Annotated in this window: 55 protein-coding genes, 2 pseudogenes and 1 riboswitch (2 of these 58 cut by a window edge); of the genes and pseudogenes, 20 read left to right on the forward strand and 37 right to left on the reverse strand. The window is 61.4% G+C overall.

Going from position 1 to position 56766, the window contains the following annotated elements; genetic code table 11:
* Positions 1–2440, reverse strand: partial view of a YhdP family protein gene (locus tag AC2FMY_RS01865; protein ID WP_496806903.1) — the 5' portion only. 860 nt of this gene lie to the left of the window's left edge; the window shows 2440 of its 3300 coding nt (coding positions 1–2440); its start codon is at positions 2438–2440; its stop codon lies beyond the left edge, outside the window.
* 165 nt (positions 2441–2605) lie between these two features.
* On the opposite strand from AC2FMY_RS01865, the gene AC2FMY_RS01870 reads away from it, so the two are divergent.
* The 6 genes from AC2FMY_RS01870 to AC2FMY_RS01895 all read left to right on the forward strand — a co-directional run bounded on the left by AC2FMY_RS01870 (position 2606) and on the right by AC2FMY_RS01895 (position 7341).
* On the forward strand, positions 2606–3070 hold the full coding sequence (locus tag AC2FMY_RS01870) for a peroxiredoxin (protein ID WP_480748340.1): 465 nt from the start codon (positions 2606–2608) through the stop codon (positions 3068–3070).
* A gap of 57 nt (positions 3071–3127) precedes the next feature.
* A complete protein-coding gene (locus AC2FMY_RS01875; protein WP_496806904.1) occupies positions 3128–3946 on the forward strand; it encodes a ferritin-like domain-containing protein in 819 nt (272 codons plus the stop codon).
* A gap of 183 nt (positions 3947–4129) precedes the next feature.
* Complete coding sequence (locus tag AC2FMY_RS01880) at positions 4130–5458, forward strand: DUF5930 domain-containing protein (RefSeq protein ID WP_496744106.1); 1329 nt, start codon at positions 4130–4132, stop codon at positions 5456–5458.
* The gene (locus tag AC2FMY_RS01885; RefSeq protein ID WP_480748337.1) at positions 5448–5957 is read left to right on the forward strand and encodes a bactofilin family protein; all 510 of its coding nucleotides are present in this window, start codon (positions 5448–5450) and stop codon (positions 5955–5957) included. The genes AC2FMY_RS01880 and AC2FMY_RS01885 overlap by 11 nt, the downstream gene beginning before the upstream one ends.
* Positions 5958–6115: 158 nt before the next feature.
* Entirely contained in the window at positions 6116–6805 is a 690-nt protein-coding gene (gene aqpZ, locus AC2FMY_RS01890; RefSeq protein WP_480748336.1) for an aquaporin Z, read from the forward strand.
* Between the two features lie 179 nt (positions 6806–6984).
* Positions 6985–7341 (forward strand): hypothetical protein, encoded by a 357-nt coding sequence (locus tag AC2FMY_RS01895; protein ID WP_496744102.1) that lies wholly within the window; start codon positions 6985–6987, stop codon positions 7339–7341.
* Between the two features lie 12 nt (positions 7342–7353).
* Here the strand turns inward: AC2FMY_RS01895 and AC2FMY_RS01900 are convergent, their stop codons facing one another.
* The 3 genes from AC2FMY_RS01900 to AC2FMY_RS01910 form a co-directional block, all read right to left on the reverse strand.
* Positions 7354–8316, reverse strand: a complete 963-nt coding sequence (locus tag AC2FMY_RS01900) for a DUF3179 domain-containing protein (RefSeq protein WP_496744100.1) — start codon at positions 8314–8316, stop codon at positions 7354–7356.
* Positions 8317–8440: 124 nt separating this feature from the next.
* The gene (locus tag AC2FMY_RS01905) at positions 8441–8986 is read right to left on the reverse strand and encodes a peptidylprolyl isomerase (RefSeq protein ID WP_496744099.1); all 546 of its coding nucleotides are present in this window, start codon (positions 8984–8986) and stop codon (positions 8441–8443) included.
* Complete coding sequence (locus AC2FMY_RS01910) at positions 8979–9485, reverse strand: peptidylprolyl isomerase (RefSeq protein ID WP_480748332.1); 507 nt, start codon at positions 9483–9485, stop codon at positions 8979–8981. Before AC2FMY_RS01910 ends, AC2FMY_RS01905 begins: the two co-directional genes overlap by 8 nt.
* A 133-nt stretch (positions 9486–9618) precedes the next feature.
* Between AC2FMY_RS01910 and AC2FMY_RS01915 the strand changes: the two genes are divergently transcribed.
* From AC2FMY_RS01915 to AC2FMY_RS01935, 5 genes are all read left to right on the forward strand, one after another.
* Positions 9619–10815: a phosphoglycerate kinase gene (locus AC2FMY_RS01915; RefSeq protein ID WP_496806905.1), complete on the forward strand. Its 1197-nt coding sequence runs from the start codon at positions 9619–9621 to the stop codon at positions 10813–10815.
* 144 nt (positions 10816–10959) lie between these two features.
* The gene (locus AC2FMY_RS01920) at positions 10960–11259 is read left to right on the forward strand and encodes an FtsB family cell division protein (protein ID WP_480748330.1); all 300 of its coding nucleotides are present in this window, start codon (positions 10960–10962) and stop codon (positions 11257–11259) included.
* A gap of 180 nt (positions 11260–11439) precedes the next feature.
* Positions 11440–12429, forward strand: a complete 990-nt coding sequence (gene pdhA / locus AC2FMY_RS01925; RefSeq protein WP_496744093.1) for a pyruvate dehydrogenase (acetyl-transferring) E1 component subunit alpha — start codon at positions 11440–11442, stop codon at positions 12427–12429.
* A gap of 15 nt (positions 12430–12444) precedes the next feature.
* Positions 12445–13818 (forward strand): pyruvate dehydrogenase complex E1 component subunit beta, encoded by a 1374-nt coding sequence (locus AC2FMY_RS01930; protein ID WP_496806906.1) that lies wholly within the window; start codon positions 12445–12447, stop codon positions 13816–13818.
* Between the two features lie 14 nt (positions 13819–13832).
* On the forward strand, positions 13833–15146 hold the full coding sequence (locus tag AC2FMY_RS01935) for a pyruvate dehydrogenase complex dihydrolipoamide acetyltransferase (protein WP_496806907.1): 1314 nt from the start codon (positions 13833–13835) through the stop codon (positions 15144–15146).
* Between the two features lie 72 nt (positions 15147–15218).
* Here AC2FMY_RS01935 and cysE read toward each other — a convergent pair whose 3' ends face one another.
* Positions 15219–16028 carry a serine O-acetyltransferase gene (gene cysE, locus AC2FMY_RS01940; RefSeq protein ID WP_480748324.1) on the reverse strand — a complete coding sequence of 270 codons (810 nt, stop codon included), beginning with the start codon at positions 16026–16028 and terminating at the stop codon, positions 15219–15221.
* A gap of 85 nt (positions 16029–16113) precedes the next feature.
* Between cysE and AC2FMY_RS01945 the strand changes: the two are divergent.
* Positions 16114–16448 (forward strand): annotated as a pseudogene (locus tag AC2FMY_RS01945) (TraR/DksA family transcriptional regulator).
* Here AC2FMY_RS01945 and AC2FMY_RS01950 read toward each other — a convergent pair.
* The 16 genes from AC2FMY_RS01950 to AC2FMY_RS02025 form a co-directional block, all read right to left on the reverse strand.
* Positions 16429–16725 (reverse strand): DUF7742 family protein, encoded by a 297-nt coding sequence (locus tag AC2FMY_RS01950; protein WP_496806908.1) that lies wholly within the window; start codon positions 16723–16725, stop codon positions 16429–16431. The pseudogene AC2FMY_RS01945 and the gene AC2FMY_RS01950 overlap by 20 nt on opposite strands.
* Positions 16726–16730: 5 nt before the next feature.
* Positions 16731–20666, reverse strand: coding sequence for a baseplate multidomain protein megatron (locus AC2FMY_RS01955; protein WP_496806909.1), 3936 nt, complete (start codon positions 20664–20666; stop codon positions 16731–16733).
* Positions 20667–21113, reverse strand: coding sequence for an NlpC/P60 family protein (locus AC2FMY_RS01960; protein WP_496806910.1), 447 nt, complete (start codon positions 21111–21113; stop codon positions 20667–20669). It abuts the gene before it with no gap.
* Positions 21110–21997, reverse strand: a complete 888-nt coding sequence (locus AC2FMY_RS01965; protein WP_496806911.1) for a phage/gene transfer agent baseplate hub protein — start codon at positions 21995–21997, stop codon at positions 21110–21112. The genes AC2FMY_RS01960 and AC2FMY_RS01965 overlap by 4 nt, the downstream gene beginning before the upstream one ends.
* A complete protein-coding gene (locus AC2FMY_RS01970; protein WP_480748319.1) occupies positions 21997–22629 on the reverse strand; it encodes a phage distal tail protein, Rcc01695 family in 633 nt (210 codons plus the stop codon). The genes AC2FMY_RS01965 and AC2FMY_RS01970 overlap by 1 nt, the downstream gene beginning before the upstream one ends.
* Positions 22630–22645: 16 nt before the next feature.
* Complete coding sequence (locus AC2FMY_RS01975; protein ID WP_496806912.1) at positions 22646–23308, reverse strand: RcGTA-type gene transfer agent tail tape measure protein; 663 nt, start codon at positions 23306–23308, stop codon at positions 22646–22648.
* Positions 23295–23504, reverse strand: a complete 210-nt coding sequence (locus AC2FMY_RS01980; protein WP_480748317.1) for a rcc01693 family protein — start codon at positions 23502–23504, stop codon at positions 23295–23297. Before AC2FMY_RS01980 ends, AC2FMY_RS01975 begins: the two co-directional genes overlap by 14 nt.
* Positions 23501–23821 carry a gene transfer agent family protein gene (locus tag AC2FMY_RS01985; protein ID WP_480748316.1) on the reverse strand — a complete coding sequence of 107 codons (321 nt, stop codon included), beginning with the start codon at positions 23819–23821 and terminating at the stop codon, positions 23501–23503. Before AC2FMY_RS01985 ends, AC2FMY_RS01980 begins: the two co-directional genes overlap by 4 nt.
* Positions 23822–23825: 4 nt before the next feature.
* The gene (locus AC2FMY_RS01990) at positions 23826–24239 is read right to left on the reverse strand and encodes a phage major tail protein, TP901-1 family (RefSeq protein ID WP_480748315.1); all 414 of its coding nucleotides are present in this window, start codon (positions 24237–24239) and stop codon (positions 23826–23828) included.
* Positions 24240–24264: 25 nt separating this feature from the next.
* Positions 24265–24678: a DUF3168 domain-containing protein gene (locus tag AC2FMY_RS01995; protein WP_496806913.1), complete on the reverse strand. Its 414-nt coding sequence runs from the start codon at positions 24676–24678 to the stop codon at positions 24265–24267.
* A complete protein-coding gene (locus AC2FMY_RS02000; RefSeq protein ID WP_496744078.1) occupies positions 24675–25013 on the reverse strand; it encodes a head-tail adaptor protein in 339 nt (112 codons plus the stop codon). The genes AC2FMY_RS01995 and AC2FMY_RS02000 overlap by 4 nt, the downstream gene beginning before the upstream one ends.
* On the reverse strand, positions 25010–25609 hold the full coding sequence (locus tag AC2FMY_RS02005) for a head-tail connector protein (RefSeq protein WP_496806914.1): 600 nt from the start codon (positions 25607–25609) through the stop codon (positions 25010–25012). Before AC2FMY_RS02005 ends, AC2FMY_RS02000 begins: the two co-directional genes overlap by 4 nt.
* 170 nt (positions 25610–25779) lie before the next feature.
* Entirely contained in the window at positions 25780–26958 is a 1179-nt protein-coding gene (locus AC2FMY_RS02010) for a phage major capsid protein (RefSeq protein WP_496744076.1), read from the reverse strand.
* Between the two features lie 34 nt (positions 26959–26992).
* The gene (locus tag AC2FMY_RS02015; protein ID WP_480748310.1) at positions 26993–27538 is read right to left on the reverse strand and encodes an HK97 family phage prohead protease; all 546 of its coding nucleotides are present in this window, start codon (positions 27536–27538) and stop codon (positions 26993–26995) included.
* Positions 27539–27564: 26 nt separating this feature from the next.
* The gene (locus AC2FMY_RS02020) at positions 27565–27783 is read right to left on the reverse strand and encodes a GTA head formation protein, RCAP_rcc01685 family (protein WP_480748309.1); all 219 of its coding nucleotides are present in this window, start codon (positions 27781–27783) and stop codon (positions 27565–27567) included.
* Positions 27776–28948, reverse strand: a complete 1173-nt coding sequence (locus AC2FMY_RS02025) for a phage portal protein (RefSeq protein WP_496806915.1) — start codon at positions 28946–28948, stop codon at positions 27776–27778. The genes AC2FMY_RS02020 and AC2FMY_RS02025 overlap by 8 nt, the downstream gene beginning before the upstream one ends.
* 212 nt (positions 28949–29160) lie before the next feature.
* On the opposite strand from AC2FMY_RS02025, the gene AC2FMY_RS02030 reads away from it, so the two are divergent.
* The 8 genes from AC2FMY_RS02030 to AC2FMY_RS02065 all read left to right on the forward strand — a co-directional run bounded on the left by AC2FMY_RS02030 (position 29161) and on the right by AC2FMY_RS02065 (position 38369).
* On the forward strand, positions 29161–29670 hold the full coding sequence (locus tag AC2FMY_RS02030; protein WP_496744071.1) for a hypothetical protein: 510 nt from the start codon (positions 29161–29163) through the stop codon (positions 29668–29670).
* 314 nt (positions 29671–29984) lie between these two features.
* Positions 29985–31319: an adenylate/guanylate cyclase domain-containing protein gene (locus tag AC2FMY_RS02035; RefSeq protein ID WP_480748306.1), complete on the forward strand. Its 1335-nt coding sequence runs from the start codon at positions 29985–29987 to the stop codon at positions 31317–31319.
* A gap of 286 nt (positions 31320–31605) precedes the next feature.
* On the forward strand, positions 31606–32112 hold the full coding sequence (locus AC2FMY_RS02040) for an Lrp/AsnC family transcriptional regulator (protein WP_496806916.1): 507 nt from the start codon (positions 31606–31608) through the stop codon (positions 32110–32112).
* A 147-nt stretch (positions 32113–32259) separates the two neighbouring features.
* The gene (locus AC2FMY_RS02045) at positions 32260–33402 is read left to right on the forward strand and encodes a glycine cleavage T C-terminal barrel domain-containing protein (protein WP_496806917.1); all 1143 of its coding nucleotides are present in this window, start codon (positions 32260–32262) and stop codon (positions 33400–33402) included.
* Positions 33403–33426: 24 nt separating this feature from the next.
* Positions 33427–33927 carry an OsmC family protein gene (locus tag AC2FMY_RS02050; RefSeq protein ID WP_496806918.1) on the forward strand — a complete coding sequence of 167 codons (501 nt, stop codon included), beginning with the start codon at positions 33427–33429 and terminating at the stop codon, positions 33925–33927.
* Positions 33914–34699, forward strand: a complete 786-nt coding sequence (locus AC2FMY_RS02055; RefSeq protein WP_496806919.1) for an enoyl-CoA hydratase — start codon at positions 33914–33916, stop codon at positions 34697–34699. Before AC2FMY_RS02050 ends, AC2FMY_RS02055 begins: the two co-directional genes overlap by 14 nt.
* Positions 34700–34703: 4 nt before the next feature.
* Entirely contained in the window at positions 34704–36338 is a 1635-nt protein-coding gene (locus AC2FMY_RS02060; RefSeq protein WP_496806920.1) for an acyl-CoA synthetase, read from the forward strand.
* A gap of 168 nt (positions 36339–36506) precedes the next feature.
* The gene (locus AC2FMY_RS02065; protein WP_496806921.1) at positions 36507–38369 is read left to right on the forward strand and encodes an adenylate/guanylate cyclase domain-containing protein; all 1863 of its coding nucleotides are present in this window, start codon (positions 36507–36509) and stop codon (positions 38367–38369) included.
* A 37-nt stretch (positions 38370–38406) separates the two neighbouring features.
* On the opposite strand, the gene AC2FMY_RS02070 is transcribed toward AC2FMY_RS02065, so the two are convergent.
* The 16 genes and pseudogenes from AC2FMY_RS02070 to fabD all read right to left on the reverse strand — a co-directional run.
* Positions 38407–39777, reverse strand: a complete 1371-nt coding sequence (locus AC2FMY_RS02070) for a DNA-packaging protein (RefSeq protein WP_496744061.1) — start codon at positions 39775–39777, stop codon at positions 38407–38409.
* Positions 39686–40030: a hypothetical protein gene (locus tag AC2FMY_RS02075; protein ID WP_480748297.1), complete on the reverse strand. Its 345-nt coding sequence runs from the start codon at positions 40028–40030 to the stop codon at positions 39686–39688. Before AC2FMY_RS02075 ends, AC2FMY_RS02070 begins: the two co-directional genes overlap by 92 nt.
* 453 nt (positions 40031–40483) lie before the next feature.
* Positions 40484–40994 (reverse strand): annotated as a pseudogene (locus AC2FMY_RS02080) (ABC transporter ATP-binding protein); the annotation flags it as partial.
* Positions 40991–42040, reverse strand: a complete 1050-nt coding sequence (locus AC2FMY_RS02085; RefSeq protein WP_480748296.1) for a FecCD family ABC transporter permease — start codon at positions 42038–42040, stop codon at positions 40991–40993. The pseudogene AC2FMY_RS02080 and the gene AC2FMY_RS02085, both read right to left, overlap by 4 nt.
* Complete coding sequence (locus AC2FMY_RS02090) at positions 42037–43047, reverse strand: ABC transporter substrate-binding protein (RefSeq protein ID WP_496744060.1); 1011 nt, start codon at positions 43045–43047, stop codon at positions 42037–42039. Before AC2FMY_RS02090 ends, AC2FMY_RS02085 begins: the two co-directional genes overlap by 4 nt.
* A gap of 150 nt (positions 43048–43197) precedes the next feature.
* Positions 43198–43390: riboswitch (cobalamin riboswitch) on the reverse strand.
* Between the two features lie 42 nt (positions 43391–43432).
* Positions 43433–45169, reverse strand: coding sequence for a Mur ligase family protein (locus AC2FMY_RS02095; protein WP_480748294.1), 1737 nt, complete (start codon positions 45167–45169; stop codon positions 43433–43435).
* A gap of 9 nt (positions 45170–45178) precedes the next feature.
* Entirely contained in the window at positions 45179–47983 is a 2805-nt protein-coding gene (gene cphA, locus AC2FMY_RS02100; protein WP_496744058.1) for a cyanophycin synthetase, read from the reverse strand.
* Between the two features lie 23 nt (positions 47984–48006).
* Positions 48007–48894, reverse strand: a complete 888-nt coding sequence (locus AC2FMY_RS02105) for a cyanophycinase (protein WP_496744056.1) — start codon at positions 48892–48894, stop codon at positions 48007–48009.
* A 54-nt stretch (positions 48895–48948) separates the two neighbouring features.
* Positions 48949–50115 carry a beta-aspartyl-peptidase gene (gene iadA / locus AC2FMY_RS02110; protein WP_496744054.1) on the reverse strand — a complete coding sequence of 389 codons (1167 nt, stop codon included), beginning with the start codon at positions 50113–50115 and terminating at the stop codon, positions 48949–48951.
* Between the two features lie 316 nt (positions 50116–50431).
* Positions 50432–51592 carry an endolytic transglycosylase MltG gene (gene mltG / locus AC2FMY_RS02115; protein ID WP_496744052.1) on the reverse strand — a complete coding sequence of 387 codons (1161 nt, stop codon included), beginning with the start codon at positions 51590–51592 and terminating at the stop codon, positions 50432–50434.
* A complete protein-coding gene (gene fabF, locus AC2FMY_RS02120; RefSeq protein ID WP_480748289.1) occupies positions 51593–52858 on the reverse strand; it encodes a beta-ketoacyl-ACP synthase II in 1266 nt (421 codons plus the stop codon).
* Positions 52859–53194: 336 nt separating this feature from the next.
* Positions 53195–53938, reverse strand: a complete 744-nt coding sequence (locus AC2FMY_RS02125) for a 1-(5-phosphoribosyl)-5-[(5-phosphoribosylamino)methylideneamino]imidazole-4-carboxamide isomerase (protein WP_480748288.1) — start codon at positions 53936–53938, stop codon at positions 53195–53197.
* Positions 53939–54061: 123 nt separating this feature from the next.
* Positions 54062–54601 carry a GNAT family N-acetyltransferase gene (locus AC2FMY_RS02130; RefSeq protein ID WP_496744048.1) on the reverse strand — a complete coding sequence of 180 codons (540 nt, stop codon included), beginning with the start codon at positions 54599–54601 and terminating at the stop codon, positions 54062–54064.
* A gap of 143 nt (positions 54602–54744) precedes the next feature.
* Positions 54745–54978, reverse strand: a complete 234-nt coding sequence (locus tag AC2FMY_RS02135; RefSeq protein ID WP_480748286.1) for an acyl carrier protein — start codon at positions 54976–54978, stop codon at positions 54745–54747.
* Between the two features lie 205 nt (positions 54979–55183).
* Entirely contained in the window at positions 55184–55921 is a 738-nt protein-coding gene (gene fabG / locus AC2FMY_RS02140; RefSeq protein WP_496744046.1) for a 3-oxoacyl-[acyl-carrier-protein] reductase, read from the reverse strand.
* A gap of 57 nt (positions 55922–55978) precedes the next feature.
* Positions 55979–56766, reverse strand: the 3' portion of a protein-coding gene (gene fabD, locus AC2FMY_RS02145) for an ACP S-malonyltransferase (RefSeq protein WP_496744044.1). 151 nt of this gene lie beyond the right edge of the window; the window shows 788 of its 939 coding nt (coding positions 152–939); its start codon lies beyond the right edge, outside the window; it ends in the stop codon at positions 55979–55981.

Raw genomic sequence — 56766 nt, forward strand, 5'->3', positions numbered from 1 at the left:
AAGTGGCGGTTCTCATATCCATTCGACCTCCAAGAATGCGAATGTCGGGCGCCTGATTTCCTCGGCTCACCAACTCCACAGGGATCGACAACCAGTCGTCTATTTCAAAGGAAGAAAGCCGCACGCGATCCATCTGAGACTGATTGGTGAACGAAATGGTTCCGGTCGTCTGCAACCCCGCCGCATCGACTTTTAATTCGTCCACGTTCATCCCCGCACCCAAGACAGCTTTCATGGAAAGCGCCCCGGAAGTGTCCGGAGCCTTGCGCCAGCCCAGTTCCGGAATTGCAAGCCCTACCCCGACCAGATCAGACTGTGCCGTCAGCCTCGGAGCTTCACCACCTCCCAGGTCAACGGTCACCTCCGCGTTGCCTTTGCCAGTTAACATCCCGTCCGGAAGCCCCGCCTTGATTTCGGCCATCAACCGTGGCGACAACTCGATCTGGCCCACCAACTGGCTTTGTTCCGGCGTGGAACCGCCAATGGGCTGTGTCCAGCGACCCCGCATCGGAACCGACCCGAAATACCCCTCCCCCGAGATCGAGACTTGCGTCTGATCCCCAGCAAGGTCGAGACGGTCAGCGCGCACCTTGATACCGGGAACAAGCTTGTCGCTGCTCACATTACCCAGATCACCGGTATAGTGAAATTCCATATCCTCCAGCTCGACGCCGTCCCGCAAAGGCAGGGCCAGCGTTCCCTCCAAATCCACCAGACCTTGCGCCAGATCCACAGGCAGGTCGGCTTTGGTCATGACTTCCAATGGTGGGAGGTCCAACAATGAAAGCGCCGCCGTGGCGCTGCCGTGAGCGCGAATTCGAGCAATACCCGGCGCAGCTTTCTTGATGCCGATGTCCGGAATGATAAAGGACGTACCTGCCGCATCGATCGCACCGCCCTGATCCGGAACCACCCGCCCCCGCTGGGCGGTAACCGTAAACCTGCGCCCCACCAAACTGGCCTGCCCCTGGGCATCGACGATAGGCGGAAGGGTCTTGGCAAATTTGATCGTGGCGTCCTTGTAGTCGAAATCGGCATAAAGGTCCGGGGGCGATCCGGGCTTTAGCCTGACGGCAAGATCGAGATCTTCCAACCGCCCATCCAACAGGTTTTCCGACACCCATTCGCGAGGCTTGATAGCGGCTTTTTCCGGCCAGTATTGCAACAATTGTGCGGGCGTCAGATGATCCAGTTGCGCATCCAGATCCACGCCCCATCCATTCGGCAATCCTTTCAGGTTCCCGAAGGCTTGCAAACGGCGGTCCTTGTCCTCGACAACCAGTTGCCCGATCCGCAATTCGAAAGGCGCAAGTTTCAATTGAAAATCGATCGCCGCGCCTGACAATTCCAGTGCTTCGGCATATACTCCGGCCGGGTTGACCTTGATCCCCGACGACCGGAACTGTGCGGTAAAGCTGTTCAGTTGGCCGGATTCCACACCCTCAAGATCCGCACGGCCGTCGATCATGGCAGACCCCCACGGCGAGACAATGGAAATCTCGCTGAAATCCAGAAACTGCCGTTTGGGGTCATAAGAGAAATATGTCCGGGCGGTGTCGAATGGAATGGGACGCACTTCGGGATTGGGCTGCAGGACGCCCTTGGCGATCTGCAACGTCGCAAAGACCGGGTCCAATGTTCCGTCTGCCCCGACGCTGCCACGCAACGCGCCAGACAGCGGCGCGCGCAATACTTGCAGCCAGGCCAGGACCGGGCTTTGCACCGCAATGTCTTCGGCCGGCAGATCGGTGACGCTGACACCGAAACTTGCCTCGGGCGAACCCAGCTTGCTAGTATAGTTGAGCTCGACGGTACTTGCATAATCACGCCCGCCCAAAAGCGAAAAGCCGGTCGCGATGCGGATTTCATCGGCGCCGCGCGTGATCTGGATGCGCCCGCCGTCCATTGTCCACGATCTGTTCTGGCGAATATCGCTGTAGTGCAGCGTAATCGCGTCCAATTCGAACGAGGTCAGCGCGGACAATGTCGGTGACAGAAACAGGGTGTCGGCTTCTTCGATCAGCTCCCTGATACTGGGCGCTCGTTCCACGGGGGCGCTGTTTTGACCAACGATCAAGGACAATTGGCCGCTCTTTTCGCGTTGCAGAACGATATTCGCTCCACTCATCATAATGCGTTTGGGGCGAATTTCCCCGCGCAACAACGGGCGCATCGCGAGGCTCGCACGCATGTCGGACAGTTGCGCGATTTGGTGCCCCTCACTGTCGCTCAGGGTCACATCCCGCAGCCTCAGACGCGGTCGCCAGCCCTCGTGAATGATGAAACTTACATCCCCGAACTTGATCTGCAGACCGCCGGTGACCTGTTCCAGACGTTGCTCGACGCGGTCCCGCAGCCATTGCGGCGCGTGCATTGTCTGTCCGACAACCATAAGCGCCGAGATCACGGCCAGAACGATCAGAACGAAGCTTCCACGCATTGCCCACACTGCGGCCTTGCGCCTGCGTGAACGGTGACGAGCGGGCTTGTTACTCCCGCCTTCCGGTTTTTCGGATTCGCCTTTGTGTACCTCGGCGTCTTTCAACTTGCCCGTCCCGGCCTAATATGTTGAGCAACATGCACTGATTTCCGCCGGAGAATACTCATGCCCGAAATATCCGATCCCGCTCCCGAATTCACCCTGCCCCGTGACGGCGGCGGAGAAGTCACGTTGTCAGCCCTGCGTGGCACTGCCGTGGTTCTGTTTTTCTACCCCCGTGATGATACTCCGGGCTGCACCAAGGAATCCATTGGATTTTCCGAGCTTTTGCAGGAGTTTGCCGATGCGGGCGCAAAAGTGTTCGGGATTTCCCGCGATAGCGTGGCCAAACATGACAAGTTTGTCGCCAAGCACAGCCTGACCACCCCGCTTTTATCTGATGAAGGATCGACCGTATGCGAGGATTATGGCGTCTGGGTGGAAAAGAACATGTACGGTAAAAAATCCATGGGCATCGAACGCTCGACATTTCTGATCGATCCGCAAGGGCAAATCGCGCAAATCTGGCGAAAGGTGAAGGTGCCCGGCCATGTCGAAGAAGTGCTGCAAGCTGTCCGCAACCTGACTTGAGCCAATCCTTGCGCATTGCGAATGGAGCAAAAAGACGTGCCCCTGACTCTGACTGAAATGGCAACCCAGGTTCTGACCACAGCGGATGGGCACGCCAAGACCGCCCTGTCGCAGAAACATGCTGCGGCGTGGTTCGCCTTTCGCGCCGGGAACGCTCCGGCAATCGATATCGGCACGGCGTCTCCTCCGCTGCATCCGGCCCGTCCTGATCGCCCGGAGCTTCTGTCGCCGCGAGATGTTCCCAAGCGGAGACCCGGATCCGAGGCTGGTCGGATCGCGCTTTTGCATGCCGTTGCGCATATCGAGCTTAACGCAGTGGACCTGCATTGGGATATCATTGCCCGCTTCGGGCACATCCCGATGCCAGTCGGATTTTATGACGACTGGGTAAAATGCGCCGCCGAGGAATCACGCCACTTTGAGCTGGTTTGCGAATGTCTGGACTCGATGGGCAGCCACTATGGCGCTTTGCCCGCACATGCCGGGATGTGGCGCGCGGCCGAGGACACGGCAGAAGATCTGATGGGGCGTCTGGCCGTGGTTCCGATGGTGCTCGAAGCCCGCGGTCTGGATGTAACCCCCGGAATGATTGACATTTTCCGCAAAGCCAGGGTGCAGAAAGCCATTGATGCGCTGGAAGTGATCTATGCCGAAGAGGTCGGCCATGTGGCCTATGGGTCAAAATGGTTCCATTTTCTTTGCGGGCGGCAAAACACCGATCCCAAAGAGGTGTTCCACCAGCTCGTGCGGCGCTATTTCCACGGGGCGCTAAAACCCCCTTTCAACGAAGAAAAACGCGCCGAGGCGGGGCTGCCACCCGATTTCTACTGGCCCTTGGCAGATGAACTGCCGCCCCCGGGAAAGACGATCATCTAGACCTTTCGGACACCCGAGATCGGCAAGAACCCGCTCATCCCAAGCGTGTTTCTTCTTCGTTTTTCGACCGACTGGTTAACAAACTTGCCCCAATCGCCTCACCTCGCTATGCAAGCGCCCCAAGGGACGGTCGTATCCACTCTCGATCTGTTCCTTCACAGGGGATGAAAAGAGGAAAGGCGCGTGCGGACACGTCTGACGATCAGAATTCACGCTCTGCTTGAGAAACATTTTCCCGAGCGCAGAGTGTTCCTCAAATCGGACAACGATACGCGCTTCATCCGGTTGCGGCCGGAAACTCAGATCATCGCATTTTCCGGCGTCACCCTGACGCTTGCCTGGACCATCGTGGCCACGGCCATCATCCTGATGGACAGCATCGGATCAGGCAATTTCCGAGAGCAGGCAAAAAGAGACCAGGCGACATACCAGGAAAGGCTCAACATCCTGTCACAAGAACGGGATATGCGCGCCGAAGAAGCCCTGGCAGCGCACCAACGGTTCAACGCGGCCCTCGAACAGGTTTCAGCAATGCAATCGGAACTGCTGAAATCCGAAAACCGGCGGCGCGAGTTGGAAACCGGGATCGAAGTGATCCAGACCACTTTGCGTGAAACCATGAAGCAGCGCGAAGTGGCCCGTTTGGCGCTGGCAAATCTCGAGCAGAATACAGGCGAAGACGCGGCCAGTGCAAAGCTGGCCGCGTCGGCCCCTGTTCAGATGGCGTTCATGTCCGAAGCTTTGTTGCGAACCGCGCAGGAGCGCGATCTGATTGAGGCCAACGCACAGTCGGCTTTGGATCAACGCGACGATCTGGAACTGGAAATTCAGCTTATGCGCGAACGCAGCGACCAGATTTTCCGTCAACTCGAAGAGGCAATGGCCATCTCGGTCGAACCGCTGGACAAGATGTTCCGGCAGGCGGGTATGCCCACTGACCGCATCCTCGAAGAGGTTCGACGCGGCTATAGCGGTATGGGCGGTCCGCTGACCCCTTTGTCGTTCAGCACGCGCGGTGAAGAACCGACCGCCGACGAGATTCGCGCCAACAATTTGCTAGAGCAGATGGACCAGCTCAATCTTTACCGCATCGCGGCCGAAAAGGCGCCTTTCGCCAGTCCGGTTCATTCCGCAGTTCGGTATACCAGCGGCTATGGCTATCGCCGGGATCCGAAATCCGGCGGTAAGCGCATGCATAACGGGTCGGATTTCGCAGGCTCACACGGCACCGATATCTTTGCCACCGCGGATGGCGTTGTCACTCATGCTGGCTGGCAATCAGGTTTTGGACGGCTTGTGAAGATCAAACACGCTTTCGGAATCGAGACACTTTACGCTCATAACACGTCTATCCGCGTCAAGGTCGGACAAAGGGTCTCGCGCGGGGATCATATAGCTGATATGGGTAGCACCGGACGGTCGACCGGCACACATCTGCACTATGAGGTGCGCGTGAACGGGAAACCCGTGAATCCAATGACTTACATCAAGGCTGCGAGAAATGTTTTCTAAGAGCAAAATCAACGAGCCGGCATCCAAGGCACCCGAAGCGGCCAAGCCCGCAACTCCATCGACACCGCCAAGCCCGGCACCTGCAGAAACCAAGGCAAGCGCGCCCAAGCCAAAGCCGCCCGCATCGGTGCTGTCGTCGGATCTTCATATCACCGGCAACATCAAGACCACCGGCGACATTCAGGTCGAAGGCACGGTCGAAGGCGACATTCGCGCCCACCTGTTGACCATTGGCGAAACGGCCACAATCAAGGGTGAAGTCACGGCTGACGATGTCGTGGTCAATGGCCGCATCGTGGGCCGCGTCCGTGGACTGAAAGTGCGCCTGACCTCGACCGCACGGGTCGAAGGCGACATCATTCACAAGACAATCGCAATCGAAAGCGGTGCCCATTTCGAGGGCTCGGTGCAGCGTCAGGACGACCCGCTGAACCCCGGTCGTTCCGGCAACAAGGGCGCCGGCAATCCAGCCGCGGCAACAGCTGAAGTCAGCCAGTAATTCGGCTGAAATTACGACCTTTGAGCGCCTCGGGAAGCCCCGGGGCGTTTTTAGTTGAAAGACGGCTTCACGCTGCAAGCGGATTGCTGAACATTTTTCTTCCAATTGAAACAAATGCCTGCCTACTATCATGCATTCAACTTTGGGAGGAACGTTGGATGTCTTCAAAGCTTTTAGCGGAATTTTTTGGCACGTTCTGGCTGGTTCTGGGCGGGTGCGGCAGCGCAGTTCTTGCAGCAGGTGTCGCAGACGTTGGCATCGGCTGGCTGGGCGTGGCGCTGGCCTTTGGCCTGACCGTACTGACCATGGCCTTTGCCGTCGGCCATATCTCGGGTGGGCATTTCAATCCTGCCGTCAGCCTTGGCCTGATGATCGCGGGCCGGTTCGAGGCGAAAGACCTGATCCCCTACTGGATTGCCCAGGTCGTGGGTGCAATCGTTGCGGCGGTCGTTCTGTATGTGATTGTCTCTGGCGCGCCCGATTTCACCGGCGTCGGCGGATTTGCGTCAAATGGCTATGGCAGTGCTTCGCCCGGTGGATATTCGATGATGTCCGGATTTGTGACCGAGGTCGTGATGACCGCCTTTTTCCTGTTCATCATTCTAGGGGCAACGTCCAAGGGCGCCCCAGCCGGGTTTGCGCCGATCGCCATCGGTCTCGGCCTGACGCTGATTCATCTGGTTTCAATTCCCGTCACCAACACTTCGGTCAACCCGGCGCGGTCGACCGGTGTGGCGCTGTTTGCCGACGGACCAGCGCTGGCCCAACTCTGGATGTTCTGGGTAGCTCCGCTAATCGGAGGCGCAATCGGCGGCCTGATCTGGAAAGCTGTCTCAACCGACGACTGAAAGATTGCGCGACACCTTACAAACGCCGCCTCATCGGGCGGCGTTTTTCATGAACGTCTCCGGCCCGCCCCTGGTATATGGGTCAGTTCCGTACGCCGAACGCTCGAACACATTTCCGATTCAGGTTCCCGCGTGATATCATGCCCGGGTTTCAGCATTGTATTTTGGAGGGGGAAATCATGATGACACCGGAATTGCGCGCCACCTATTCCCTGGCACGACAGACCCATTATTTCAGGATCATGCAAACGACCATATTCTCGTTCATTGCATTGGCGACGATCATTCATTTCGGGCCACAGGGCTTTTCGCCTGCGCTGGCCATGCTGGTGATCGTAACTACGGCTTATGGCATCCTCGCTGGCGGTACTGCGCTGGACGATATCATCAACCTGATCGCCGACCTCTCTCCGGACATGGCCGAGACGAATATGGGCAAGGGGATCAAATCCCGGAACATGCCGATGCTCAAAATGATTTCGGCCTTCCTTATCGGGCTGACCGGGCTGGCGGAACTTGTCGCGCTTGCGGCCTGAACACTGCGCGGTTCATCGCCCTAGCATCCATTGCCCGTTCGGCCAGAAAGCATGGAAGGCAAAGGCGAACATGACATCATGGGGCACATCACGTCCCTGCCCGTCGCGAACGCGGATCGATCCCACATCACGCCCATTGCGAATGAGGCCCGTATCCAGTGCCGAGGCCTGACCGGCCTTCCATGTTATGCGCACACCCGCCTCTTTCACGTCAGCCTCCTCGCTGAGCCGCTTCATGGGCCAGGCTAGATTTCCAACCCGCACGACGCGTTCCAGAGGGTGGATGCCATGCGGTGGCATCTCGCCGGAATACAGGAACGGTTTGCGCGACCCGTCATAGCCACGATAAGGATTGCGCCCATATGACCGGCTGTATTCCGGCTCGGCCATGACCAACCCATCCGGGTTGCGGGTGGAAAAGTCCTGCCAGCTTTCCATCCAGGATGGCAGGGTTTTCAGCCGGGTCCCGGTCAGTTGCCCCACGATCGCCTCACCCACCGCCTGTTGCCACCAGCTTTGGGTTTGGCGGTCATACATCACCATGTCCGAGAACCGCAGTTTGCCGCTGACACCAAAACTCAGCTCGCCACTTGCCGTCCTGCGATCAAAGGTAATCGCCGAGTTGCAAAGCGGACAATAGGTAACCGCGACCGGAACACTTCCGATCCGGTCATTCACGATCTCATGCCAGATCAGATAGCGGATCGGGTAGGCCCTAGGCCCTTGGCCGTCGATCTCGACCGTGATTACCGGCTCGCGGGAACTGATCCGGGTTTCCTCGCTGACGACCTTAAACGCAGGTTCGTCAATCGCCGGTATCCCGTCCTTGGGCGGGCCGCCTGACTGAATCTCGGACCAGTTTCGCACGCTTGTACGGTTGAAGTCGGTTTCGGGCCATTCAGTCCGCCAGAACTCGGGACTGGCCCACACTTGTGCGGCCAGGAAAACGGCGATTGCGATCGAAAGAACACGCATGCGGCTTGCTCCCGCCAGATGCTCAATACTGAGCGCGACACGTTCGCAAAGCCACCCCAGCGCACACAGACGTGATGCAATGTGCGAGAGCCCGGCGCAGAGGTTTTCCGCGCCGGGCGCGCCGTCACTCGGTGACGGTGACCTTTTTCATGACATCGGGCTGCCCGATCACAGCACCATTGGGGCCTTCGCCGCGCTTGATGGCATCGACCACATCCATGCCATCCGTGACTTTACCCACGACGGTGTACTGACCGTCCAGGAACGGGCCTGGTGCGAACATGATGAAGAACTGCGAATTGGCGCTGTTCGGATCCTGCGCCCGCGCCATGCCAACAATGCCCCGATCATAAGTGATGTCCGAAAACTCGGCCGCAAGGTCCGGCCGGTCCGACGCACCAGTGCCCGCGCGGCGCATGTCGCTGCCCAGTTTGCCATGCTGCACATCGCCGGTCTGCGCCATGAAACCCTCGATCACGCGGTGGAACACAACCCCGTCATATTGACCGTCTGCCGCCAGTGCCGCGATCTGTTCGACGTGCTTGGGAGCGACGTCCTCGAACAGATCAATGGTGATTGTGCCATTGGCCTCACCTTCGATCTCGATCTCAAGCCCGGTGGCCAGGGCCGGGCTGGCCAACAGGGCAAATACGGCTGTCAGTTTACGCATCGGCGGCCACCTTGACGCTGATCATGCGATCGGGGCTTGCGGGCGGCTCGCCACGCACGATTGCGTCCACATGCTCCATCCCGGCAACCACACGACCATAAACCGTGTATTGGCCGTTCAGGAAATGATTGTCCTTGAAGTTGATGAAAAACTGCGAATTGGCCGAATTCGGGTTGGCCGAACGCGCCGCGCCCAGCGTTCCGCGATCATGCGGCAGCTTGGAAAACTCAGCCGGCAAATCCGGCAGCGAGGACCCACCCGTTCCCGCCATACGGATGTTGAACCCGTCTTCCATATCGCCATGCTGAACGTCGCCTGTCTGGGCCATGAATCCGTCGATTACCCGGTGAAAGCACACGTTGTCATATTCTCCGGCGCGCGCCAGTTCCTTCATCCGCCCGCTGTGTTGCGGGGCGACATCAGGCAGCAGTTCGATAACCACATTGCCGTTCTTCAACTCGATGATGATGGTGTTTTCGGGATCCTTGATCTCGGCCATTGGGCCCTCCTGTCGATGGATATTGCGCGAATACCTAAGCCCCACGCGCGCGAATGCCAAGTGATGCATTGACCTTGACGCGAAATGCAGGAAAAGAACCGCCCAAACCGGATGTAATCAGCGGAGCGGCAAAATGGGCTGGAAGACACTCGACGACATGAATCTGAGCGGCAAGCGCGTGCTGGTGCGGGTCGATATCAACGTACCGATCGTGGATGGCGTGGTGACCGACTCCACTCGCATCCGCCGCATCGCTCCGACCGTGCGCGACATCCTTGCCGCCGGTGGCCGTCCGATCCTGCTGGCCCATTTCGGTCGCCCCGGCGGCGAACGGCGCGAGAACCTGTCGCTGAAACAACTGGTCCCGACGCTGGAACGCGCCTTTGAAACCAAGGTCCGTTTCGCTGCCGATTGCATCGGCCCGGCTGCCGAGCTTGCCGCTGAATCCTTGCAACCGGGAGAGGTTCTGCTGTTGGAAAACACCCGGTTTCATGCCTCCGAAACCAAGAACGACCCGGACCTTGCCGCAGGTATGGCGCGGCTGGGCGACGTCTATTGCAACGACGCGTTTTCCGCGGCCCACCGCGCCCATTCCTCGACCGAGGCCATCGCCCGCCTGCTGCCCGCCTGTGCAGGCCGCCTTATGCAGGCAGAGCTGCAGGCACTGGAAAGTGCGCTGGGTGCTCCAAAACGCCCGGTCACGGCAGTTGTCGGCGGCGCCAAGGTGTCGACCAAGCTGGAATTGCTAGGCAACCTGATCGATAAGGTGGATTATCTGGTGATCGGTGGCGGCATGGCCAATACCTTCCTCGTCGCCAAGGGCCATCACGTCGGAAAATCTCTGGCCGAACGGATCATGAAAGACACCGCCGCTGAAATTCTTGCCAAGGCCGAGGCGTCTGGCTGCAAGATTGTCCTGCCCAGTGACATCGTCGTGGCCAAGAAGTTCGAATCCCACGCACCGCATGAAGTTCTTCCCGCCGATCAATGCCCCGAAGACGGGTTGATCCTGGATGCGGGACCCGACAGCGTCGCCACGATCATCGATATTTTCAACCAAAGTCAAACGGTGATCTGGAACGGCCCGCTGGGCGCTTTCGAATTGGAACCGTTTGACGCTGCAACCAACGCAGCGGCCCTGAAGGCGGCCGCCCTGACCCGTGCGGGCAAGCTGACGTCGGTTGCGGGGGGCGGTGACACTGTCGCGGCGCTGAACGCATCCGGGGCCGCCGGGGATTTCTCGTATATCTCCACCGCAGGCGGTGCGTTCCTTGAATGGATGGAAGGCAAAACCCTGCCCGGTGTCGCTGCGCTGGAACAGGATTACTGATCTTCGTTTGGCTTACCCTTTGGAATCAAATCGTGAATCTCAATGCATTTTTGGGATTCACAAGCCGAATCACCTGTGACATATTGAGTGCAGACGCTCGCAAAGGGCGCGTTTCCTGAGGCAGAAATCATACGGCAAAACAGAGTGTCCCGTTCCAGTCGACCCAGTTTAGGTACAGTTTTGTTCTTCGCGGTGGCCTTCGCGTTGGGTGTTTATTTCACCTTTGCGGCGGTACAAGGTGATTACGGGCTATTCCGACGGGTCGAAATTGCGGCGGAACGGGACGCCTTGTCACGCGATCTGACGATGCTTGAGGATCAGATTACCGAAATGGAAAACCTGACCCTGCGCTTGTCGGATACCTATCTTGACCTCGATCTGCTGGATCAGCAGGCGCGCTCGGTGCTGGGTTTGCTGCGCGCGGACGAAATCGTCATTCACTGAAATCGGTCTCCGCAGGAAAAAACCTCGAAAAACGCGCACGTGACCGTACTTTTGTCAAGAAATCGGCAGAACAAGACTTGACCGGACGCTGCGTCACATTTCCCCTCGCCAGGGGGAGAGAAATGCTTTATGAAATAGTTTAACGCTAAACTATCTTGCCGAAGGGGAGAGGTCGCCACGATGGCTGCGCGAAAAACCACAAAGAAATCAAATGTTTCAGCAGAAGAGCTCAAAACCTATTACCGCGAGATGCTGCTGATCCGCCGATTCGAGGAAAAGGCGGGTCAGCTTTATGGCATGGGTTTGATCGGCGGGTTCTGCCACCTTTACATCGGACAAGAGGCCGTTGTTGTCGGTCTCGAAGCCGCGGCCGAAGACGGCGACAAGCGGATCACCTCCTATCGCGACCACGGCCACATGCTGGCTTGCGGCATGGATCCGGGCGGCGTGATGGCCGAATTGACCGGGCGCGAGGGTGGTCTTTCCAAAGGCAAGGGCGGCTCGATGCACATGTTCTCGAAAGAGAAACATTTTTATGGTGGCCACGGCATCGTCGGTGCTCAAGTGCCGCTGGGCGCGGGCCTGGCATTTGCCGACAAATACAAAGGCAACGGTCGCGTGACCTTTACCTATTTTGGTGATGGCGCGGCAAACCAGGGTCAGGTTTACGAGACGTTCAACATGGCTGCCATCTGGAACCTGCCGGTGGTTTTCGTGATCGAGAACAACCAATACGCCATGGGTACGGCACAGTCCCGTTCGACCTCGACCAAAGACATCTTCCATCGCGGCGAGGCGTTTGGCATCCCCGGCGAAATCGTCAACGGCATGGATGTGCTGGCTGTCAAGGAAGCGGGCGAAAAGGCTGTCGCCCACTGCCGCGCCGGCAAGGGCCCCTATATTCTTGAGGTCAAAACCTACCGCTATCGCGGCCACTCGATGTCGGACCCGGCCAAATATCGCACCCGCGAAGAGGTTCAGAAGGTCCGTGAACAAAGCGACCCCATCGAACATGTGCGCGAACTGCTGCTGACCGGCAAGCACGCGACCGAGGACGACCTGAAGGCGATCGACAAGGAAATCAAGGAGATCGTAAATCAGGCCGCCGAATTCTCGAAAGAAAGCCCCGAGCCGTCCGTGGACGAACTCTGGACCGACATTTACGCCTGAGAGGACGCATAAGACATGGCAACCGAAATTCTCATGCCCGCCCTTTCGCCCACGATGGAAGAGGGCACGCTGGCCAAATGGCTGGTCAAGGAAGGCGACACCGTATCCTCGGGCGATATCATGGCCGAAATCGAAACCGACAAGGCGACGATGGAATTCGAGGCGGTCGATGAAGGCATCGTCGGCAAAATTCTGATTGAAGAAGGCACCGAAGGGGTCAAGGTCAACACCCCCATCGCAATTCTGGTTGAAGAAGGCGAAGATGCTTCCGCCCTTCCGTCGGCAGCCCCTGAAGCAGCCTCGGTTACCGAGGCCGCCCCAGCGGCAGCTCCTGCCCCCGCTCCTGCCGCATCGGCCCCGGCTGCGCCGGTCGTCGATCTGTCGCCAGACTGGCCCGCGGATACCTCGATGAAAGCCCAGACCGTTCGCGAAGCTCTACGTGACGCGATGGCCGAAGAAATGCGCGGCGACGAAGACGTCTATCTGATGGGCGAGGAAGTCGCCGAGTATCAGGGGGCCTATAAAATCTCGCAGGGCCTGCTGGACGAGTTTGGCTCTAAACGCGTGATCGATACCCCGATCACGGAACATGGGTTTGCCGGTATCGCAGTGGGTTCGGCCTTTGGCGGTCTGAAACCAATTGTCGAATTCATGACCTTCAACTTCGCCATGCAGGCGATTGACCAGATCATCAACTCTGCGGCCAAAACGCTCTATATGTCCGGCGGCCAGATGGGTTGCCCCATCGTGTTCCGGGGTCCCAACGGGGCCGCTGCCCGCGTGGCCGCGCAGCACAGCCAGGACTATGCCGCATGGTACATGCAAATCCCCGGCCTGAAGGTCGTCATGCCCTATTCGGCGGCTGATGCCAAAGGTCTGCTGAAATCGGCCATCCGCGACCCCAACCCGGTCGTGTTCCTGGAAAACGAAATCCTCTACGGCCGCTCTTTTGAGGTGCCGCAGGTGGATGACCTGACCATTCCGCTGGGCAAGGCCCGCATCTGGCGCGAAGGCTCGGACGTGACCATCGTCAGCTTTGGCATCGGCATGCAATACGCGCTGGAAGCTGCTGACAAGCTGGCCGAAGACGGCATCAGCGCCGAAGTGATCGACCTGCGCACCATCCGCCCGATGGACACTGGCGCCATCATCAACTCGGTGATGAAGACCAACCGTCTGGTGACAGTGGAAGAAGGCTGGCCGCAGGGATCCGTCGGCAGCTATATCAGCTCGGTCGTGATGCAGGAGGCGTTTGATTACCTCGACGCGCCGGTCATCAATTGCACCGGCAAGGACGTTCCGATGCCCTACGCCGCGAACCTCGAAAAGCTGGCCCTGATCACCACGGATGAGGTGATCGCCGCCGTCAAACAAGTGACCTACCGGTAAGGAGCGACAGACAGATGCCTACAGAAATTCTGATGCCCGCCCTGTCCCCGACGATGGAGGAAGGCACGCTTGCCAAATGGCTGGTCAAGGAAGGCGACACCGTCTCCTCCGGTGACCTGCTGGCCGAGATCGAAACCGACAAGGCCACGATGGAGTTCGAGGCCGTTGACGAAGGCACCATTGGCAAGATCCTGATCCCCGAGGGCACCGAAGGGGTCAAGGTCAACACGGCCATCGCGGTTCTGCTGGAAGACGGTGAAAGCGCCGATGACATTGGCACGGCTCCGGCTGCGGCCCCGGCGGCTGCCCCCGCAGCCGTCGCGGGCAACGAGGCTGCCGCGCCAGCGGCACCCGAGGCGCCCGCCCCTGCCCCGGCCGCTCCGGCCAAGGCTGATGGTGGTCGGATTTTTGCCTCGCCTCTGGCCCGCCGGATTGCTGCGCAAAAAGGTCTCGACCTGACGCAGATTGCCGGTTCTGGCCCGCATGGTCGCATTGTCAAGGTTGATGTCGAAGGCGCAACTGCTACCGCACCTGCGGCAGCCCCTGCCACTGCTCCCGCGGCCGCCACGCCCGCAGCTGCCCCAGCAGCTCCGTCTGGTCCATCGGCGGATATGGTCGCGCGGATGTACGAAGGCCGCGAGTACGAGGAAATCAAGCTCGACGGTATGCGCAAAACCATTGCCGCTCGTCTGGGCGAGGCCAAACAGACCATCCCGCATTTCTACCTGCGCCGCGATATCAAGCTGGATGCGCTGCTGAAATTCCGCGGGCAGCTGAACAAGCAACTCGAAGGCCGCGGCGTCAAGCTGAGCGTCAATGACTTCATCATCAAAGCCGTCGCCAATGCGTTGCAACAGGTTCCGGCCTGTAACGCCGTCTGGGCAGGTGACCGGGTGCTGCAACTGAAACCGTCAGATGTGGCTGTTGCCGTCGCAATCGAAGGCGGGTTGTTCACGCCGGTCCTGCAGGATGCTGACATGAAATCCCTGTCGGCCCTTTCGACCGAGATGAAAGACCTCGCCGCCCGCGCACGCGAACGCAAGCTGGCACCGCATGAATATCAGGGCGGCACCTTTGCCATCTCGAACCTGGGCATGTTCGGCATCGACAATTTCGACGCCATCGTGAACCCGCCCCATGCCGGTATTCTGGCCGTCGGCACCGGCATCAAGAAACCGGTTGTCGGGGATGATGGCGAGCTGACCGTGGCCACCGTGATGTCGGTCACCATGTCCGTCGACCACCGCGTCATTGACGGCGCGCTTGGCGCGCAGCTACTGCAAGCCATCGTCGACAATCTGGAAAACCCGATGGTCATGCTGGCGTGAGCAACACCGACCTCGCGAAAAGAAAGGCCGCCTCGAATATCGAAGCGGCCTTTTTTGTTAGTTCAAATCGACCTACTGATCTTTGCCCAGCATATGGTCCATATTGACCGAAGGCTGATCGCACCCCGCCTCTCCCACGATCTTGGCAGGGATACCGGCCACCGTGGTGCAAGGAGGCACTTCTTGCAACACGACAGAACCGGCGGCGATGCGGCTGCAACGACCGACCTTGATGTTGCCCAGAACCTTGGCCCCGGCCCCGATCAAAACACCATCACCGATCTTGGGATGGCGGTCTTCCTCTTCCTTGCCGGTACCGCCCAACGTCACCGAGTGCAACATCGACACGTTGTCGCCGACCACCGCGGTTTCCCCGATCACGATGGAATGGGCGTGGTCGATCATGATCCCCTTGCCGATTTTTGCGGCCGGGTGAATGTCGATGCCGAAAATCTCGGATGACCGCATCTGGAAGAAATAGGCCAGATCAAAGCGCCCCTTTCGCCACAGCCAATGCGCGACTCTGTAGGCCTGCATGGCCTGATAGCCCTTGAAATACAGAATCGGTTGCAACAGGCGGTGGCAGGCCGGATCCCGCTCGAAAACCGCCATCAGGTCGGCGCGTGCCGCCTCAAGCAGGCTGGGATCATCCTCATAGGCCTCGTCCACGATCTCACGCAGAACCATCATCGACATCTCGTTCGAGCAGAGCTTGGCCGATACGCGATAGGACAGCGCACGCTCAAGGCTCTTGTGATGCAGGATACAGGCATGAACCAGCCCGCCCATCAACGGCTCCTTGTCGACTGCCCCAAGGGCTTCGGTGGTGATCCGGCTCCAGACCGGATCGATGGGCGTCAGTTTTCTGCGTGTCTCGACCATGGCTTTTCGTCCTCTGCTCCGACTAGAATACCCATCTAAGGCGGAAAACGCCAAACGCAAACCCTTGAAGTGCGACATAACATAAATGAATGAGACCGAACTGCACAAATTCGAATGCCTGATCCACGAAAAACTGGCGGAACTGGAACAAGGGTCTGTTGCCGGGCGCGATGCACAATCGTGGAACTCGATCAACAGGCAGTTGGGCGCCTCAGCCGCATGGATGCATTGCAGAATCAGGCGATGGCCAAGGCACAGCAAGCCCGGCGTGATGTTGAAACAAGACGTTTACGATCGGCCTTGCAACGCATCGAAGAAGGAGAGTTCGGTTATTGCGAAGATTGCGGCGACGACATCACGCCAGGGCGGCTCAAGCTCGATCCGGCGGCCAGTAAATGCGTCAGCTGCGCCTCTGGCTGATCCCGCGGCGAACGAGGTGCCGCAACACGTTTTCAAAGCAACTGCAATATTCCAGATCATCGAAACCCGGCTCGTCCGCCAGCACCCGCTTGCGAGCCGCCGACATCAGCGACCCGTTCCCGAAAACCGGATGCAGCCGCCCGGTTCTGCGCACATGACGGTCGGCCAGTTCCGCCTCCAGGATCAATCGGCGGCACAGACGTTCACGCAGGCCGGGCGCGGCCCGCAACAGCGCCCGCGCCGCCGAACTGACGTCCCCATGCAGAACCGGACGCAACCACGCTACTCCAGCCGCAAGCCGGTGAACGGGCCGGGGCCGTAAATCACCGATACCTGTGCCACTTCGATCTCGTAGGGCATCGTGACCCCATCCGCCGCTTGCGCACCCGCGCCATACGTCCAAAGCGGTGCCTCGGTCACCGTCTCGCGGACAATCGCCCCATCCTTGCGGACACGAACCAGATAGGCCTCGCTTTCTTCGCCCAGCGGCACCTCGAACCCGTCCCAGCTGTCACCGTCAATCCGTGTACGACGGATCCAGGACAGCACCAGATCTCCCCCTTGCTCAACAGCTCGCAAATGCACCGGCGAATAGGGGCGCAGGCCGTTTCCATCGAACGACTCGATCCGATGCGTGTAGGACGGATCGTCGTATCCCCGGCGGGCCGATCCGATGCGATAGTGTTTGGCCAGCCGGCGCTCCGACCGCTTCAGCCCGATCTGCGTCGCAGCCCCGTTCATCAACACAAAGTTCGACCCCGCAGGCCAGACCTCGGGCATCAGTGCGTCACTGCCCAACTGGCCGCGCAGGCGCCCGCGCAGCAGGTAGGTTCGTTCCGCAATCAGCTCGGCATCGCGAAACTGGAACAGTTCCCAATTGCCGTTGCTGCCGTCCCCGATAGCCGCAAGATTGGCGCCGTTCAGTACCGTCAAGGCGGATCGCGACTCCAGCGCCCCGGCTGTCAGCTTAACCTGCAACGCGTCGCCTTCGTCCCAGCGACCGGCGTCGCTGCGCAACAGTCCGGTCTCGGTGAACCCGATCACGGCGCGACGGGCAACGATGTCGGACAAGGCATAGTCCTCGTCACTTGTCGAGGCATAGACCGCAACCGATCCCGGCCACGGACTTGCGGTAACCGCCAGGTGCGGCGCATGGGCAACCTCGTCGCCAGTGATCAGCGGCAGATCCAAAAAGACCGGCAGAACCGGCAACGGCGGTACAAACGCCTGCCCACTTGGCAGCACGTCGTCGATATTGCTTGGACGATACACGTTCGGCTCGATCCGCACGGCCTCGACCAATTGCAATTCGGTCTGCTCCACCCGGTCGATACGGAACAGCACGCCTGCCTCGCCATTGGCACCAGGCAGGCGCACGATGTCGCCTGCTCCCACCTCAATCTGAGACGGCGGCAGCGCGAACTTGACTGTTTCACGCGACGCCCGCGCTTCTGCCAACCATCTTTCGACCGTCTGCCGCCCCTCGGAACGGGTCATCGACAACGGCATCTCGCTGGCGGCAACGGAATGGGTGGCCTCGTCCGGCAAAACCGCCTCTTCCGATACAACATCGTGATCTGCATCCGATTGCACGAATTTCAGCCGTACCCGGCCTGACATTTCCACATCTGCCTCGCGGCGAAACTCAATCGTGCCATCTACCTCCGACGACATTGCCAACTGGTCTTCGATCAGATCAACAGGGCGCAACCCGTCCCGCATCCGGAACGTCAGCACGCCGTCCCGCTCGATCGCATCAAAGCCATAGCGCAACATCAGAGGTTGCAGAAGACCGCGCGCATCGCTGACCTCTTCGGCCACATACCCACGCAAGATGCCCCACAGCTCCGACACATCAATTTCGCGCACTCCCGAGCGATGACAGATCTCACCCACCACCGAAGCCAGTGTGCGGCTTCCCGACCGCCCGTTCAGCCAGTGACCGCGCGGATAGTTCCCGCCATCGCTCCACAGGCTCACCCGATTGGGAAAAACCGGAAACGGGCGCAGGTCCCAGGCCCAGACATAGGCATTGGTCATGTCAATCATCCGGCCCTCGTACAGCGGCGAAACCGGATTGTTCTCGGGCTTGTCCCAATACCCCAGCACCGCCTTGAGGTACTGAACCTGGATCAGATCATCCCGAGCGCCGCTGGAATACTTCGGCAGGTGGGATTCCGACGATTTGGGGTCCAGAAACTTGTTCGGCTGATTGGTCCCCTTGTCGATGGCAGCACAACCCAGTTCGGTGAACCATATCGGCTTCGACCGCGGCTCCCACGCGGTCGGCGTTTCCATACGCTCTCCACCGATGCGCTCGTGATGCGGATTGGCCCACCAGTTGCGCAGATCCTTGTATCGCCAGACCCACGGTTCGCCATGTTCGCCATCGGTGATCGGCGTGCGGATCTGCGCCTCTTCCGCCTCGGGCGAGTGGTAGTACCAGTCATAACCCTCGCCGCCTTCGATATTGCCCTGCAGATAGCTCAGATCATAGATCGACCGCACCCCGCCCAGCGCGTCCAGATGTTCCTCACCCTCGCGCCAGTCCGAGATCGGCATATAGTTGTCGATACCGATGAAATCGATGTTGTCATCGGCCCAAAGCGGGTCAAGGTGGAAATACCGGTCGTTGCTGCCGTCCTGCGGCTGATACCCGAAATATTCCGACCAGTCGGCGGCATATCCGATACGGACATCCGGACCCAGAATGGCACGCACCTCAGCGGCAAGCTGTTTCAGCTCCGCTACCGCCGGAAAGCCCGAGGCGCCGCGAATTTGCGTCAATCCACGCATTTCCGATCCGATGCAGAACGCATGCACCCCACCTGCCGCAGCGCAAAGCGCGGCATTGTGCAGGATGAACCGGCGCAGCCCCCATTCATCGGCACCGGAATAGGAAACGGTTCCGTCGCCGATCACGAAATCTGCCGCCGACACCGTGCCAAAGAACTGTGCCACCTGGGCATCTGCCGCAAAGGTTCCATCCGATGACCCCGGTCGCCCCGGCGCTACGTCCAGGGTGATCCTTCCGCGCCACGGCAGGTGCGGCTGATCTTCGTTCCCTGTCCACGGATCGGGTAAACCGTTTCCGGCCAATTGATCCATCAGGATAAACGGATAGAACATCACGCGCTTGCCGCTGACGTTCAGGTGACGGATGGCCTCGATCACCGACGCATCCGCCGGGGTGCCACCATATACCGGCTCGCCATCCGCGCGCGGCATTTCCTGTGCGCCAGCGCGTGAAACACCCGACACGCGCCACGGCATATTCGCCCCATCATAGTCCCGACGTTCCACCTTGGGCCGGATCTCACAATCCCCGCACCGCAGGTCATTGCCGAACCAGGACACGATCAGTGAAGCCGCCTCACATCCCGGCAACTCAGAGTCCAGTACCGCCAGCGAAGTCAGCATGTCCGTCCCGCCCGACGGCGAATTGGTGTTGGCCGCCCAGTAACTACCCGGCCCGTCAGTATAATTGACTTGCCGCGTCGACAGCGCATATTCACCGGTTCCCGGCATCAACGCGACGCCCCGCACGATCGCGGCCAGCCGGTCGTCATACCCCGGCATGTCCGGCTGTTCCTGCCGCACCACCTCGAACGAGAATTGCGGCACCCGGTTGCCATAGGGCGCCAGTTGCAGGTTCTCGATCACCACGTAAGCCGTACCGCGATAGGCGGGCACCTTGCCCGCCCCCTCGATGGCTTCCAGCAGCGGATCCGGTAGCTGATCTTGGGTACCCCGATAGACGCGCATGTCCAGGTCTGCATGCGCGATCTCTTCGCCGTCAGCCCAGACACGGGTGATCCCCGCAATCTCGCCCGCACCTACGGAAATGGCCAGCGACACTGAATAGCTGTGCTCGGTCGTCGTCACCTCGGGTTTCGGCGCAGCGCCCTTGCCGCCGCCGGATGTATGGCTTTGCGTCGTGGACAGGAAATCCGACGCCCAGATGACCTGCCCCCCGACACGCATCCGGCCAAATACCGAAGCCACCGGCGCCCCCTCACCGGAACTGGTCAGGCGAAAGCGATCAACCTTGCCGGTTTCAACCGCCTCGCTGCCGCCCCCCAACAGGCGCTGGTCGACCACCCGGCCCAGCGTCGCCCCAACAGCGCGCCCGATGATGGCGGTGGAGAGGCCCGCGACGGTCCCGCCGATCGACCCGCCAATGGCCGCACCTGCGGCAGAAAGTAGAATGGTCGCCATTTACTGCTCCTTCAGCGGAAATTGAAACCGGGCCGCGATGCGTTTCCGCCACGGCTCGCTCAATGGATTTTCGACAACACCTCGCCCGGAATAAGCGTGGATGAATTTCGGATGCGTACCGGTCTCGCTGATCAGCCCGACATGCTTGGCAACCGAGGCGCTGCGCATCCTGAACAGGATCACGTCGCCCGGCTCCAACTCCGACAAGGGACTCTCGATCAGATGTCGGCGCGCCGCCTGCCACAAACGTTCCTCGCCCTGCGGCTCCGACCAGTCCATGCTGTATGCGGGAACCGTCTCGGGCTCGGCCCCGTAAAGCTCGCGCCAGACCCCACGCAACAGCCCCAGACAATCCGTCCCTGCACCGCGCCAGGACGCCTGATGCAGATAGGGCGTTCCCACCCAGCCCCGTGCGGCCTCGACCACATCCTGCCTTCCTGCCGTCATCTCCGGCTGCCTCCGGTATTGGCGGCGCTCGATTTCGGCACCGCCAGGACCCAATCCTCATTGGGCAGGTCCGGAAAACCTTGAAAGTTCCAGAGGTTGTTGAACTTGAGCCGGCAGGTTTCGAACCGCTTGTCGCAGCCCGCCACCAGCCTTACCCGATCGCCGGCCACAAGACCCGCGCGGATAGGCTCCCACAACTCGATGACCCTGTGGCCCTCTTCGATCTCGTCGCGCTTGATCGTGCCCCACAGTCCCAAAGCCGGGCCGTCAAGCACCGTCATTCGCCCGCGCTGGAACCATCCCGGCTCGAACCCGCTCAGATCGGCCCAGCGGAACACGCGGGCGTCTTCCATGGCTTCGATGCTCAACTCGACCGAATATCCCGGCTGCCCGGCGTCAAACCTACAATCGCGATCTCCCAGAACCGCCGTGCATGGCTTCTGATAGATACGCCCCAGCGGACGGTTCAGGCCATCCGTCAACCCGCGCATCTCGGCGTGAAACGCGCCGCCCGCGCGACGGATCTCGCCAATCGAGCCACGAAACTGCAGCCAGCGGTCGCGCGGGTCGGCCCAGTTCACCAGCCAAACCCGCACCTCGGCACCATCAAAACGCCCGGCCTCGATATCCTCGTCCCGGATGGCGGCATCCGACAACACGCCCATCGCCTCGCTGTTGTCGATGGACAAACCGGTCGATTGCTCCAGTGCCGCCGCCGTCAGGCCGCTGTCAGCCTGAAAGTCCACCCCTTCAAAGCTCAGTCCACAATCGTGATCGGTGAACCCGTATTCCACGCCGTCGCTGCGCGTCACGGCCCAGCACCGGCAAAGCGTGGTCAATCCCCCCGCCACATGCGCCTGAAAACTCTTGGACATGCTCGCCATCAGACCCGCACCTCCACCACCGGCACATTGGGCACGTCGCCTGCCTGGAAGCTCGCCACGCTCGTCTGGATACGGTCGGTGTCAAACCGCACGGGAACGTCAAACTCGAACCCTGCCGATATCTGCGCCTCTTCCGAAGGCGGCACCGCGAATGTCACCAGACCTGTTGCGGGATCAACGTCGAAATCAACCCCCTCCTTCATCTCGTCCTGTTCGATGCCGATACGCACCGTGCCCAGAACCGGTTTGAGGATCGGGCGCGCATACTCGAACCCGCCCGAGCGATAGGTCTTGAGCAGCTGGAACACCGTGGTTTCCCCATCGCCGCGCGCAATCACCTGATCCCCGAACGCAGTCCCGGCCGAGGCCAACCCCGATTTGAAATCCGACCAGTCCTTCCATCGAAAGCCGTAAAGCTGCCCGCGCCGCGCTTCGAAAAACGAGATCAGCACCTCGATATCGTCAAGCGAGCGCATGCCCAGACCGGCATCATAGCGCCGCCGCGAATGGGCCCAGGGCGTGTTGCGTTCCTCGAACCCGTTGGCCAGCGTCACCACATCCGTGCGCCGCTCGGGCCCGCCAACCGAGCCGAAACTCAGATTGGCAGGAAACCTCACCTCGTGAAAATTCATCTCTGTCCTCCCGGCCTCAACGATTGCGATTGCCGCGGCCCAGCGCGCGGCTCATCTGCGCCGCGATCTGCCCCTGGCTGCGGCGGAACCCCTGCACATCCGGGGTTGTCACGTTCATCACCACATTGATCGGTTGGCCGCCTCCGGCGCTGCGCACCCCAAGCTTGCCGTCGGCGCCCCGCGCCAGCGGCATGATCGCCTCGGGCCCAGCTTCGCCCATCAGGCCAAATCCGCCCCGCATCGGAAAGGATGTCGGGCCGCTGACGACACCACCATTGGCAAAAGGCATCACCCGCCCCTGCGCAAACCCGGCACCTTTGGCAAAGGGCAGAATGCCCTCGACCAGACTGTTCACACCCGAGGCCAGCAAGCCGCCGAAATGATCCGTCACCGGCTTGATCGCGGCCGAATAGGTGGTCTGGATCATCGACTGCGCCACCGTTTCCAGCGCGTCCGACAGCTTCATCCCGTCAAACACCACGCCATCGAACGCCCGCCGCAGCCCCTTGGACAATCCCCGTTCCAGCGTCGCCACATCCTTGCCCGTTTCCGCCAGCGCCGAACGCACGCGCTGCAGCTCGCTGTCGAACCCTGCGGCCATGGCCGCCGCGTCGCCCAGCGTATCTCCCAGCGCCTCGCTGCGCGTTTCCAGATCGTCGAACCCGTCACTCTCCGTCATCGCTTACTCCTTGTGTCTTGTCCGGAAAGGCCGCCAACAGCGCCTCCAGACCCTTGCGGTTCATCGGCGACTGCCCCGCACCCTGCCCCAGCATCAGCCGCAACTCAGCCGGGGTCAGACGCCAGAACTGCTCCGGCGTCAGCCGCAGGCCCGAAAGCCCGGCCCGCATCAGCGCGGACCAGTCGAACCGGCTCATGCCTCGCCCGGCAGCATGAAGGCCCGCGCCAGCAACTCAGCCGCAACCCTCGCCGCCGCCATCGGCCCACCCTCGATCTCGGCCCGCAGCAGGTCGGTGCGGCTCACATCCGCACCGCCGCCGCGCAATCCGGCAACCACCAGCGCCAGCACGTCGCGGCTGGAATAACTGCCGCCTTCGAACCGCTGCACCAGATCCACCAGCGATCCGGCCTCAAGCGCCTGCTCCAACTCGGCCAAAGCGCCCAGCGTCAGCTTCAGCACCCGCCGCTGCCCGTCGATGGTCAATGCCACCTCACCCGTCCACGGATTGGCCATCGCGTTACAGCGCCGTAAAGGTCAGCGCCCCGGCACTTGCCAGGCTCATCTCGTATGTCGCCTCGCCATTGTGCGAACCCGCATACTCGATCCCGGTCACCTGGAACGGTCCCTCGACAATGCCGAAATCGGGTATGATCACCTGAAAGGCAGGTATCTCGCCGTCAAAGAACAATTGCCGCGCACGCTCGTCCGTGCCGGCATCCCTGAACACGCCCGAGCCCGAGATCGCGGCAGACTTCACCCCCGCTCCCGACAGCAATTCACGCCAGCCACCTTGGCTTTCCAGGCTGGTCACATCCACGCTTTCCGCGTTGAAGCTGATCCGCGTGGCACGCAGCCCCGCAATCGTCTCGAACAGGCCCGTGCCGTTCATGTCCACCTTGACCAACAGGTCTTTTCCGTTCTGGGCACCCATATGCTCTCTCCAAAAGTTTGATTGCTCAGTTGTCTTCCACGCGGGCGCGGAATCTCAGATCGATCTGGCGCATCGCGCCACCCGTTCCGGTGCGCCGGGCCGAGGCCTTTTCGAACCACAGTCCCACCAGCCGCCCCCGGCTCAGGCTCAGCGGCGGCGCCTCAAGCGCATCGCAGATTGCCCCGGCCACAGCCTTGCCCGTTGCAAATCCAGATGCCTCGGACACCACCGAAATCGTCAGGCGGTGCAGCGCTCCCGCGCCGGATTTGTCCGACGCCTCGCGCACCTCTTCCGGTCCCAGCGTCACATAGGTCTCGGGCACCGTCCCCGACGGCACCACGTCGAAGATCGCGCTTCCAACCAATGCCGCAACGCCCGCGTCCGCCAGCAGATGCTGATACACCGCCGCCTGCAGCGGGGCTGCCATTCCATAACTCATGCCGCCACCTCCTCATCTACGAAACAATTCAGAAAACGCCCCTGCGCGTCATGTTCGGCCACCGCCCGGATCACCAACAACCGCGCGCCATCGCGGAACCGCTGGTCGGGCGCCGGTCGCATGCTTGACCCCTGCGGCGCGGCCCGCACCACGATGCGGTAGCCGACGCGCGATATCGCGGCCCCGCCCACCGGGCGTTCGGCCCCGGTGCGGGCAGTCACCTCGGCCCAGACCGTGCCCTGCGCGATCCAGCGCTCCGTAAACCCGCCCGCGCCATCCGGGCTGCGCAGCGGCGCCTCCAACACCAGCCTTCGGTTCAGATGCGGCAGCCTCATTGCAGCACCCCCGCGCCAAACCGGACCATGCGATAGCGCTGGATCAGGCTGGTGACCCCAAAGGGCATGCACCCGTCACCCAACGCGGTCTCATGGCGGTATTCATAGTAATGCGCCGCCAGCATCAGTATCGCCTGCACCAGATCGGCAGGCAGTTCACCCCAATCCGGGGCCATCCCGGCGGTAAAGGTGATCCGGACCGACCCTCCGGTTGCGACAACGGGCAGATACGCCCCCACCGGGCACAATAGCGGCCTCTGAGTGTCCTGCACCAAACGGTACCGTGCGGCGTCCACCACCGTCTCGACACCCGCCGCATCGATCAGCACCACCGCTTCGACCGATTGCACCGGCGCGGTTGGCAATACTTCGCGGTTCCGATCCCGCCAGCCGGTCAGCATCCAGGAAAACTGGCGGGCGATCAGCACCTTGCCGGTGCGTGCCTCAATTGCGGCAATGGCCGCACGCAGAAAACCTTTCAGCACCTCGTCCTGCACGTCGCCCTCGGCAAACCCGGTGCCCAGCCGCAGATGCGCCTTGAACTGATCCACCGGCAGCGCCGCATCCGCGATGGCGGTTTCTTCGATCAACATCATCCATTCACTCCGCAATCTCGGACCCCACCGGGGCCTCAGTCAGGAAAATGACGGGCACGCGCCGCCCCACGTTGCTCGGACGGAGGGGAGCAGCTAGACAACGCGAGGGATCTCACCCCGGCCCGCGCCCGCCACCCGAGGCAGGTCACCCCGCCCCGGCTTCGACGCGGTTACGCGGCGCCGAATTTCACCAGCTTGATCGCGGCAAAGTCGCTTACATCGCCGCCGACGCGTTTGGTCGCGTAAAACAGCACATGCGGCTTGGCGCTGAACGGATCGCGCAGCACGCGCAGATCAGGGCGTTCGGCAATGGTGTAGCCTGCCTGAAAATCACCGAAGGCGATCGAAAAGCTGTCAGGGCCCGCATCCGGCATATCCTCGGCGATCAGCACCGGATACCCCATCAGACGCGCAGGTTCGCCCGCGGCCAGACCATCCGACCACAGGAATCGGCCATCGGCATCCTTCAGCTTGCGGATCAGGCCCGCGGTTTTGGAGTTCATCACGAATGTACCATTGACCCGGTATTGCGCACCCAGCGCATAAACCACGTCGACAATCGCATCGGCGTCGACACCGCCCGCGATCCCGGTCGGCACATAACCAATGTTGCCCCAGGCCCAGACGTCATTGTCGACCGCCGGATGGTTCAGGATGCCCGTGGGCTTGTCCGCGCCATCCCCATTGATAAAGGCCGACGCCTCGGCCCGGGCGAACTTGTCGGCAATCCGCCCCGCCAGCCAACCCTCGACATCGAACGCGCTGTCATCCAGCAAACGCTGCGACGCCTTGGGCAGCGCACTCAGTTCGTTCAGCGGGATCGAGATGCGTTCGATCGACGGCGTCCCGGTCTCGGAGGTGACCGCGCTTTCATCGGCCCAACCCGCACCCAGATCGGTATGATCGATCAGCACGTCGAACGAATTCGCCTCGACATTCACCACCGACGCGATCGACCGGATCGAGGCGGTGGATTTCAGTACCGACTTGATGATCTCGGCGGTTTGCGGATCGATCAGATAACCACCATCGCTGTTAACGGCGGTGGACAGAGATTTCGCCTCCATCTCAAGGCCGCGCAGCCCGTCATCGTCACCCGACCGCACATAGGCGTCAAAGGCTTTTTGATGTGGCGCTCCTTCGTCGCCAAAGGCCGCCAAATGCGGGCGCGCCGCCTTGTTTGATTTTCGATCCAGCATGGTCAGTCGCTCTTCTGTCTGTTGCAATCTCGTTTGAACTTCAGCCTTCAGCCCCTTGAATTCACTCACGAAGCCAGCCATCGCCTGCTTCACCTCCTGAACCAGGGGCACACCCTCTCCGGCCAAGGCCGGGGTTTCGGTCTTGCTCATCAGCACTTCCTTTTCTGGGGGTGGTTTTACGGCGCTAGGGTCGCGCCAGCTCCAGCCGGGCATCACGGAACACCTCGGCAATCTCGCGCCAGGTATCCCCGGCCTCGGGGTCCGCTCCCTTGGCGGCAACCCGCGCGCTGGGCAACATCGGAAAGGTCACCAGCGACACCTCCCACAGCTCCAGCTCGGTCAAAAGCCGCTGACCCTTGTCATCTTTCGCGGCCCGCTTGGTTCGATAGCCGATCGACAGGCCGTCGATTGCGCCCGCACGGATCAGTTCCGCTGTCTCGCGTCCCTTCTGTGTGCTCTCCAGCAGCCGCCCCTTGACCCGCAGTCCCTGCGCATCCTCGCGCACCTCATCCCAGACGCCGATCGGTTGCGCGGGGTCGTGCTGCCACAGCATCTTGACCCGCCGACCCGCCGCCGCCAACGCCGCAAGCGAGGCGCAATAGGCGCCCTTCTGCACCACATCGCCGCCTTGATCCACCTGCCCGAACAAGCTGGCATAGCCCTCGATCACCGCATCTCCGGTCACCGAAAACCCTTCGCCGAACCGCGCGAATTTGTGTTCCAATTCCATGAACACCTCCTCGTAAGCCTCTGATTTCATGGCGCTGCCACCAGAAATGATTGTACCGCCTGCGCCAGGATCACCGCCGCCACGCCGTAAACAGTCAGCCACAGCCGCTTTTCCAGCCGCTCCATCATCTCTTCGATCCGGTCCAGCCTGCGACACAGGTGCTCGTGCTGGATCGCCGCGACCCGTTCATGCGCCGCCAGCCGCAAGCCCGGCGCGCAGTCGAATGGCGAATATCCCTCAGCCATCCGCATCCTCCACCAGCAGCGGCAGTCCCAGCAAAGACCGCTTTTCCGCGTCGGTCAGAAAATCGGCGCTGCTCACGCGCGCCCATTGCGCATCGCGCTCGGCGGCCAGTGCGGGCACCTGATCCAGATCGGGCTTCAGCATCAGATCCTCGCCGGTAAAGCCCGACAGCCACTCCGACACCGCCGCCGCCACCCGCGTCACCAGGGGCAGCACGGTCAGGCGGTAAAACGCCCGGTTGGCCTCCTGATAGTTCGAATAGGTCGCGTCGCCCTGTATCCCCAGCAGCATCGGCGGGACCCCAAAGGCCAGCGCGATCTCGCGGGCGGCGGCTTCCTTGGTCTTCTGAAACTCCATGTCCGAGGGGGAAAAGCCCATCGGCTTCCAATCCAGGCCCCCTTCCAGAACCATCGGGCGGCCAGCATTGCGCGCCCCGCGATAGTTCTGCTCGATTTCATCTGAAAGACGGCGGAACTGATCCTCGGCCATCACGCCGTGACCATCGCCCCCTTTCCAGACCAGCGCCCCCGAAGGCCGCGCCGCATTGTCCAGCAGCGATTTCGACCAGCGCGAGGCGCTGTTATGCACATCAATCGCCATCGCCGCCGCCTGCAACGGCGAAAACCCGTAATGATCATCCTGGGGATGAAACGCCTTGATGTGACAGATGACATCTGCCGCGAACCGGTGCGTCTTGCCGCCCACGCTGTAATCATACGCCCTGGGCCACCCATCCGCCCCCGGCACCACGCTCATCCGGTCGGAACGCAGAACATGCAGCTCAACCGGCAGCCCGTCCTCGGTCTGTACCGCCTCGACATAGGCGTTTCCCGACAACAGCAATTGCCCGAACAAGGCCTCCATCATCTCCGCCCGCCCCTGCGCCGCATTCGGACGCCGCATCAGGGCCAGCATCGGATGCGTCTCGTAACGCTGCGCCTGATCCTGCAGCACCAGCGGCAGCGCCGCCGCCGATTCAGCGATCAGCTTGACCGACCGAAACCCCACCGGGTTGCCGGAAAACCCCGTCCGCGTCAGCGAGACGGTGTCGCGCGGGCTCCACGCCACGCGCCCGCCGGTCTGCCACGCCACCACAGGCCCCGTCGCGCTCGCCTTCGCCTCGGGCGCTTTCCCAGCCGATCCACGACGCAAGAAATCGAATACCATCAGTTGATGCTCCTTTCTGCCGCCGCTCTGCCCGGCTTGTTGAAAGGAGTTATGACGGGCAGAGGTTTAGGTCTTGGGAACGGAGCGTACGGGGGTTGGGCAACGGGGAAACTCTCAAGTAGCAAAGAGTATTCAAACTTATGGTTGTGCGAGGCACCTAATGACGCCAGTTATGAGATTGCGGCACTAACAATCTGATTGGTTTATATATAATGTCTACACGTGGTGATGAATACTTGCTTGCGATAGGTCAATTGACTGAGGCCTACAGGGAGCTTGACGCTAAGTTGCTTGGTGCCTGCACAAATTGTTTCTCTCTCAATATGCAGGCAAGTTTGGCGATCTTTGGAGCAAGCGACCCCAAAAGGAAATCAGAAACAATAAAGCGATATCTCGCTGAAGTTTTTAGAAACAAGACACAAGAGGTTTTTGTCAGTTGGTTGGAAATCTCGAAGCGCCTTAACGACCTCGTAGCCGAGAGGAATGACATAATTCACTCAATCATAATGGAACAGAAGGACGATGAGACAACATTCTGTCGGTTAGCCAGCGCAGCACCGAAATATCAAGCTGGCGGCGAGTATCATCATCATGGAGGGTTCTCCACTTACACGAATGCCGAAATAGTCGCCGTTTCTCATAAAATGATAGACCTAAGCGAGCAAATAAGTGGCTTTTTGAAGACACATGCTGCAGTTCTCAAAGACAGGGATCGCCACTAAGTAAGAAAAACAGGCCTGTGCTGATTGGCCAGCTGGCACCTATTCCCAGTGGAATTGCATTTTCACTGTACCCTCACAAAGCCCTCACCCTAGGCCGTCGATACGCCCCCGCAGGCCCCACCACCAACTCATGCAGCGCCCAGACCAACGCGTCGACCCCGTTGGGCGAACCCTGCCGTTTGATCCTTCACACCCAGACACATCCTCAAACCAAACATTGACCAAAATCCCCATCACCGCTCATGATGAACATGCATCGGCCTCATCCCGGATCCAATTCGGAAGAGCAACCAGCCTGCAATTGTGGGGGAAACATGACCGTCAACGTCGAAACCAGCTTTACCGAAAGCGAGGGGTTGTCCATCGCCTATCAGGTCTGGGGTAACGGGCCGCGCAACCTCGTGCTGGTGCCGGGAATGATTTCACATCTCGAGGCGTCGCTGGAAAACCCCGGTTATCTGCAATGGATGAACGCCCTCAGCTCCATCGGGCGGCTGGCCACCTTCGACAAGCGCGGCAATGGCATGTCCGACCGCATCCAGGGCACGCCCACGCTGGAAGAGCGCACGATGGATATCGAGGCGGTGATGGATGCCGCCGACATGGCCTCGGCCACTGTCATCGGCTTTTCCGAGGGTGCCGCGCTTGCCTGCGTCTACGCGGCCATGCGCCCCGAGCGGGTCGAACGGCTCGCCCTGTGCGGCGGCTATGCGCAGGGCCGCCTGACCCGCGGCTATCTGGATCAGGAAAGCCTTGAACAGGCGCTGAAGCAATTCCACGAGAACTGGGGAAAGCCCAACAAACCGCATCCCTTTTCCGATTTCGGCCCCGCCAGGGATGACGCCGAAGGTCAGGAAGCCTGGGCGCATTTCCAAAGAATGAGCGCCACCCCCATCACCGTCGCCAACCTGTTCGAACTTGCCGCCCATATCGACATCCGGGAATTGCTGCCCTCCATCTCACAACCCACGCTGGTCATTCACCGCGATACCGAAGAACCCAACGGCCGCGACTGCGCTCAGGATTTCCTGCGCCTGATGCCCGCGACCGAATACCGAACCGTGCCGGGCCACGAACATGTACCGTGGGAAGGCGACGTCGACCGCTATGCCTCGGCAATCGTCGAATTCGTCACCGGCGCAGCACCGGTGACGCTGCAACCCACGCGTACGCTTGCCACCGTCCTGTTCTCCGATCTGGTGGACTCGACCTCGCAACAGGCCAGTATCGGCGACGAAGGCTGGCGCGACCTGATGAACCGCCACGACAGCATCTGCTCGTCGCAGATTGCCCGCCACGGCGGCCATCTGGTGAAGTTCACCGGCGACGGCGTGTTGGCGACGTTCGGCTCTCCCACCAACGCCCTGACCTGCGCCAACTCGGTGCGCGACGCCCTGTCGGCGATCGATCTCAGAACCCGCTTTGGCGCCCATACGGGCGAGATCGTCATTCGCGGCGACGACATCAGCGGTCTGGGCGTGGTCGTGGCCGCAAGGGTGATGGACCGGGCGCAAGGCGGCCAGGTCCTCGCCTCCGATCTCACCCGCCAGCTCATGCTTGGCGCGCCGTTCCGCTTTCAGGACTGCGGCGAACATGAACTGAAAGGCGTCCCCGACAAATGGCGCCTGCACGCGGTCAGCCCCGCCTGAACCGAACGCATTTCGAACCGCCGGGATACCTGTCCCGATTTGATCCGCACAAATCAAAGTGCGCATAGGCGACCTGCTGTAATCGCGCCTGCGCGACCGGATGCAGAACTACCCTGTCATCAACGATGCCTTGAACACACACGTGTTGTCGGCGTTCGAGCCGATGGCAACCAGAGGACCAGGACCGGCAGAACCATCCGGAAAATGAAACTTCCAAAAGGAATAAGTTGCACCCGCGAAATTGGTGATAAATATTGCGGCACGATCCAAAGAGGGTTCCGAACGAATGAAAAAGCTTGGCCTGGATGCGACCGACATTCGCATTCTCAGCGCAATTCAGAGCCATGGCCAGCTAAGCAAAACCAAGCTGGCCGAGCTCGTGAACCTGTCCCCGACACCGTGCTGGGACCGTTTGACCAAGCTGAAGGCGGCCGGGTATGTCCGGGGGTACCACGCCGATATCGCGCTTGAGCGCATCGTCGACTACACCCAGGTCATCGTGACCGTCTCGCTGACGCAGCACCGCAAGGCCGATTTCAACCGGTTTGAGGAATGCATCAAGAAGCTCGACGAGGTCACGGAATGCGTCGCGACCGGCGGCGGCATGGATTATGTGCTCAAAATCGTCACCCCGTCGCTCGCCCGCTTTCAGGACCTGATGGAAACCCTGCTTGCCGAAGAGCTGGGCGTCGGTCGGTACATGACCTATATCGTCACGCGCAAGGTCAAATCCGCACAGCCGAATCTTGCGGAACTGGCGGCCGGCATCGCCCGGCCAAAGGTCACAGACTGAACGGTCTTTCCCACGCCGGATAAAAAGCCTGTTTGGCCTTTCCGGGCCTCGTTTTCAGACCGCAACCGCGCGCCATCCCACGCTAATCACTCGCCCAGTTCAAGTCATCCACCGCAGATTGGCCGGTGGTGAAAAAGGGTGAAAGACATGACGCAATCAGACGATTTCGGTTTCGGCACGCAGATCCGGAAATCCCCCTATTTCGACGCAACCGTTCGCTGGGGCGCAAAGGGGTTCTCGGTTTACAACCACATGTATATCCCGCGCGATTTCGGCGACCCGGAACAGAACTTCTGGAACCTCGTCAACGACGCGATCCTCTGTGACGTGGCGGTCGAACGTCAGGTCGAAATCACCGGTCCTGATGCCGCGCGCTTCGTGCAGATGCTGACCCCGCGCGATCTGTCGAAAATGGCCGTGGGCCAGTGCAAATACGTGCTGATCACCAACGCCGACGGCGGCATCCTGAACGACCCGATCCTGCTGCGCCTTGCGGAAAACCACTTCTGGATTTCGCTCGCTGACAGCGACATCCTGCTATGGGCGCAGGGCGTGGCGGTGCATTCCGGCCTGGACGTCACGATTTGCGAACCCGACGTGTCGCCGCTGCAGCTGCAGGGCCCGAAATCGGGCGAGATCATGCGCACGCTCTTTGGCGACACCATCATGGACCTGAAATACTATTGGCTGCGCGAAGTCGAACTCGACGGTATTCCGTTGATCGTATCGCGCACCGGCTGGTCCAGCGAACTGGGCTACGAGCTTTACCTGCGCGACAGCACCTTTGGCGATGCCCTGTGGGAGCGGATCATGGCGGCAGGCATGCCCTTTGGTCTCAAACCCGGGCACACCTCGTCCATCCGCCGGATCGAGGGCGGCATGCTGTCCTATCACGCCGATGCCGACATCCACACCAACCCGTTCGAGCTGGGCTTCGACCGCCTTGTGAACCTCGACATCGAGGCCGAATTCATCGGCAAGGCCGCGCTGCGCCGCTTCAAGGAAACGGGTGTCAGCCGCAAACAGGTGGGGCTGGTCATCGACGGCGCGCCGCTGAAAGGGCCGAACACGACCTTCTGGGCGATCAACGCGGTGGGCGAAAGCATCGGCAAGGTGACCTCGGCCGTCTACTCACCGCGCCTCAAGCAGAACATCGCCCTGGCGATGGTGTCCGTCGATGCCGCGGTGATTGGCACAGAGGTCGAGGTGATCGCGACCTCGGGGCCGACCCGCGCCATCATCGTGGATATCCCGTTCTACGACCCCAAGAAATCACTCGCCGCCGCGTAACGGACAGGCCCGGGAGTTCAAAAAATGTCGGACCTTTCGATCCAGCTGCACTGGCACCGCACGACACCCGAGTTCAAGCCGGGGGCTTATTCCGCAGAACATGTGGTGCAATACAATAACCAGTATGACGTCCAGGTGGACGCCGCCCCGGATTGGGGCGGCGATCCCGCCAACACCAACCCTGAACAGGCGCTGGCCTCGGCCCTGTCAAGCTGCCACATGATGACCTTTCTCGCGTTGGCCGCCAAGGCAGGCTGGCCGGTGGCCAGCTATCACGATCACGCCGTTGCGCAACTGGGCAAGAACGCGCGCGGCCAGATGTCGGTGACACGCATCGACCTGCATCCGGTGGTGCGGTTCGACACCGGCTTTCAGGTCGGCGACGCGGACATGGAACAGATGCAGGACCGCGCCCATCGCTACTGCTTCATCGCCAACACGCTGGCCGACAGTGTCGAGGTGAACATCCTGCATGCCCCGAATGTCATCCACTTCCGTGACGGAGAGAACGATGTTGCTGCGTGATCTGGACAACCGGGGCATCCTGCGCCTGACGCTGGACGATGGCGCGCGGCGCAATCCTTTGTCCGAGGCAATGCTGCTCGCCCTTGGCACCGCCTTTGCCGAGGCGGGAACCAACCCGGAAGTTCGGGTGATTGTCCTCGCCGCGAACGGGCCCGCCTTCTGCGCCGGTCATGACCTCAGGGAAATGACCGCCGGACGCGCGAACCCGGATCGGGGCCGGGCGTATTTCACCAAAATCATGACGATGTGCTCGGCCACCATGCAGGCGATCGTGAACTGCCCCAAGCCCGTGATTGCCGAGGTCGCGGGTATCGCCACGGCGGCCGGGTGTCAGCTTGTCGCCAGCTGCGATCTGGCCATCGCAGCGGATACCGCGCAATTCAGCACGCCGGGTGTACATATCGGGCTGTTCTGTTCAACACCGATGGTCGCGCTGTCGCGCAATGTTGCCGGCAAGCACGCGATGGAAATGCTGTTGACCGGCGACATGATATCCGCCGCCCGGGCGGTCGAATTCGGGCTGATCAACCGCGTGGTACCCCCCGAGGCGCTGCGGGATGCCACGACAGAGATGGCCGCCAAGATCGCCTCGAAATCCAGCATGACGCTGGCCACCGGCAAACGGGCCTTCCATGCCCAGCGCGAACTGCCCCTGGCAAAGGCATACGACTATGCCACGCAGGTGATGGTCGACAATATGCTCGCCCGTGACGCCGAGGAAGGCATCGGTGCCTTCATCGAGAAACGCAAGCCCCAATGGCAGGACGCCTGAACCGATGGACAAAAACCCCTATAACTCCGGCCTGGACCGCAACCCGGCGAATTACCAGCCCCTGACACCGCTCAGCTTTCTGGAACGCGCCGCAACCGTCTTTCCCGATCATACGGCGATCGTGCACGGCCCCCTGCGCCGCTGCTATGCCGAGTTCTATGCACGGTCGCGCCAGCTGGCCTCTGCCCTGGCCAAGAACGGGATCGGGCGCGGCGATACGGTGTCGGCGCTGCTGTTCAACACGCCAGCGATGCTGGAATGCCATTACGGTGTGCCGATGTGCGGGGCGGTTTTGCATTCGATCAACACAAGGCTGGACGCCGCCATCATCGCCTTCCAGCTTGACCACGCGATGTCAAAGCTGGTGATCGTGGACCGGGAACTGATGCCGCTGATGCAGGAGGCGCTTGCGCTTGCCGCGGTAAAGCCGACGCTGATCCAATATGACGACCCGGAATATGACGGCCCGCGGACCGAATTCGAGGTTGCCGATTACGAGGTGTTCCTGACCCGCGGCAACCCGGATTTCGCATGGCTGATGCCCGAGGACGAATGGGATGCAATCTCGATCAACTACACCTCCGGCACCACAGGCAATCCCAAGGGCGTTGTCTCGCATCACCGGGGCGCATATCTGCTGGCGCAAGGCAACGCGCTGACCTCATCAATGGCAAAACACGCGGTCTATCTGTGGACCTTGCCGATGTTCCACTGCAACGGCTGGTGCTTTCCCTGGACGATGTCAGCGATCATCGGCACCCATGTCTGCCTGCGGCAGGTCCGGGCCGAACCGATCTGGAATGCCCTCGCCGACGAAGGCGTCACCCACCTGTGCGGCGCGCCCATCGTGATGTCGCTTCTGATTTCAGCCCCGGACGACGTCAAACGCGATCTCGACCGGCCCGTGCAGTTCTTCACCGCCGCCGCGCCACCGCCGGAATCGGTTCTGGCAGACATGAAAGAGGCCGGTTTCGACGTCACCCATCTCTACGGGCTGACCGAAACCTACGGACCCGCCGTGGTCAACGACTGGCATCACGACTGGTCCGCCCTGCCTCCGGCGCAGCAGGCCGCACTCAAGGCCCGCCAGGGCGTGCGCTACCTGCCGCTCGAAGGGCTCGACGTTGTCGATCCCGACACCATGCAGCCCGTTCCGCGCGATGGCCGGACCATGGGAGAAGTCATGTTTCGCGGCAACGTCGTGATGAAGGGCTATTTCCGCAACCCCGAAGCGACGCAAGAGGCCTTTGCCGGTGGCTGGTTCCATTCGGGCGATCTGGGTGTGATGCATCCCGATGGCTATATCCAGCTCAAGGACAGATCAAAGGATATCATCATCTCGGGCGGCGAGAACATCTCGTCGATCGAAGTCGAAGAGGCGCTTTATCGTCACCCCGACGTCGCAGTTGCCGCCGTCGTCGCCATGCCGCACGAAAAATGGGGCGAAGTGCCCTGCGCCTTTGTCGAACTGAAGACGAACGCAGCGGTCGAAGAAACAGCGCTGATCGGCTTCTGCCGGCAAAGCCTGGCCGGGTTCAAGGCACCGAAACGGATCGTTTTTCAGGACCTGCCCAGAACATCGACCGGGAAAATCCAGAAATTCACCCTTCGCGAACAGGCGCGCATGTTTACCGCCTGAAAACACCACCGGGCATCCCCGACACCGGGATGCCCGGCGGCCTCAACCAGAACGACCGAACACGTATCCCGGCCTTCGCTCGCACCAGACCGCCGAAAGCGCAAGACCACCACTTTTCATTGTCTGAAAAAGAAAACTTGCTAGTCTTTGACTGAGGAGGTCCAGCCGATGGAACGCCGCCTGAGCGCTATCCTGGCTGCCGATATGGTCGGCTATTCGCGGCTTATGGAAGCCGATGAAATCGGCACACTTGAACGCCAGAAAGCTCATCGTTCAAACCTCATCGACCCTGCCATCGACAAATTCCGAGGGCGCATCGTCAAGGAAATGGGCGATGGATTGCTGGTCGAGTTTCCGTCGGTTGTCGATGCCGTCCAATGCGCCGTCGAAATCCAGCGCACCATGCCCCAGCGCGAGCAGGGCACCGTACCCGATCGACGGATCGCCTATCGCGTCGGGATCAACCTGGGAGACATCATCGTCGATGGCGACGATATCTACGGCGACGGCGTGAACGTGGCGGCCAGACTGGAACAGCTGGCCGAACCGGGCGGCATCTGCATCTCCGGCACCGCCTACGACCACATGCGCTCTGCCGTCAAGGTCGGCTATGTGTCGATGGGCGAGCTTCAGGTCAAGAATATCGAAAGACCGATCCGGGCGTACAGGGTTCTTACCGATCCCCAAAAGGGCGACGCCACAGGCAATCCCCCCAAAAGGCTCCAACCAAGCCGCACAATGGCAATTGCAGCAATTGTCCTTCTTCTTGTTTTCGGGATGGCCGGGTGGTGGACCTTCAATCAGTCCGCCCCCCAGGCGGGCAGCGAAAACCGACCACCGCTGGCACTCCCCGATAAACCATCAATCGCCATCCTGCCCTTTGCAAATCTATCAGGTGACGCAGAACAGGAATACTTTGCCGAGGGCTTCACCGAAGACCTGACCAGCAACCTTGCCCAGTCGAAAGACCTGTTCGTCATCTCCCGCAATTCGACATCTGCCTACAAGACGCGCCCTGCGAATATCCGCGACATAGCCGCCGATCTTGGTGTCCGCTACGTTCTCGAAGGGTCGATCCGCCGCATCGACGACAAGATCCGGATCACGGCTCAGCTCATAGATGCCTCCAGGGATACGCATGTCTGGGCAAAACAATATGATGAACCCGTCTCCGGTATATTCGACGTTCAGGACGACCTCACCCGCGAAATCGCGGGCAGCCTTCTGGTCAACATGCGCAAGGCAGACCTCGACCGGACGCGCCAAAAGCGGCCAAGCGACCTGACCGCCTACGACTACGTGCTGCGCGCCCGCGCGCTCTGGGACACCCCCGGCAAGGAAGCCAAGCTCGAAGCGCGCGAACTGGCGGAAAAAGCCATCGCGCTGGACCCGAACTATGCACCCGCCTATGCCGTTCTCGGCGACACCTACAACAGCGCGTATATTCTTCAATGGGAAGGACCCGAAGCGCTCGACAAGGCCTATGACCTGGCGCGCAAGGCGGTAGAGCTGGACCCGCGATCGTCGCAATCCTACGAATTGCTCGGTCGCGTATTCCTGCGTCAGAACAAGCACAACGAGGCCATCCTGTCGCTGCAAAAGGCGATTGACCTCAATCCCAACCGATCCTTTCACTACGCAGCCCTGGCCGACGTTCTGACATTCGCCAACCGGCCGGAAGAAGCCATTGACCTTATGCAAACGGCGATCCGGCTGGATCCGTTCTATCCCGCCCGGGACAACATGTATCTCGGTCGGGCCTACTATTTCAGCAAGCGGTACGAAGAGGCGATGGTCGAACTGAGAACCTGCGTTATCCGCACGCCCCGGTATCGTCCCTGTTACATGTATCTGGCGCCGACCTACGCCCAGATGGACCTGCCGGACGACGCCGCGAACACCGTGGACGAGCTGATGCGGATTGCACCAAATTTCTCGATCGCCAAATCGGTTCGTGGCCACCTCCCGTTCGTGGAACCGGCGATGGACTTCTACATCGACGGGCTGCGCAAGGCAGGTGTTCCCGACTAGCGCCAATGCGCCTCCACAGAACTCCTACCCCTTCCCCTCACAAGACCCGCAGCCGGGGGCGCCGATACTGCGCCGCAGGTGCCACCAGCAACTCGTGCAATGCCCAGACCAGCGCATCAACCCGGTCGGGCGAACCCTGCCCTTCAAACCCGCGCGTGGTCAACTGGCACATCTGCTCCTCCAGCGCGTCCAGCCCGGCCACATGGGACACCCGCCCCTGCTCGTAGAGCGCCGCCACCGGCTCCGCCCGCGCCACCTTCCCGCGTGACGCCCGCACCGCCCGGAACGGCACCAGCGGGTCGACCTGCCGCACGACCTCTTCCACCAGCTGCCCGCCCTGATTGACCTCTGCCACCAGCCTCTCGGCCCCGAACTCGTCCATCGCGGCTATCGCCGCCCGCGCCCAGCCCGCCGGACCAACGCCCTGCACCGTCCGGTCAGCCAGCACAAAGGCCCGCCAGTCCTCGGGCGGGCCTTGCACTTGCGCCCCAACCACCACGATCCCGCAGGCATCTGCATCCACCCCGCCACTCACCGCCGGGTCCAGCGCCACAACAATCCGATCCAGATCCGGCACACGCGCCGCCCGCGCCGCCTCCAGCATCGATCCGGTCCACAGCGCGCCCTCGGCATCGGCCAGCAGCACCCCGTCCAGCTCCTGCCGCCCCAGCCGCGTCCCCGCATAGCGCGCCCGCACTTCTTCCAGAAACGACGCTGCCAGGTTGGCCCGGTTCGCCTCGGTCGGCGCATGGGTCACCACCGTGGACGGTGCCGCCAGCAAATCCTTCAAAACCTTCACGTTCCGCGGCGTCGTGGTCACACAGGCCTGGGGCAGATCCCCCAGCCGCAACGCAAATTGCAACATGTCCCAGGTCTCGCTCGGCTTCGGCCACTTGGCCAGCTCGTCCACCCAGGCGGCATCGAACTGCGGCCCCCGCAAACTGTCCGGATCATGCGCCGAAAACACCTGCGCCTCGGCCCCGTTGGGCCAGACCAGCTTGCGCTCCGACGCTTTCCAAGCGGGCCGACGATCCGGCGGTGAACACTGCAAGATCCCGCTATCGCCGAAAATCATCACTTCGCGCACCTGATCCCGGGTCTCGCCCACCAGCGCCACACGCCGCGCCACGCCCTTGTCCAGCGGCTTGGCCCCCTCGACCATCGAGCGAACCCACTCGGCCCCGGCCCGCGTCTTGCCCGCGCCGCGCCCGCCCATGATGACCCATGTGCGCCAATCCCCCTCGGGCGGCAACTGATGCGGCATCGCCCAGAACTCGAACAGGAAAGGGAGGGCACACAGCCCTCCCTCCCCGATCTCACTCAGAAACCTCTCCCGCACCGCAGCATCGGCGGAGGCGAGCCAGCCTGCACCCGATCTCAGATCGGGCCTGCTCAAGGTCGAGCGCATAGCCCCCCTGGGCAATTCCTTGTTGTCTGTGATGGTGTTCGACAAAACTCGTCTCCACTTTCTGACAGTTCCGGATCAGGCCGTCGACCTGACCAAGCTGCTTGGCTGTGCCAGCAAGATCTGCTTCCTCCCCGGTGACGATCTGCTTGCGCAGGTCTTCCGCCGCTTGCCGCAGACCGCGAATGGACGTTTCGAGCGACTGCAACAAATCAGCCGTCCGGGCGATCCTCTCTTCCGGGGTAATCATCGTCATATGTGCGTCTGACCTCATGCGTGAGTTGTTCCGCACGAGAGAAACGAAAAACGGCCACCGGATCAGATCCGGAGGCCGCCGCCCACTTCTTCTAGCATGACACAACCTATACGAGAGAAAGGTCGCAGAGTCAAGAATTTTCGCAACAGCTGCAACGGGTTGCGTACGGCGCGGGTTAAGGAAACACTAACGGCAGCCCCGGTCACGGCAAATGATAGGACAGGAACCTCTCCGTCCCCTCGCCATTGTGGCTCCATCTCGCCCGCACCCCGAACACCTCGGAAACCGTCTCCAGGGACAACGCCTCGGCAGGCGCGCCAAAGGCGACCAGCCGCCCCCCGGACAGTACCGCCACCCTGTCACAGGTCATCGCCTGGTTCAGATCGTGCAGCGCCATCACCGTTGTCACTTTAAGCGCGCGGACACAGCTCAGGATCGACAGCTGGTGGTGAATGTCCAGATGGTTGGTCGGTTCATCCAGCAGCAGCAGCCCCGGCTGCTGCGCCAGCGCGCGGGCAATATGCAGCCGCTGGCGCTCTCCACCCGACAGGGTTGCCCACTCCCTGTGCGCCATCCCGGCCATGTCCACGGTCCGCAGCGCCTTGTCGACCTGCCACGTGTCTTCCGCCTGCCAAGGCCGCAGGGCCGACAACCACGGCGTGCGGCCCAGCTCCACCACCGACCGCGCACTCACCCGCTCTGTCGTGTCGGCCTGTTGCTCGACAATGGCGACACGCCGGGCGATCTGCCGCCGCCCAAGCGCCGACAGGGGATCACCGGCCAGTTCGACCTGCCCCGAACTCGGGCGCACCAATCCCGCCAGCAGGCGCATCAGGGTCGACTTGCCCGACCCGTTGGGACCGACCAGCGCCAGCGTCTCACCGGGGTCCACGTCAAAGGACACACCTGACAACAGGCGCTTGCCGCGCACGGCGTAACTCAGGTCTCGGGCCTCGATCCTCATCGCGCGCTCCTTTGTCCGCGCACCAGAATGACGGCAAAGGCTGGCGCACCTATCAACGCAGTCACCACCCCGATGGGCAGGACCTGACCGGGGATGATGATGCGCGACACGATATCCGCTCCAATCAGGAACACGGCACCGATCAGGGCGGCGGTCGGGATCAGGCGGCGATGCCCCGGCCCCACCAGAAATCGCGCGGCATGCGGGATCACCAGCCCGACAAAGCCGATGGACCCCACGATCGATACCATGACCGCCGTCGTCAGCGCGGTGGCAAGGATCAGCACCGCCTGCACCCGCCGGACGGGTATGCCCAGCGACGCCGCGGAATCCGAACCAAAGGTAAAGGCATCCAGCGCGCGGGCGTGAAAACGGCAGATCAGCCAGCCGGCAAAAGCCACAGGTATCGCAAGATACACATCCGGCCAGCGCACCCCGCTCAGGTTGCCCATCAGCCAGAACATGATTCCGCGCGCCTGATCGGCATTGGCGGATTTGGCGATGATGAAGGCCGTCATCGCGTTGAACAGCTGCGATCCCGCAATCCCCGCCAGAACGATCTGCGCCGTTGCCGCCCGTCCGCCACCCGCACCCGCCGCACGGGCCAGGATGGCAACGAACCCAAAAGCCAGCAGCGCACCGTTGAACGCGCCAAAGGACAGGGACAACGCGCCGCCGCCCAATCCGGCGATGGTCACCGCCACCGCCCCGGTCGAGGCCCCGGCAGAGATGCCCAGAATATACGGATCGGCCAGCGCGTTGCGCAGCAGCGCCTGCAGCACCACACCCGCCACGGCCAGTCCCGCGCCGCAGGCCGCGGCGACCAGCGCCCGTGGCAGCCGGTAACTCCACACGATCCCCTGATCGATCGGATCGACGGCCAGACCCGCCCCGGCCAGCTTGTTGGCCAGCACTGAAAACACAAGCTCGGGCGCAAGCGCGGTTTCCCCGATCATCGCGCCCGCCAGAACCGCCGCAACCAGCACCGGCACGGCAAGGCACACGGCCCCCAGTACGTGCCGGGCGATTGCGGCGATCTCGCTCACTGGCTGTTACCGCCGCTGCTCAACTCCTCGGCCAGATCCTCCAGCGCCGGAATTGCGCGTATGGTGGCGTCCATGGCCTGTGCGTCCATGATGACGATGCGGTCGTTCCTGACCGCATCCATCCGGCTGGCCACCGGGTCGTTGCGCAGAAACTCCAGCTTTTTCTCATAGTCATCGGCGGCAAAGCGGCGACGGTCCATCTTGGCGATCACGATGACGGTCGGATTGGCCTTGGCAATGGTTTCCCAGCCCACCGTCGGCCATTCCTCATCCGTTTCGATGACGTTGCGGATGCCCAGCGCGTTCATCATATATCCCGGCGCGCCTTTCTGCCCGGCCACGAACGGATCGCTTTCCATCTCCGGGGACGAGAACCAGAACACGGCGGACACGTCGTCAAGTTCCACCGCCTTCGCCCTGGCAATGGCTGCGGCCTCGCGCGCCCTGTAGTCCGCCACCAGTTCCGCACCCTTCTCGGACGCCCCAAAGACAGCGGCCAGTTCCTCGATCCCCTGATACAGCGTATCGGTCGAGAACATCTCGATCCGCGTCCCGTCACTGCCGACCGAGTTGTCCTTGCCGACGCAATCGGCGGGCATCACATAGGTCGGAATGCCCAGTTCGTGAAACTGTTCGCGCGTGGCAACGATGCCTTCGGGGCCGACATGCCATTCATATTGCGCCGCCACCAGACCGGGCCGCCTGGCAACCACGCTTTCAAAGCTGGGGTCGTTGTCGGCCAGACGCTCCACCTTGGCGTTCACCTCGGCAAATTCAGGCAGAACCTCGTTGAACCAGACCGAGGTTCCCAGAACCTGCTCGCCCAGCCCCAGCGCATAAAGCACCTCGGTCGCGGCCTGACCGACCGTGACCGCCGACGCCACTGGCGCCTCGAACGTCACCGAATGGCCGCAGTTTTCGATGGTCAGCGGAAAACTTTCGCTGGCGGCCACACTTGCCGCCGACAGAGACAGGGAAAGGCCCACAAGGCCGGTACGCAAAACCATGATGATCGATCTCCATATGTCAATGACCGGAGAACGGGTGAAAGGGCATTGACCAAAGCGACAGTCGCATTTCGTCTTCTGTCGGTGCAGGGCGGCGCACGGCCCCCCGGCAGGATCCTTTGGCAACCTCCCCGGACAACCCCGTCCGGTGTGTTTCGGTTTTTACCGGCAGGTCTCCTGACTGACGGGTCGTCGCCTGTCCTGTCTTCCCAGACCTGAAAGGCCCAGTGACACGAACGGACAGCGCTCGCCGCCTACAGTTGCGGGGGCAGTTCCGGTTGATGCCGCGCGGCACCTCGGATTCCCTCTTAGCCCTTTCGGGACCGGTACCGCGCGCTTAGTGCAATCCTTACGGTGCGGCAAGAAAATTCTGCGCGCGCCCGGGCTAGCTCTGCAAAAGGTTCAGCACCGCATCGCGCTCTGACAGAACCAGCAACAGCGCCAGATCACCGGGCTCGACCCGATCCAGGATCATCCTGCTGGCCTCGACCGGCGAGGCCGCGCGCAGAACCTGATCCTCCCGCAGCCCGCATTCCGTGGCGGTCTGCCGGATCAGCGCCGGAATCTCGCCCAGCTCACGCCCCCGCAGATACCCTTCCAACTCGGCGGCGACCACCACATCCGGTTGAAACCCCAGCGCCGTTCTGGTGACCTCCCGGATATCCTGGTCCGACCGATCGCCCGCATGGCTCAGCACGATGAAGCGCCGCTTTGCCGACAGCCCGCCCAGCGCCTCGCACACGGCCGCAATCGAATGTGGATTGTGGGCAAAATCGACAAACACCCGCGCGCCGTTAAAGGCGAACTCGTTGCACCGGCCCGGATTGTCACGGGCATCGGGCCTGAACCCGGCCAGCCCGGCGCGAATGGCCTCAACCGGGATCTCCATCGCACGCGCAAGGCACAGCGCCGCCATCGCGTTCAGGATGTTATAGCGCGCCGCACCCCCCATGGTCAGCGGCACATCGCGAACCGATTGAATGACCTGCTCGGCCTGCCCATCGAAGAACACGATCTCTTCTCCACGCAGGAACGAACAGCACTCTCCCCGCTCGCGGGCGCGGCGGATCAGATCGTTTTCCGGGTCCAGCGAGAACCACCAGATCACACCCGGCGTGGTTTCCGCCTCGTCCCGCACAAAGGGATCATCCGCGTTCAGGACCAGAACACCGCCCTTCTTCAGGGCGCGGCGCACGGCAAACTTCGCCTGCGCCAGTTCCGGCACCGTGTTGACGCCGTACTGGCCCAGATGATCGTTGGCCACATTCGTCACCACCGCGGCCGAGGCCGCGCGGGTCGGCAGCCCCCGGCGCAGGATGCCACCGCGCGCCACCTCAAGACAGGCGATCTCAAGCCGACGGTCCCGCAACAGCATCCGTGCACCGCCCGGCCCGGAATAGTCGCCCCGGTCCAGGATATCGTCCCCCACCCGCACGAACTCGGTCGAGGTCAGCCCCGCCACCCGGCCCGACGCACGGGCAATCGCCTCCAGCAGACGGGTCGTCGTGGTCTTGCCGTTGGTGCCGGTGATGAAAGCGACGGGAATGTTGTGCAACGCGCCCCAATCCACCGCGTCGGGCGAGGGCAACGCATCCCAGGCCCATGTCCGGCTGCCCGCGCCGTGACCCAGCGAGATCTCGTCATCGTCGCACAGGATATCGACGCCGTGCTTCTCCGCCGCCTTGATCAGCGCGATCAGGGCCGGGTTGGCCTCACGCTCCATGACGCCCCTGAGGTCGGCAACCATCGCCTCGAAATTTCCCGAGGCCGCCCCCGTCAACTCCGCCGCACAGAAATGCCAGGCGGTCTGGGCCGCAAATACCGCCGAATACAGCTGATCCATCGGCGCGGAAATCGCCAGGTTCACGCCGCCGGTGAACGCCCGCCACGCCAGCGCCTCATCCTGCCAGCCCAGCGCATCCAGCACGCGGCGCGCATGCACCTGCCACAAGCCGGTGACACGCTGCGCCAGATCACCGTCGAAAAACACATCGACAACCGCCCCCGGACTGTCCCACATCAGGCCCGGCCCGGTCAGCCGGCGCGCGTCGTCCACACGAAACAGATCGCTTTGCGCGCAGGTGATGGTCAGCGCGGTTTCAAGCGCCTCTATCCTGTCCATGTCGCCCCCTCAGTCGGAGTCCTCACCAACATCCCGCGGCAGCCGCACGCCGCGTTCATCCCGGATCAGCGCCTGATCGCTGTCAAACAGCTCCTCGAACGCGCCGGGAACGGGTGCAGGCGCCGCCGCACTCGCCTCGGCAGACTCGGCATCCTCATCCGAATTGAAATAGATGATCTGCTTCCAGCACCGCGCCGTGTCATCACCAAAGATCACCAGCACGTCGCCTGGTGCCGCCATGTCCAGCGCCGCGTTGATCGCCTCGACCTCGTCGGGAATGACGCTGATCGCCTCCTCGGCAACTCCGCCCGACATCAGGCCCGATTTCAGCATCTGCGGGATTTCGTCATGGCCGCGCCCGCGGCGGTTGTCATCGGCCTTGCAGATGAAATGATCGAAATGCCCCGCCAGCGCCTTCGCCGCATCCGCCACGTCCTGATCGCGCCGGTCACCGGGCATCGAGACGACGCACAGCCGCCTGCCCTTGACATCCATCCGGTCGGACATCGCGCTCATCGCCGCCAGCGCCGCCGGGTTGTGCGCATAGTCCAGGATCACCTTGAAGGGATGCTCGTCAAACACGTTCATCCGCCCCGGTGCCTGGAAATAGCTGGTGTCGAAGGTGCGCAACCCGTGCCGGATATTGTCCAGATCGACCCCGAAACTATAAGCCATGGCTGCCGCGAACATGGCGTTCTGCACGTTGAAGATCGCCTTGCCCTCAAGTGCTGCCGGAATCAGATGCGACCACAGGATCGGGATATGCAGCCCGTTGTCATAGATGGTCAACATGTCGCCATTCATGCCCTGTTCCAGCACGATGGCCTTGCCGCCCGCCTGAATATGCTCCTTCACCAGGCTGTGGCCCGGATTGGTCGTCACGTAAAAAATGGTCTTGGCCGGCGCATAATCGGCCATTTTCAGACAGTTGATGTCATCGGCGTTCAGCACCGCCGTGTCGGTGGCGCTTTCCACCACCACGCGCTTGACCACCGCCAACTGCTCGACCGTGTCGATGCCGCCCAGCCCCAGATGGTCGGCCGAAACGTTGAGACACGCCGCCACGTTCGAGCGCTGATAGCCCAAACCCGACCGGACAAGCCCGCCGCGCGCGGTCTCCATCACCGCGAAATCCACCATCGGATCGCGCAGCACGATCTGCGCCGATTTCGGCCCCGTCATGTCACCCTTGACGCTCAGCTTGCCATCCACATAAACGCCGTCCGTCGAAGTCATCCCGACAATCTTGCCGCTGGCCTTCATGATATGGGCCAGCATCCGCGACGTCGTGGTCTTGCCGTTGGTTCCGGTGATCGCGGCAATCGGGATGCGGGTCTGCTGGCTGGCCGGGAACAGCATGTCGATCACCCGTCCCGCAACGTCGCGCGGCTGGCCCTCGGACGGGGCCACGTGCATGCGGAAACCGGGCGCCGCGTTCACCTCGACGATCGCGCCGCCGATCTTCTTGTAGGATTTGGTGATATCGTCGATCAGGAAATCGACGCCGCCCACATCCAGCCCCACCGCCATGATCGCGCGCTCGGCCATGTCGCGATTGTCGGGATGCACCACATCCGTCAGGTCGATGGCGGTGCCGCCGGTCGACAGGTTCGCCGTCGAGCGCAGATAGAAAATCTCGCCCTCGGGCAGCACCGTTTCTTCGGTCACGCCCGCATTCTCCATCAGGCGCCTGGCCTGAGTGTCGATCTCCAGCATGGTCAGCACCTTCTCGTGCCCGATGCCCCGGCGCGGGTCCAGGTTCACGATGTTGACCAGCTCGGCAATCGTGTGCTTGCCGTCGCCCACCACATGGCCCGGCACCCGCTTGGCCACCGCAACCAGCTTGTTGTTGACCACCAGCATCCGGTGATCGAACCCGGTAATGAAGCTTTCGACCAGAATGGCGCGGCTGCGTGAATGCTCCTTGGCCTCGGCAAAGGCGGTCTCGACCTCGGATTCCGAATTCAGGTTGATCGACACGCCGCGCCCGTGATTGGCATCCAGCGGCTTGACCACCACCGGAAACCCGATCCGCGCCGCCGCCTTGGCCGCCTCGCGCGCGGAATAGACCATGCGCTGTTGCGGCACCGGCAGGCCCAGATCGTTCAGCAGGTTGTGGGTGTCTTCCTTGTCACAGGAAATCTCCACCGCGATATGCTTGGTTTCCGAGGTGATGGTGGCCTGAATGCGTTTCTGGAACTTGCCATGCCCGAACTGCACCAGCGAGCCTTCGTTCAGGCGGATCCAGGGAATGTCGCGCTCCTCCGCCGCCCTGACCAATGATCCGGTCGAGGGGCCGAATTCCTTGCGCTGCGCCCGCAGGACAAAGCTGCGCAACTCGTCGTCCCAATCGAACTCGGGATCGAAATCGTACTCCAGCTGCTCTTTCAGCTCCTGCGGCAGCAGATGCATCAACAACCGCATCGCCAGCTTTCCGGCGGCCAGCCCCACGTCGCGCTGGCGGTATTCATAGACCATGTTGTACTGGCCCGGCTGACCGGTGCCGCGGGTCCGGCCAAAAGTCACGTCCGAGCCCGCCACGTTCTGCACCTCGATGGCGCAATGCTCCAGCACATGGCCCAGCCAGGTGCCCTCATCCTCGCGCAGGCGGCGGATGAACCCGCCGGGTTCGCGATAGGAACAGCCGTGCTCGGCCAGGCCGGGCAGCGCCGCAATCAGGGCGTCGATAAACGCAGGCCCGATACGGGCCGATGGCCACTCTTCCAATATTCCCAGATCAATGACATGCCGAATGACCGGAAAACTCGCCCAGACATTCGGGCCCACAAAGACATTGGTCGAGACGATTTTCATGAGGCTCCCCGTTTATCAGATTTTTATTCCCCCCCGGCGGCGGCCTTTTCCCCGGACACTTCCGGCAGGGTGCAGAACGCCAGATGCTCATCCGGCGGAAACGCCTGACGAGCCGTCAGGTCATAACGGCACCCTTCGCCCAGAACGTCAAGCCGAAGTCCAAGCAGGCTCAGCGCCTCTCCGGCGCGCGCATCCCACATTGACGAATGGCTGAGATGGCTGGCATCGACCACCGTGACCGATCCGCTGCCCACCACTTCCAGCACGTTGTCGGGTCCGATGAAGGCCGCCGTGTCCTCGTCGATACCCAACCCGATCAGAAAAGGGTTGAAGGATGAGGCGGTTAGCAACCGCCCCAGCCGGTTGCGCTGGGTGAAATGCTGATCGATGATGACGGCGTTGGTCAGCCCCATTCCCGGCGCCAGCGTGATATTGCCCTGCGCGGGGGCCGCGTTGCTACTGCCTCCGGCGACCATGTGTTCCGACATGATGGATGCCCCCGCCGAGGTGCCCGCAACAGGCACCCCCGCCGCATTCCGCCGCCGGATCTTCTGCGCCACCAGCGTGCCGCCCAGAATCGCCGACAGCCGCAACTGGTTGCCGCCGGTCATGAAAATCCCGGTCGCCCGGTCCAGCATCCCGGCAAAATCCGGGTTGTCGCAATCGGCCCGGCGCGAGATCGGCAGGAACTCGACCTTGCCCGCGCCAAGCTCGGAAAAGATGCGGTTGTAATCCGGCCCCGTCTCTTCCAGCATCGAGGCGGTGGGGATCACCACGATATCCGCCTTCGGTCCACCCGACATCTCCACGAACCTGCGGTGGATCTGCATTTCCTTCACGCGGTCTTCGCCGCCACCGATGGGGATGATGAACCCGCGCGGGGTGTCTGCAGCAACGGGTGCTGGGCACATGTCGAAAAAACCTTCCAGTCCTGAAGCGGGCAGCCGCCAGAGCCGCGCGGACGCTTATACCTGTTCATACATGCCGCGCCGGGCTATCTGGCCGTTGCGGACATGCCATTCCCCCCGTGCCATCACATGCCGCACCCCAAGGTTTTCGTCAAGAACCACCAGATCAGCGTCCATATGCACGCCCAACCGTCCCTTGCGGCGCAGTTTCAGCAAATCGGCGACATTCGAGGTGAACGGCGCCAGCGCCTCGGCCAGCGGCACCCCCATTCCCACCAGCGCGGCCAGCGTTTCCGGCAAGGTATCCGACAGGCCGATGCCAAAACGGGTCAGGTTCCCTTCGCGGTCAAAGGCAGGCAGGCATCCGCCGCCATCCGAGCTGATGGTGAACCGCTCCATCCGACCGCCCGCGTCGCGAAACCGCACAAAAGCCTCCGCAGCCGAAATTCCGGGCTCGACATGATCATCGGGAAAGGCGGTGGCATCGATGTAACAGCCATGCCGGGCCAGCGCCACGGCCTGCTCGAACAGCGGTTTATTGCGGTTGACATGGGTCGGGTTGAACACCCGCGCAGGGATTTCGGACGTGGCAATCGCCTGTTCCAGCATCGACAGCCCCCGCTCCCCATCGCCCATGTGGCAATGCACGATCCCCGCCTTGCCGGTCATCAGCCCGGCCACATGCGCCTCGCTGGCGATGCGCAGCACCTCGTCCAGCGTCGGCTGACTCGAGCGGTGATCGCTGATCGCCAGCTCCCCCACCCCGATCACCGGATCAAGAAACACGATATCGCCCCGCGCCGACCCGGTCAGCGTGGTCAGCGGCACATGATACCCCCCGGTATGACACCAGGCCGAAAGCCCTTCTTCGCGCAACCCATAGGCCTGCTGCACCAGCGTCTGAGTATTCCGCGTCAGGTCATCCGTACCCAGAACCCCGACAACCGAAGTCACCCCGGCGCGGGTAAAGGCCGACAGCATCATCGGCGGCACCCGGCTGGCCGGCCCGGTTTCGCCGCCACCCCCGGTGATATGCGCATGCGCATCGATCAGCCCCGGCACAACCGGCGCGCCCTCGGCATCCATCACCTCGGCCGTCAAAGCTTCCGGTATGTCGGGCAGACCCGCTCCCAGATAGACGATGCGCTCTCCGGCGATGACGATGTTGCCGATGCCAACCGGCTCGGGACTGTGGATCAGGGCGTTCTTGATGACGGTCAGCACAGGTCAGGTTCCTTGATGAAGGTGGCAGCAAAAACACTGCGTCACCTCTGACAGTTCGATTGGGCTTTGGGAAACGTTAAAGCAAAGTGACCCGCCCATTGATGATCAGATTTTGATAAGTCCTGATGCAACCGACCGCATTGGCAAGGTTGCATCACCCGGATCCGGCTCCGCCGGTCTCCAGTGGCGCGACGCAACGCAGACGGGCAAAGACGCTGCCCCGTCGAAATCGATCCATCAGACTGCCTGGGACTTGTACATTTCGCACAACACGCCCCCGAAAACCTGTACATTTCGGACAAGTCGGACAAGCGGGTCAGTCGCCCTCGCTCTTCCGCTGAGCCTCGATCTCGCGCCATTTGGCGACGTTGCGGTTGTGCTCCTGCAGCGTTTCGGCAAAGGCATGACCCCCCGTTCCGTCAGCCACGAAGAACACGTAATCCGTCTTCTCCGGCGCCACTGCGGCCTCAAGACTTGCCAACCCCGGATTGGCAATAGGCGTCGGTGGAAGGCCATCTATAAGATAGGTATTCCAAGGTGTTACGCGGCGAAGCTCGCTTTGTCGCAACCCGCGCCCCAGGCTGCCCTGACCCTTGGTGATCCCATAGATCACGGTCGGGTCCGTCTGCAGTTTCATGCCTTGTTCCAGGCGGTTGACGAACACACTCGCCACCTGCCCCCGCTCTTCTGGAACGCCGGTTTCCTTTTCGATGATCGAAGCAAGGATCAGCATTTCTTCCGGCGTCTCGATAGGCAACCCATCTTGCCGGGCCTCCCAAACCGCGTTCACCCTAAGTTGCTGTTTTTCCACCATTTTAGCAAGAACTTCGGCGCGGTTCGTCCCAGGCGTCACCTCATAACTGTCCGGTGCCAACATCCCTTCGGCCGGCAGTTCCCCGACCTCGCCGTCCAGCACGTCCATCGCCTTGAGGGCCTCGACAACCTGCCACGACGTCACGCCCTCGGCCATCGCAATGCGATAGCGGGTATCCCTCTCGGCGCGTTTTTCTGTATATTCTTCAGGCACTTGACCATCAGCAGGATCGAATTCGGCAATCTCGACAAACTCCAGCGTGGCCGGGTCCAGTTCCCGCACCTCGGTCTGGGTCCGCGTCACGCCAATCCGATACACGATTTCGGTCCCGCATGTGCTGGCCCCGCTGCGCGTGATCTCCTCGACAATCTGTTCCATCGACGCACCTTCGCGGATCAGAAAACTTCCCGCCTTAAGGTGTTGAGATTTATCGGAATAATCTGACCCCAAGCGGAAGATTGTGCCACTGGTCACCGCGCCCTGCTGCTCCAGATCACGGCTCACACGGGTCATGTTCGACCCACTGGCAACCCGCAGGCAGATGGCCGTATCCAAAGGTCCTTCAGCGGTATACTGCGACTTGCCCCACAGCACGACCCCAGCGGCCAGGAACATGCCCACCGCCAGAACAGTCAGCATGTTCGAAGCCAGACCCCGCCACATTTAGTTGGCCTTTCCGAAGATCACACTCGCATTTGTGCCACCGAACCCGAACGAGTTCGACAGGGCAACATCGATCTTGCGCTCGCGCTTGGCGTTCGGCGCCAGATCAAGCGGTGTTTCGACGGCCGGGTTTTCCAGGTTGATCGTCGGCGGGGCAACCTGATCGCGGATCGCGAGGATCGAGAAAATCGCCTCGATCGCCCCTGCCGCGCCCAGCAAATGCCCAGTGGCCGATTTGGTCGACGACATGGTCGCCTTTGCCGCGTGATCCCCCAGCAGACGCTCCACCGCTCCAAGTTCGATCGTGTCCGCCATGGTCGAAGTGCCATGCGCATTGATATAGTCGATGGCCGAAGGCTCCAGCCCGGCGCTCTTCAACGCGGCGCGCATCGAACGTTCGGCACCATCACCGTCTTCGCTAGGCGCCGTGATGTGATAAGCGTCGCCAGACATGCCGTAACCAAGCACCTCGGCATAAATCTTGGCGCCGCGTGCCTTTGCGTGCTCATATTCCTCCAGCACCACAACGCCCGCGCCCTCGCCCATGACAAACCCGTCGCGATCAACGTCATAAGGACGGCTGGCAGCTTTGGGGTTGTCCGCATACTTGGTCGACAGCGCCTTGCACGCGTTGAAACCCGCGATTCCGATTTCGCAGATGCAGCCTTCGCCGCCGCCCGCAACCATCACATCCGCATCGCCAAGACGGATCAGCCGGCTGGCGTCTCCGATGGCATGAGCACCGGTCGAGCACGCCGTCACGACCGAATGGTTCGGTCCCTTGAATCCAAAGCGGATCGACACCTGACCCGACGCTAGATTGATCAGCGCACCGGGGATAAAGAACGGCGACACACGGCGTGGGCCGCGGTCCTTGATCAGGTTGGCGGTTTCCGCAATCGATCCGAGCCCACCGATGCCCGACCCGATCATGACACCGGTACGCAGGCGAGCATCCTCATCCTCGGGCAGCCAGTCGGCGTCCTTGCACGCCATTTCGGCTGCAGCGATCGAATACAGGATAAAGTCCTGGATCTTGCGCTGTTCCTTGGGTGGCATCCAATCGTCGGGATTGAATGTTCCGTTCGTGCCATCACCGCGAGGTACTTCGCAGGCATAGGTCGTGGCGACTCCGCTTGCCTCGGCGTCGAATAAGGTGATCGGGCCGGCACCTGACTCTCCGGCCAGCAGCCGCGACCAGGATTCCTCGACCCCGCTGGCCAAAGGTGTGACCAAACCAAGACCGGTTACAACGACTCTGCGCATAGACTATGCCTCTTGCCTGCTTCCTGTTTGAAAACCGCTCATACCCCGGCCAAGGGGATGGGGGCAAGAGCGAGCATTCCTTTACAATCAGCGTTTTTCAGCCACTTGGCAATCGCAGAGCTCTGATGAACTTGCCGCAACACGCACCAGAGCAAGCGACTTCGCTGAACGGAACAAGACGTGCTCACCTCAAAACAGGTTCGATCTGAGGACCCGCCTCATCAACACCAATCCGACAGGTCGTCTTCCAAATGACGACCGAATTTCGCTCAATGCCAAAGGAACGCCAACCCGGCATGCTGCGTGGCAGCAATTTCGGGATGGCGCAGAAGTTTCTTATTGGAAATCAGCGACCGGTTCATGCGCAGACTGGGCGACAGCCAGCGCTTCGGACAGATCCAGTGTTTTGCGGAACAACGCTCTACCGACCATCGCGCCTGCGATATTGTGAATATACGCAAGACGCGAGATATCGTCGACCGAACGTACGACGCCGCTGGCGATGACGGGCGTCTTTGCCTCGGACGCCAGACCGGAAATCAGGCCCAGCTGCGCCTCGACGTCGACCATGTCGCTATTGATATCGGTCACCAGGATCGCTGCAAACGGCGTATCAGTGAACGCTTGGATAAAGGCTTCCGGCGTCCAGACACTCTGACTGCGCCACCCTTCGGTCATCACATAGCCCTGCCACACATCGACCGCCAGAACGATCTGGTCGGGATGGCGGATTGCCAGATCCTTGACCGTGTGTGGATCGCGCGCCGCAAACGTACCAAGAACAACGCGCCCCACGCCTTTGTCGATCCAATGGTCAACATTCTCGCGGGTCCGCATGCCACCGCCCAGCTGAACCGGAACGCCGACCGCGCGAATGATCTCTTCGATCAGTTCGGCATTCTCGTGACTGCCTTCAATCGCATCGAAATCGGTCACGTGAATCCATTCCGCACCGGCCTGAGCCCAGCTGCGCGCGGTCTCGACCGGATCGACATGCCACAGCATCGCCGAATCCAGCCGCCCCTTTTCGAGCGTCACGCAGCGCCCTTTTTGCAGTTCCATCGTGGGATAAATGATCATGAGCCTGTTCCTCTGCTCAGTCGTCGTGGAAATCGAGCATAGCATATCGCAGAGAGAATCGCAGTCATCTCACAGGATCGGCATCGTTTGCGCCATTTGCGGCGCACGGGCGAAAAATGCGTTTCACATCACGGCTGGTGGCCCATTGCGGCGAAACAGATTCACCAGCGTTCCGCGATACTCGGTTTCGCGCAGCGGCTTGTAACCCAGTTTTTCTACCAAGTTGCGGGATACTTCGTTGGCGACGTCCACCAATGCAACCAGCGGGCCGGGGATCACCCTGTCAAACCAGTCATGAGCGGCCTGCGCGGCCTCGTATCCCAACCCCTGGCCTTGAGCTTCTTGGGACAAGACCCAACCTGCTTCGGGGAACCGGTCGAAATCTTCGCCAAGGCAACGATTGCTGTAGAAAAAGCCTGTCTGCCCGATCATCCTGCGGGATGCTTGCGAAACAACCGCCCATTGTCCGAAACCAGTCATCTGCCAGTGACCAGCATTGCGCAGAAACGCATCCCAGGATTCGCCGCGCGTTCGCACCTCGCCACCGATAAAGCGGACGACCGTGGGATCGCTCCAGATTTCCGCAAACCGCTGAAAATCCTCAGGTCGCATCGCACACAGCGTCAAACGTGCCGTATTTATCATCGGGATGGATCGTTTCATGTCCTGCCCGTTCTGTTTTTTTGCCTCAGGAACGAAAATTGCTGGCGGTGCAGGCGTTGCGCAAGACGGAATCTGCATCGGTCAACAAAAAACGGCGCCTCCGTTGCACGGAAGCGCCGTTTTTTTGGGGTCACTCGAAAAGCTTAGGAAGCTTCGGTGATGAATTTTACGGCGTCGCCGAAAGTCTGGATGGTTTCGGCCGCATCATCCGGGATTTCGATACCGAATTCCTCTTCGAAAGCCATCACCAGTTCCACGGTGTCAAGGCTGTCTGCACCCAGATCGTCAATGAACGACGCGTTCTCGATGACTTTGTCCTCTTCAACACCCAGGTGTTCAACAACGATCTTTTTTACGCGATCTGCGACGTCGCTCATGTCTATTCCTCATTCCTTCAGGGCGCTTTGCCCGGTTCTGCCCTTGCCCGATCGGGCGGCTTTGATATGCCCGTTCCGGGCGGTTTGGGTCCCGGAAACCCCGGGGATTCGAGGACCGACCATCGGATCAGCCCTAACAGATACGCGCCGCCTATAGCACAGACAACGCAGGAGGCAAACGCTTTCCGCCTGCCACCGCCTGCGCCTACAACATGGCCATACCGCCGTTCACATGCAAGGTGCTTCCTGTTACATAAGCCGCTTCGGGGCTGGCCAAGTATAGAACTGCCGCAGCGATTTCTCCCGCCTCGCCCATTCTGCCCATCGGAACCTGCTGTAACAGGCCTGCTTTCTGGTCTTCTGTCAGTTTTTCCGTCATCGCGGTGGTAATGAACCCGGGGGCAACGGTGTTCACGGTGATTCCCCGTGATGCAACCTCATGGGCAATCGCCTTGGCAAGCCCGACCATACCGGCCTTGGACGCAGCATAGTTGGCCTGCCCGGGATTCCCGATGGACCCGACAATCGACGAAATGTTGATGATCCGGCCCCAGCGCGCCTTCATCATGCCGCGAAGAACACCTCGGCACAAACGCATGGTCGCGTTAAGATTGACATCAATGACGCTGTCCCATTCAGCATCCGACATTCTCATAAAAAGGTTGTCCTTGGTTATTCCGGCGTTGTTGACGAGTATGTCGACCGACCCCATGATCTCGGCTGCCTGTTTCGGCAACGCAACCACGGCGTCGGGATCTCCGAGATTGCAAGGCAGAACATGGGCGCGTTCGCCAAGTTCGTCAGCCAAGGCTTGCAAGGGCTCGACGCGAGTACCTGATAGCGCCACTGTTGCGCCCGCGTTGTGCAATGCGCGGGCGATTTCCCCACCGATACCGCCCGAAGCACCTGTGATCAGAGCGTTTTTGCCCGTCAAATCAAACATGATCATCCCCTTATTAGACTGCATGTCTTTTTCATACAGCTTATGTTCCTAAAACTGTCAGGTGTCGCCCGCTGTGATTTTGTTCACGTCATCGGGTGTTCCGACTGCATTGGTCGTAAGTACCCGGTCGATTTTGCGGATCATCCCCGACAGGGCTTTGCCCGCCCCGATTTCCCATAGTACGGTAACACCATTCGCCGCCATGTATTGTACGCTTTCCCGCCAACGCACAGATCCTGTGACCTGTGCGACCAAGAGCTGGCGGATCAGGTCGGGATCAGTCACAGCCTCGGCCCGCACATTGGACACCAGCGGGACGGTGGGCGCCTTGATTTCCACATCGGCCAGGGCTTGGGCCATCACATCCGCCGCAGGCTGCATCAAGGCGCAATGGAACGGGGCGCTGACAGGCAGCATGATCGCGCGCTTCGCGCCCATTTCCTTGGCAATCTCGGCGGCGCGTTCAACGGCCGCCTTGGCGCCGGACACCACGACCTGTGTCGGGTCATTGTCGTTTGCCGCTTGACAGACCTCGCCCTGGGCGGCCTCATCGGCAACCTCGCGCACCGCATCCAGATCCAGCCCAAGAATGGCCGCCATCGCTCCTTGGCCTACCGGCACGGCACTTTGCATCGCCAGCCCGCGCGTACGCAGAAGGCGCGCCGTATCGGATAAGCTCAAGGCTTCTGCCGCGGCCAGCGCCGAGTATTCACCCAACGAATGACCGGCGACAAAGGACGCTTTTGATACCGGGACTCCTTCGGCCTCCAACGCGCGCATGGCTGCCATCGATGTGGCCATCAGCGCGGGCTGTGCATTCTGCGTCAGTGTCAGTTCGTCAATAT

The organism is Ruegeria sp. YKSE079 (assembly GCF_059612845.1).

Excerpts from the sequence above, each read along its gene's own strand:
- AC2FMY_RS02030 (WP_496744071.1), top strand. The coding sequence starts at position 29,161 with ATGTCTACACGTGGTGATGAATACTTGCTTGCGATAGGTCAATTGACT.
- AC2FMY_RS01965 (WP_496806911.1), bottom strand. The coding sequence starts at position 21,997 with ATGGCGAGCATGTCCAAGAGTTTTCAGGCGCATGTGGCGGGGGGATTG.
- AC2FMY_RS02050 (WP_496806918.1), top strand. The coding sequence starts at position 33,427 with ATGTCGGACCTTTCGATCCAGCTGCACTGGCACCGCACGACACCCGAG.
- AC2FMY_RS02020 (WP_480748309.1), bottom strand. The coding sequence starts at position 27,783 with ATGGCTGAGGGATATTCGCCATTCGACTGCGCGCCGGGCTTGCGGCTG.
- AC2FMY_RS02135 (WP_480748286.1), bottom strand. The coding sequence starts at position 54,978 with ATGAGCGACGTCGCAGATCGCGTAAAAAAGATCGTTGTTGAACACCTG.
- AC2FMY_RS02090 (WP_496744060.1), bottom strand. The coding sequence starts at position 43,047 with ATGGTTTTGCGTACCGGCCTTGTGGGCCTTTCCCTGTCTCTGTCGGCG.
- AC2FMY_RS01970 (WP_480748319.1), bottom strand. The coding sequence starts at position 22,629 with ATGAATTTTCACGAGGTGAGGTTTCCTGCCAATCTGAGTTTCGGCTCG.
- AC2FMY_RS02060 (WP_496806920.1), top strand. The coding sequence starts at position 34,704 with ATGGACAAAAACCCCTATAACTCCGGCCTGGACCGCAACCCGGCGAAT.
- AC2FMY_RS01935 (WP_496806907.1), top strand. The coding sequence starts at position 13,833 with ATGCCTACAGAAATTCTGATGCCCGCCCTGTCCCCGACGATGGAGGAA.
- AC2FMY_RS02015 (WP_480748310.1), bottom strand. The coding sequence starts at position 27,538 with ATGGAATTGGAACACAAATTCGCGCGGTTCGGCGAAGGGTTTTCGGTG.
- pdhA (WP_496744093.1), top strand. The coding sequence starts at position 11,440 with ATGGCTGCGCGAAAAACCACAAAGAAATCAAATGTTTCAGCAGAAGAG.
- AC2FMY_RS02105 (WP_496744056.1), bottom strand. The coding sequence starts at position 48,894 with ATGTGCCCAGCACCCGTTGCTGCAGACACCCCGCGCGGGTTCATCATC.
- AC2FMY_RS01885 (WP_480748337.1), top strand. The coding sequence starts at position 5,448 with ATGTTTTCTAAGAGCAAAATCAACGAGCCGGCATCCAAGGCACCCGAA.
- aqpZ (WP_480748336.1), top strand. The coding sequence starts at position 6,116 with ATGTCTTCAAAGCTTTTAGCGGAATTTTTTGGCACGTTCTGGCTGGTT.
- AC2FMY_RS01995 (WP_496806913.1), bottom strand. The coding sequence starts at position 24,678 with ATGAGTTATGGAATGGCAGCCCCGCTGCAGGCGGCGGTGTATCAGCAT.
- fabG (WP_496744046.1), bottom strand. The coding sequence starts at position 55,921 with ATGTTTGATTTGACGGGCAAAAACGCTCTGATCACAGGTGCTTCGGGC.
- AC2FMY_RS02040 (WP_496806916.1), top strand. The coding sequence starts at position 31,606 with ATGAAAAAGCTTGGCCTGGATGCGACCGACATTCGCATTCTCAGCGCA.
- AC2FMY_RS02125 (WP_480748288.1), bottom strand. The coding sequence starts at position 53,938 with ATGATCATTTATCCCACGATGGAACTGCAAAAAGGGCGCTGCGTGACG.
- cysE (WP_480748324.1), bottom strand. The coding sequence starts at position 16,028 with ATGGTCGAGACACGCAGAAAACTGACGCCCATCGATCCGGTCTGGAGC.
- fabF (WP_480748289.1), bottom strand. The coding sequence starts at position 52,858 with ATGCGCAGAGTCGTTGTAACCGGTCTTGGTTTGGTCACACCTTTGGCC.
- AC2FMY_RS01875 (WP_496806904.1), top strand. The coding sequence starts at position 3,128 with ATGGCAACCCAGGTTCTGACCACAGCGGATGGGCACGCCAAGACCGCC.
- AC2FMY_RS01975 (WP_496806912.1), bottom strand. The coding sequence starts at position 23,308 with ATGACGGAGAGTGACGGGTTCGACGATCTGGAAACGCGCAGCGAGGCG.
- AC2FMY_RS02065 (WP_496806921.1), top strand. The coding sequence starts at position 36,507 with ATGGAACGCCGCCTGAGCGCTATCCTGGCTGCCGATATGGTCGGCTAT.
- AC2FMY_RS01905 (WP_496744099.1), bottom strand. The coding sequence starts at position 8,986 with ATGCGTAAACTGACAGCCGTATTTGCCCTGTTGGCCAGCCCGGCCCTG.
- AC2FMY_RS02000 (WP_496744078.1), bottom strand. The coding sequence starts at position 25,013 with ATGAGGCTGCCGCATCTGAACCGAAGGCTGGTGTTGGAGGCGCCGCTG.
- AC2FMY_RS02130 (WP_496744048.1), bottom strand. The coding sequence starts at position 54,601 with ATGAAACGATCCATCCCGATGATAAATACGGCACGTTTGACGCTGTGT.
- AC2FMY_RS01980 (WP_480748317.1), bottom strand. The coding sequence starts at position 23,504 with ATGAGCCGGTTCGACTGGTCCGCGCTGATGCGGGCCGGGCTTTCGGGC.
- AC2FMY_RS02095 (WP_480748294.1), bottom strand. The coding sequence starts at position 45,169 with ATGGACAGGATAGAGGCGCTTGAAACCGCGCTGACCATCACCTGCGCG.
- AC2FMY_RS02005 (WP_496806914.1), bottom strand. The coding sequence starts at position 25,609 with ATGATGTTGATCGAAGAAACCGCCATCGCGGATGCGGCGCTGCCGGTG.
- AC2FMY_RS02055 (WP_496806919.1), top strand. The coding sequence starts at position 33,914 with ATGTTGCTGCGTGATCTGGACAACCGGGGCATCCTGCGCCTGACGCTG.
- AC2FMY_RS02070 (WP_496744061.1), bottom strand. The coding sequence starts at position 39,777 with ATGCGCTCGACCTTGAGCAGGCCCGATCTGAGATCGGGTGCAGGCTGG.
- AC2FMY_RS01930 (WP_496806906.1), top strand. The coding sequence starts at position 12,445 with ATGGCAACCGAAATTCTCATGCCCGCCCTTTCGCCCACGATGGAAGAG.
- AC2FMY_RS01990 (WP_480748315.1), bottom strand. The coding sequence starts at position 24,239 with ATGGGTGCCCAGAACGGAAAAGACCTGTTGGTCAAGGTGGACATGAAC.
- AC2FMY_RS01955 (WP_496806909.1), bottom strand. The coding sequence starts at position 20,666 with ATGGCGACCATTCTACTTTCTGCCGCAGGTGCGGCCATTGGCGGGTCG.
- AC2FMY_RS01870 (WP_480748340.1), top strand. The coding sequence starts at position 2,606 with ATGCCCGAAATATCCGATCCCGCTCCCGAATTCACCCTGCCCCGTGAC.
- AC2FMY_RS01900 (WP_496744100.1), bottom strand. The coding sequence starts at position 8,316 with ATGCGTGTTCTTTCGATCGCAATCGCCGTTTTCCTGGCCGCACAAGTG.
- AC2FMY_RS02010 (WP_496744076.1), bottom strand. The coding sequence starts at position 26,958 with ATGAGCAAGACCGAAACCCCGGCCTTGGCCGGAGAGGGTGTGCCCCTG.
- AC2FMY_RS02075 (WP_480748297.1), bottom strand. The coding sequence starts at position 40,030 with ATGACGATGATTACCCCGGAAGAGAGGATCGCCCGGACGGCTGATTTG.
- AC2FMY_RS01915 (WP_496806905.1), top strand. The coding sequence starts at position 9,619 with ATGGGCTGGAAGACACTCGACGACATGAATCTGAGCGGCAAGCGCGTG.
- mltG (WP_496744052.1), bottom strand. The coding sequence starts at position 51,592 with ATGTGGCGGGGTCTGGCTTCGAACATGCTGACTGTTCTGGCGGTGGGC.
- AC2FMY_RS01895 (WP_496744102.1), top strand. The coding sequence starts at position 6,985 with ATGATGACACCGGAATTGCGCGCCACCTATTCCCTGGCACGACAGACC.
- AC2FMY_RS02025 (WP_496806915.1), bottom strand. The coding sequence starts at position 28,948 with ATGGTATTCGATTTCTTGCGTCGTGGATCGGCTGGGAAAGCGCCCGAG.
- AC2FMY_RS01910 (WP_480748332.1), bottom strand. The coding sequence starts at position 9,485 with ATGGCCGAGATCAAGGATCCCGAAAACACCATCATCATCGAGTTGAAG.
- AC2FMY_RS01985 (WP_480748316.1), bottom strand. The coding sequence starts at position 23,821 with ATGGCCAATCCGTGGACGGGTGAGGTGGCATTGACCATCGACGGGCAG.
- AC2FMY_RS02045 (WP_496806917.1), top strand. The coding sequence starts at position 32,260 with ATGACGCAATCAGACGATTTCGGTTTCGGCACGCAGATCCGGAAATCC.
- AC2FMY_RS01960 (WP_496806910.1), bottom strand. The coding sequence starts at position 21,113 with ATGACGGCAGGAAGGCAGGATGTGGTCGAGGCCGCACGGGGCTGGGTG.
- cphA (WP_496744058.1), bottom strand. The coding sequence starts at position 47,983 with ATGAAAATCGTCTCGACCAATGTCTTTGTGGGCCCGAATGTCTGGGCG.
- AC2FMY_RS02035 (WP_480748306.1), top strand. The coding sequence starts at position 29,985 with ATGACCGTCAACGTCGAAACCAGCTTTACCGAAAGCGAGGGGTTGTCC.